The sequence below is a fragment of the Alcanivorax sp. genome (genome assembly GCF_019431375.1).
Lineage (GTDB): Bacteria > Pseudomonadota > Gammaproteobacteria > Pseudomonadales > Alcanivoracaceae > Alcanivorax > Alcanivorax jadensis_A.
The window spans coordinates 2464483-2522153 of the sequence record NZ_CP080267.1 but is presented as its reverse complement, the minus strand read 5'-3'; the positions used below and the strand labels follow the sequence as shown (position 1 = coordinate 2522153).

Sequence of the window (57671 nt, the reverse complement as noted above, 5' to 3'; positions counted from 1 at the left end):
TGGAGCTTTGTCTGGCCAGAGATGTTTTTGCTGAACGGGAAGGCAGGATGATAAACATTTCAAGCTCCATTCAGCGGGATATCATCGAGAATGAGGCACTTCCCTGGAGCCCGAAAAAGCCCTCGCCAGAGCTGGAGGGGGTAAAGACAATGGCAGAGATCGAACCTCTACTGGCCTGATTGAGCCTCGGTAAAAGAATGGTTGCCGGATGGGGGCTGGATGATGAGCGTGGTTACCGGAATTTTTTGGGTGTATCAGGGGACGGTCATTGGCAAGCAGTCGTCCTCTGAGCTGGAGCAGGCGGACAGTCTGGGCTGGATTGATAGCCATTGGGCTCATGTCGAGCACTGGCACTCCGCCCTGGAGGATGGCGGAATGCTCAACGCCGCCATGGGGCTGGGCTATGACCAGGTGCTGCGTGGCCGGCTTTTATACTCCGTTCCCGAGAGGCGGCATGTTGCCTATACCGACCTGAAAACCATCACAAAAGACCAGAAAGCAGCGGTGAAAGATTGGTTCGGCCTGGCGGGCAGCAAGGTGGTATTTCGCCACGACAACCACTACACCATGGGCCTGGATGATCGCTACCTGATTAGGTTTCAATCCATAACCACTTTTCCACCTCTTTGATATTCCCGAGCACCACCTGCTGCGCCTCTGGGCCGCGATGATCATGATTATCCAGCCGCAATAGCTGCACGATGTAATTTGCCATGGCAGCTCGGCAGGGGATGGACAGGGCGCCACGCGTCATCCCGTAATCACGGGCAATGACTTTCTGCTGTGCATCAGAAAGGCGCGGATCGGGCACCACCTTCAAGGTCAGTGATTTCTGCCAGGCTTTGTCCTGGTCTGCACCTTGCTCGCCGGGCAGGGTGATCTCCGGCTTGTCCATAATCCGGCTCAGCACAAAATCCCGGTAATCGCTGTTCTTTTCACACCAGGCTCGTACATGCCAGCGCATGCCGTTATGTACCACGGTATGAGGCTGAATCACCCGGTATTCCGGCTCGGGATTGTTCAGGGAGGTGTATTCAATCTCCACCCGCAATCCTTCCCGGCAGGCCTGCAGGATGGGCCGTAACACCGCCGGGCGAAGATCCCGTGAGGGGGGCAAAAGCACCTCGGTATTCAGCTCGCGGACATCCAGTGCTTCGAATGCACAGCTCAGGTCTTCCCGGGCATGCATCATCTGCAGGTACTCATCGGCCTGGCCGCGAGTGAACACCGGCTTGAAAGCAGCAGCAGGCTTGTAGCCCTTCAGGGAACGATCGTATTCCAGGTTGCCGGGGGCGAATTCCGCCAGGTACTGATTGATATCCTTGCTGGCCTGCTGGCGACCGATGCCGAATGCCCGTTGCAGATGGTTGGTGGTCAATCGCCCTTCCCATAGGGCAATGACTTCTATCAGCCGGTAACGGAGTAAAAGGTCCCAGCGTAGGGGCCAGTCGGCGGCGTTCTTTCCTGCAGTGCGAGCCATATATGATCCAAAAAACGATATGCGCCAAAAGGCGACGTGTTCATGTAATCAGTATCGACACGATTATATTAAATACATATCCTTGGTGTGTCACAAGGAAAAAGTGATTAGTAGCAAGGAGGCTACCTTCCGCATTGCCTGTTCTGGTAATGCCTGCAGATTTCAGGAGGAAATCATGCGACAGACCTACACCGTGGACAATCTGGTCTACGAATTCCAGATCTCCCGCACGAATGACGTGACGTTGGCCATCATCGGCGGGGCATCACCCACATTCCAGCCAGAAACCGACCCCTTCGATAGGGATTATGTGCCAGCAGTGACCGATGACATTGGTGTGGCAAGAATGCCGGTCACCGCATTACGCCAGTCCTGGCGTTACCTGTTGAGCTGGATCGGTAACGAACGTCCGCCATATTTCACCATTGCGGCACTCACTGAGCGTCGCAGGAAACTGTACTGCCGGGTAGCAAGATTGCTGACAAGCCGGTTTCCCTATCAGCTGACAGAGCTGGACGGGACCTTCTATTTCCACAGGATGAACTGAGCTGGATCATTATGAGCAAGATGAGTCATTGGAAAGCCTATTCCCAGGCGCTTTATGACACTGACCCCATGGGTACCTGCTGCAAAGAGAATGGTTGCACAGATGAATACGATGCCGTAGCCAGATCGCTCGATGCTCTATTGGGCGAAGGGGTGCCGCTGCTGGCCGCACTGATGACTGTTCTGGTGGATTATTTCAGTGAGGCGTTGGTTCAGGGGTGTGATTTAGCCCCCGCCAGGAAGGCGATCCAGGAGATGTCAGGGAATCAATAAGGAGTAAATAAGGCGCTGATAAGGAGCGAAGAAGGAGAAAGAGGCATGGTATCAAAACTGAAGGGTAGATTGTTGCACGCTGCGCCGAAACGCAAGCGTGTGGAGATCCTCAAGAAGATGGGCTATTCCGAACCCGATCAGGGCCATCTTGCCCGCCTGGACCGGGTGCTGAATGACCGGGACTGGGGGCTTCTTGATGGCGCTAATGACGCCCACTATAACGATGAAGAATTTTTTCGTTCACTCTGCGCTGTGATGGAGGTGGACGCGAAAATTGTCGACACAGCGATCAGGCTCACTATCAAAGCGCATCAAGAAATGATTGCAGCTTTCAGGCCCTATCTGTGGGTGGATACAGGATTTACAAGAAAGAACCAGCCCATATTCGCGCTGGCGGCCATGGAGCAATTTCGGCATCTTTATTTTGACGCTGAATTCTTGCGCTTGCCAATGCATCTGCAAATAGAGCAGGCCCGCAGGAGTATCCGCAAGCATATGACTGATACTGGGGGTGAGTTGCAGATGTGGGGCGCGATTCAGCAATACTGGTTCTTCCATAGCATCGACAAGGCAATTTTGCTGGACGTGAACGGAGACATCATCGGCGAGCGGGAGGGGCCCGTTCCCAGTCTAAGCAGTTGCTCGCTCCGTTAATGAAAGAAGACCGTGAGAGAAGGGGAACACATGTACGACATTATCGGTGACATTCATGGTTTTGCTGAGCCACTGAAGCAGTTGCTGGCCCGGCTGGGCTACAGCGAAATCGACGGTGTCTGGCAGCATCCAGAGCGCAAGGCGCTGTTTCTCGGCGATTACATTGATCGCGGGCCTCAACAGGTAGAAGTGGTCAGCATTGTGCGCGCCATGGAGCAGGCGGGGCATGCCCTCGCCATCATGGGGAACCACGAATTCAATGCGGTGGCCTGGGCTACGCCAGATCCGCATCAGCCCGGTGAGTTCCTGCGGCCACACAATGCCAAGAATCGTCACCAGCACCGTGAATTTCTGGAGCAGGTCGGCGAAGGCTCGGAGCTGCACGACGACATTGTCGCCTGGTTCAAGACGCTGCCCGTCTACCTGGATCTGCCAGAGCTGCGTGCGGTGCATGCCTGTTGGCATCCTAAATACATTGAAGAACTGAAGCCGTGGCTGGGCAGGGATAACAGTCTGAAGGAAGAGGCATGGTGTCCGGCCAGCAGGAAAGATCATCGGGTCTACAGCGCCGTTGAAACCTTGTTGAAAGGACTCGAGATTCCATTACCGGAAGGAAATGGTTTCCATGACAAGGATGGCCATCCTCGCAAAGACATCCGCACACGCTGGTGGCTGCAGCACACCCACACTTACCGGGACCTGGCCATGGTGCCAGCGGACGTCATAGAGCGAATTCCTCATGAACCGGTGCCAAGCGGCATCCTGCCGGGCTATGACAACGAGAAGCCGGTGTTTGTCGGCCATTATTGGCTAACAGGTGGGCCAGCACCTTTGGCTGACAATATTGCCTGTCTGGACTATAGCGTTGTCAGTGCAAACAAGGGCAAGCTGGCAGCGTATCGCTGGGAAGGCGAGCCGCTGAGCAAGAAAGGTTATATCTGGGTAGAGCGTTCACCGCAGATTTGACGGTAGGAGCGTCGCTGGCGGCGCGGTCTTCTCAAGGAAGGAATCATGCAATACGACCCATCAACACAACGCCTGGAAACCAATGCTGGTGATCTGATCAAGGTCATCAGTTGCCCACTGGAAAAGAAGTGGGGCGAACTCATGCCTCTTCCCGAAAAATGGGATGAGCCTCTGAGGGTGGATGGCAAGTTGGAGCAGAAAAGCGAGCAAGATATCCGCTTTTTTCTGGCCGCTCAAGCGGAGCAAGAGCCGGAGGAGAGCGAGCGCGAAGCCTGGCTTGAGTGGAAGGAAAGAATGCGTGGCAGGTCGGCGGATTATCTGAAGAAATACTGTGGTTCGTGCCGGAAGTGTGTGGTGAATGCTAACCGTTTCAGTGAAGAACAGATTATAGCGTTGGTGGAGGTGAATCCAGAGATGTGCCTGCACCTCAGCAGTGAGCATCCCGAGCTCACCATCCATCAGTCTGTAGCCTCAGAAGATGGCAGGGAGTGTGGTTATGAGGGAATAACCCGGCAAGGGCTCCCTATTATTCAGACGGCACGCTCCCTGGCAGCCATTGAAGAGGGTGTCAGGCGCGGTTATCGGCCCCTGTTTGTGGCGGCAGATTACAAGAGTGGACTTGGAAAGAAACTCTGGGTTAGCTTTCGGCCAGAAGATAACACCATTCTTTACTCAGGTGATTTTCGGTCAATGGTGGGGCCCCTGGAGGGAACCGAGAATGGCATTGCATCTATCATTGTTCGCCACGATGATGATCGTCATCCCTCGCCTTTGGCTGCTTACATGATCCCGCCTGATATACGGCCGGGCGACCGAGTTTATGTTGCTGACATCATCGAAGAGATAGTGCTGAAGCGTTGGAATCAGGGTGATGGCTGGCGAAGAGTCTCATCTGATGCGGTTTGGACAGGCGAAAAGCTGGAGATAGAGCATCGCGATCCAATCCGGATGATGGGCTAGTCTCGGCCCCATGTGTCGTCGTTAATCAAGTGTCACGACAGGATAAAACCAGATGGCGATCAGGTTGACCTCTACCCTCTGGAGGTTTTGGTCCTGAATATGACCGGCAAGATAGCATTGGTTGTAGGAAACCCGCTCCCACTCAAGTATGTCTGGAATAGGGCCGAGGGATCGTTCGTCTGAGCCTTGGCTTCGGCCAATCACGATGATCAAATCCGGGTTGACCATGGCGGAGGCTTTGATCTCACGCAAAGACGCAATAGCCGCCAGGGTTGCCATGGTGCTGGTTTCGCCGCTGCCAAATACCGAGACACCATGCCCGGCTTTTGAAATCTGTTCTTGAACGTCAAAAAAATTGAAACCGGAAGATGGTATCTCCTTCGTCATGGCCACCATGTTTCTGATGGACTGGTCAATCTGAGTAGATGCACTGGTGCGAAGAAGGATGTCCAGCTGGTTATGGTGACGATGAAAGGATTCTGCAACGGAGTTTCCTTTGCCGCTGGCGTACAGGAATCGCAGCGGCTGTTCGCCATGAAACGTCAGGCTTTGCATGCAGGGAGAGAGGCAGTGCTGCGACCTTGTTACTGGAAGGTGGTATTCGCCGGTAAGAATGTTGTAGATCATGCTCTGCGCCCCTGGCCTTGCAGAAAAAGGTAGGTTGCCCCTCTCCTTGCGAAGAGGGGCAGGTAGATCAATCCCGCGTATTACTCTCAATTCTCACCAACAACAGAATGACTGTCGCGAAGACAAACACCGCAAAGGCGCAGCCGGCAATGATCAGGGTGGCCAGTGATCCTGCCTTGGCCTGCGCCTGATCCATCTTTTCCTGTTGGATGCGAGACAACTCCTTCTGATATCGCGCCATATATTCATGGGTGAACCATCCCAGATAGCTGTCCCACTTGATGTGGGTGCTGTCGATATCCTCCAGGCCGGGCACATTGGTCACCAGTAGCTCGCTGTCTTCATTTTCGGCCGGCTTGACCAGGTCGTTCTCGACATTGCGGTTCAGGCTGTCCAGAAACGTCAGTAGATCTTCATGAGAAAGGTCGTCCGTCTGATTGATTAACCAGTCCCGGAGCCTGTCCTTGTCGGCGCTTCCCTGGCTGGTAAGGCGGGCGTACTTGTTGACCAGCACCGTAAGATTATTGATCCGTTCCTGAATGGCAGCCTTCCTGGCTTCCCAATCCACTGTTTCAGTCTCGTCGAGACTGAGGCTGTCCCCGTCATCAACCTCGGGGCTGACGGATTCCCGGTAGTCTTCCATGCCAATCTCTGGCTTGGTGATATCTTCATCGACCCCGGTCAGCCAGGCGCTGCCACTGGCAATGGTAGCGAAGATGGCAATAGCCAACGCCAGCGCAGCCAGAATGTAGCTGGCTACCCCCACAATCCGGAAAAACTTGTTCCCCATTATCTTTGCTCCTGATTATTGATCTGATACCCCGGGTTCCTGCCGGGTATATGCAGTATCTTGATGGGAGCGTCAGTTTCTGTCGTAATGGCTGTGATAATAAAAATCACAGTCAGGGAGGATGGGATGGCAGCAGGCGCCAGTATTGATAACAAGACCTATCGCATCATTGCGTTGTTGCAGGCATTGCCGCGGTCACCACAAAAAACCACCAGTCATGAGCTCCACCAGCGATTGACCAGTGAGGGGCATGACATCTCGCGTCGCTCTATAGAACGCTACCTCAAGGAATTGTCGGAATCCGATACCTTTGGCGCGCTAATCCACTGTGATGACCAGTCCACCCCCTATGGCTGGTCGGTGGCTCATAAGCAGAACCTTTCCATTCCCGGTATGGACGCCCAGATGGCCGCCACCTGGGATCTGGTACACCGCTACCTGATGCCTCTCATGGCCAGGGATGTGCTGGCAAAGCTGGATCCGATCTTCAACGAAGCCCGGCGCTGGTTTGAACGGCACCGCCCCATGGGCAAGCGCTACTGGTCTGACAAGGTCGCCTATGTCCCTCGTGGCTTTCATCTCCAGCCGGCCAGAGTGCCCACCGGTATTGCCGACCAGGTTTACGATGCCCTGTATCTCAACCGGCAGATGGACATCTGGTACAAGGGGAAATCAGAACCCAGCCGCGTGCACCCCTACGCGCTGGTAGATCGTGGCGCGGTGCGCTATCTAATCGTGCGTTTCTGGAACTACGAGGACTACCGCCATCTTGCCCTGCATCGCCTGAGCAAGGTGAGTGTGCTGGATGATGAAGTGGAGCGAGCCTCCGACTTTGATCTGGAGACCTACCTCAAAGACGGCAACATGAATCTTCCCTACGGAAACGCCATCAATCTGGTGATGCGACTGTATGGGCGTGCAGCAGATCATCTCTACGAAACCCCGGTCAACGATACCCAGACCTTGAAGGAGGTTGAGCCAGGTGTAACCGAGTTGCGTGTGGAGGTGCAGAACACGGAAGAGCTGAAATGGTGGATATTGGGGCTGGGTGCGAATGTGGAGGTCGTCAAACCGTTAAAACTAAGAGGGGAGATGATAAAGGAGCTCCAAAACGGGTTGGGACGATATGAAAGCTAATGGGAAGTGACTTGAGGATGTTATGGCTGCATCACTTTCCCCTTGCTTGAAAGTGGTTTTAGCGAAAGCGGTAGTATCAAGAACGGGTAATCAGGCAGGGTAACCAATTCGTCAATGTCTCGCTGCAGGGTTGGGAGAACCTCTTCAGGATCTTTATGTCGGCCGCTAGATGCTTCGTTCCACTGAAATATCAGCCTTCCGAGAAACTGCAGTGTACAAGGCTGCAGGTTCTCATCAATTTCGGGGCTGGCGTCATCCACAATCACCCAAGGGTTTCTGGACTCAATGGCAAGCAGGTAGAGAGGGCTGCTTTGCTCATGTTCGGAAAGGCCTGCTTCTTCATGCCTGATGGCCGCAATCTCATCCAGCGGGTTGAAGTCGTGAGCCTTAATCCAGCGGGAAAGCTCGATAAAGCGATCACTGTGGAGGAGCACTTTTTCCTTTAATTCGTCCATGTCCACACAGAAGTCAAAAGGACAATAGTCGTCATTCCATGGCGGTGCGTGTCCGTCGTAAGCCTGTTCAAAGGCTATGGCCGCCTTGATAGCGCTGTCGCATATCCCGGTGATGAGAATCTTGCCTCGTTGAAGTGCCCGTATTGCCTGTTCGTTTGCCACTTTCTCGCCCCTGATATTTCCAGATGTCTTCATTGTGGTCCTTTGTGCGACAAAATTTGTCGCTAAGGCATTCCATAATAGTCACATCAAGATTTGGTGATGTGGGGAGAAAGGGATGCACTTCAAACTGGATAACACTTCTGTACTGGCAACCGGCGCCATGAATAACAGCGCGCTGATTCGTCACTGGATTGCGCGGGTGCTTTCCTTCTCATCCGCATGGCGGGCCGGCTGGTGTCGCCATGAAAAGCGGTTCGAGAATGATGAAATTCTCGAGCTACTGGGGTTTCTGCCCTCCCGTGAGGCTCGGCTGCGCCGGCCGCCCCAGGCCCTGGCAAGGATCATCGGGGAGCATGGAATCGATGACCTGCTGGCCGCAGATGATCTGTATCGCAACGTGGTAACCCTTGGCGCCCGTTTGTCATTAACCGAGGCGGAGCTGCGGTTGCTGGTTTTCGCCTGCTATATGGATTCCAGCGAGCTGCTCAATCAGGCCGGTAGTCTGGTAAAGGGCTGCTCCATGCGGCAGTTGTCTGGTTTGCTGGCGAGGATCATCGATGTCCCTGAGCAGGAAGTGCAGGGTGCCTTGAAGCCTGCAGGTGTCCTGCGCACAACGCGCTTGCTCACCATCGACCTGACCTCCGGTTTTCGCGGCAAGGATCTCACCTGCATGATGGATGTGGAAGATGAGCTCAATGAAAGCCTGCAGGTGCCAGATGCCACTGACGCGAACCTGGTGAGCCTGTTCTACCGTGAGTCAGAAGCGTCCAGCCTCAACCTGGATGATTACGTGGAGCTGCAGGATGAAATCGCCATGCTGTCCCGCCTGCTGACACGTGCTATTCAGGATTCATTGAAGGGCATCAATGTGTTGTTCTATGGCCCTCCGGGCACCGGCAAGAGCGAGCTGGCCAAGGTGATTGGCCATTCGCTGGGCCTGAACCTTGCCTTTGTCCCGGAGGATGATCGCGACGGCGATGCGCTGAGTGTGCGGGGAAGAATGGGCCGCTACAGTGGCTGTCAGCGTGCCATCGCCCATGATCCCAAAACCCTGGTGGTATTCGATGAAGCAGAAGACTGCCTCTGTGATAGCCAGTCGTTCTTCTTTATGCCATCACGCCGGCAGACGGAAAAATCCAGCATGACCCGGGTGCTGGAAAACAATCCGCGTCCGACCATCTGGATCTCCAACCGGGTGGACATGGATCCGGCTTTCCTGCGTCGTTTTACCCATGTGGTTCACATGGACAGCCCGGGACCATCCCAGCGCGAGCGACTGGTGCGGGAAGCCATGGCAGGGGAGCCGGTGTCCGAGGCGTTTCTCAGTCAGGCTATCAAGCTGGAAAGCCTGTCACCGGCCATTCTGCATGGCAGCTTGCAGTTCGTCAGCCTGGCAACTGATGGCAAGAACGATACGGAAAAGCTGGTCACTCACAACCTCAATGCCCGCTTCGAGGCCATGGGCGTGTCAGAGCGTCTTAAGGTGCAAACTCACCAGGGCCTGCCATGGCGTGGTGAGTGCCTGCGTGCCTCGGAAGATGTGGCGACCCTGATCGATCAGGTCAACCCGGAGGTGCCGGTGCGCTTCTGCCTGCATGGCGCGCCCGGTACTGGCAAGACCGCCTGGGCCAAAGAGCTGGCGGATCGCATCCAGCGCCCGCTGATGATCCGCCAGGCCTCCGACCTGGTGGACAAGTATGTAGGAGAAACGGAAAAGCACATCGCCCGAGCCTTTGCGCAGGCCGAGCGGGAAGGGGCGGTATTGCTGATCGACGAAGCCGACAGCTTCATGGGTAGCCGACAGGGAGCTCAACACGGCTGGGAGGTATCCCACGTCAACCAGTTCCTCGCCTCGCTGGAAAATTTTCAGGGTCTGTTCGTGGCCACCACCAACCTGCTGGATCGGGTCGATGAGGCCGCCATGCGTCGCTTCGACTTTGTGGTGCGGTTCGACTGTCTGGATCAGCAAGGCGTGTTGTTGCTGTTCAAGGATCTGGCCGCTGCCTACCAGATCCCGCTGCCTGATGAAAAGGTGCTTGGAAGCATGCTCGAAGGGATGGCGATGCTCACCCCAGGTGACTTTGCCGCCATCTACCGCCGCATCCGTGTTCTGCGAAACCCGCCGGACGCAGCCGGCCTGGTGGCGATGTTGCGCGATTGCCTCAGCTACAAACAGCAACCATCCCAGCCCATCGGCTTTATGGCGTCTTTGCACTGAGGGCGCTGACACCGTCGGGCAAGTGGCCTCTCTCGCGTGTGCGAGAGAGGAAAGGCAGGGTAGAAGCAGGGGAAAGGGGGATGTTCGATATCGCCTACTCGCAGCACAGCGGCGGCGCTGGCCGTCAGCAACAAGACGCCATCTGGACGGGCAAATCCATTCTGCAGTCACGCAACGCCAATGTTTCCAGTCATGAGGAAAGTGCTCCCGTACTGCTGGCTGTGGCCGACGGCGTGGCGGCCAGCACCCGGCCTGCGCGGGCGAGCCGCTTTGTGGTCGAAGCCCTGTCACGCCACGACCATCAGTCGCGACTCACAGGCAGGCAGGTGCGTGACACCCAGGCACAGCTGGCAGCGCGCTATGCTGGTGGCGACACCCATGGCTCGGCAACTACCCTGGTTGCCGCCCGTGTGACAGAAAGCGGCTGCGAGATCGTCAACGTAGGAGATAGCCGCGCCTACCTTTTCAGCGCGGATGGTTCATGTCGGCAGCTCAGCTATGACCACACCATTCTGAATGCCCTGATCGCAACGGGTGAAGTCCGCGCTGATGACGATGTCGCCTACGCACAGATCTATCAGGGCCTGGCGCATTGCCTGACCGCGGACAGCGAAGAGTACGGCTTCGCGCTCCATTATGAGGAGACAGCCCTGGAGAAAGGCGCAGGCCTGCTGCTGTGCAGCGATGGGCTGCATGATGCCATCGGCGATGCCGCTATTCGGGATCTATATCACCGGGAGCGGACAGCTGCAGAGCAAGTCGGGAGCTGGCGTCAGGCCGTCATTGAAGCGGGGGTTCCGGACAACCTATCGATAGTGTTTGGCCGGAGGCGGAGTTGAATGGAAATTGAAGGGGCTGAATATGCAGAGTGGTCAACATTCTCCGCGTTGGATGATTCGGTTCTCTGATATTGAGAGATACCGCAAGATGAGTGATGTGGCGTTATGTTGGTGGATGTATGGCAACAATGTTCATCCCGTACCCGCACATTACAAATATGATTGGTGGATATTCTGGGAAGAATCACCAGTCGATAGTGATGAGCTGATCTTCAACGAACAGTACAGGGTGTGCACCGCAGAAGCATCCGCGCTTTACGCTCGTCTCATGAATGAAAGAACGACGTTCTTTGTCTATAGCGCCAAGCGGCCGCGGTTGGATCCCGCAAACCCCTTCGACCCCGATGCGGAAAAATGGAAGGGCGCCGAATGGGCGCATCCACTGGTTATAGATCCTGACCCCTTCGTTACGGAAGGGCCATGGGCGGGGCACAAATAGCCTGAACATGATTGAAAACACGACATATGCCGTAATGCGACATGTTTATGTAGCCAGTATTGGCATGACCACACTAAAAACATACTGTGATCACTGCAAGGATTGCGATGGGGATGGAAGGAATGTCACAACACTCTGAAAACACCATGATGAAAACAGAGGCCAGCTGCTCACGCTGCGGTGGCGCGGACGCAAGCGATCCTGGCAAAGGCCTGAGCCTGGTGACCATCCCCTATGATGGCGGACAGGGTGCAGGGCGTATTCTGGTCTACTGCCGCAGCTGCTGGACAGAAATGGCAGAGCACGTTGCCGAAGTCATCCCGCTGGAAATGGTCAGCCCCGGCGTACTGCTGGATCTCTATCGCACCGGCAAAACCACCTCCGACCCCTTTACCGCCTGCGAGCTGTTGTTCGGTCGCGCGGAACCGGAGCTGGTGCGCGAAGCGCAAGTCCTGATCAGCCAGAGCGGCCGTTAGTGGGAGTCAACATGAAAGACTTGCGCACCTATCTTCCCCTGGTTGTCCTGTGGGCCAAAAAACATCACGACCTGATTCAGGAGCAGGGCGCCGAACTCAACGAAGAAGGCATGGAAATGGCCAGAAGCGTGGGCGTGGCAGAGCCCGAGCGCATCCGCATCATGCTGGTGGACGAGATCCCCTTCCAGGAAGACCCAGTGGTCTATGGCTTGGCGAAAAGCGTCGGCATGTTAAGCGGCCAGGTCATGGGGCTCACGCTGGGCCATGCTATCTACATCGTCAAAGGCTGCCAGTCCGCCCGGCTTTACAGCCATGAATTCCGCCACGTCCACCAATACGAAGTGCTCGGCTCCATCGGCGCCTTCATGGATGTGTACCTCGAACAGGTCATGATCTTCGGCTACCACCAGGCCCCCCTGGAGCAGGACGCCCGCCAGTTCGAGACAGAGCCCTGACAGGTGGGAGCACCTCTCGAGGCGCGAACCACCCGCCGTAGGAGCCCTGCGTGCCCTTTAGGGTATGCCTGCAGGCGATCCTCCAACCTGACGGGCTCGCTCATGAAAAAGTACCAAAAAGGGGGGTAGATCTATATGCAAGATGTGATAGTGTCCTCAAAAACAATGAACAAGCTTCATATTCGCCAGGACGGCAAATGACATCACTTTGATGTCATTCAGGGGAAAGGAAGAATCATGGGGATCGACTACAACACACTAAAGAACCGTCAGCGCCAGGAACGGGATAACTACCCCGACAACCTGGGCCTGCGCGTCCACCGCGCCCTCAGCTGGCTGAATCGCGCCGAACAGGAAGCCGACCCGGACAGCCGCTTCATCTTCCTGTGGATCGCCTTCAACGCCGCCTATGCCACCGACATTGACGACCGCGAAGGCCTCAGCGAACAGCGCACCTTCAATGCGTTCCTGAAGAAGCTCCATGATTTGGATACCGGCGCACGCCTCAACGACCTGGTCTGGACCGCCTACCCCAACGCCATTCGGGTGCTGCTGGATAACCCCTACGTCTTTTCCTGCTTCTGGGATTACCAAAAAGGCCAGAAAACCGAAGATCAGTGGAAACACAGCTTCGATGCCGCCAAAAAAGCCGCCAACATCGCCCTGGCTAAACAGGACACCCCTCGCCTGCTGGCCATCGTCCTCAGCCGCATCTATACCCTGCGCAACCAGCTGGTCCACGGCGGTGCCACCTGGAACAGCAGTGTCAACCGCGACCAGATCCGCGATTGTGTAAACCTCATGGGCGAGCTTGTGCCGGCGGTGATAGAAATCATGATGGATAGCCCGAATACCCTTTGGGGAGAGGCGAGTTATCCGGTGGTGCGGGGTTGAGAATTCCGGAACCTGTCAGCTGATTGTGGTGAAAGAATAACTACGAGAAAGAACAATAACTCATAGGAGAAATGATGTTTCTTAACAGACTTACCCTTAAGGAAAAGGACGCCTTCCTGCATTTGGCGCACTACATTGCCCATGTGGATGACGAATTCTGCGATAAGGAAAGAGACATTATTGACAAATACTGCATGGAAATGCAGATCGATGATGTGGAGTGGAGTCCGGAGGGTTTTAGCTTGCCTGCAGTGTTGGACGTATTCCAGGAAGAAAGCCACAAAAAAATTGTATTACTGGAAATAATGGCTCTGGTTTTCTCAGATGGACATTTGCACAAATCAGAAGAAGAGACTCTGGATGTGATTGTCAGTCACTTCGGGCTGAATCCGAATCTTGGTGTTGTCTATAAAGAATGGGCGAAAAGCATTCTCTCCTTGTTCATTCAGGGTGAGGCGCTCATTCACCTATGAGCTTTCCATGCACCCGATGTGGGCTTTGTTGCCAGAATATCGGAAATGTCGAGATGCTTCGTGAATATCACAGTGGTGATGGAGTGTGCTTTCACTTCAGGGAAGAGCTTGGCTGCATGATATATGAGCATAGGCCAATTGCCTGTCGGGTGGATGAAGGATATCAGGTATTTTTTAGAAGTCGGCTGTCCCGTGAGGGTTACTACCACGGAAATGCTGAGATGTGTAACAGGTTGCAAGAAGCGGCAGGGATGCCGGAGGCTTGGAGAGTCAGATTATGACCTTGAAGAAAAACAAAGACTGGAGTGACGATCTGGCAATGCTTGAGGCGTTGCTGCCGAGTTCGAAGCAGAACCTGCGTCGTATATCGGCCATGATGGAAGGTGGCGAATGCCCTAAAATCGCTGCTTTCGGGAAGTATAACCACGGTAAAAGTACGCTATTAAATGCCTTGGTGGGGAAGGAGGTATTCAAGGTTGCAGACAAGCGGGAAACCACCGAAGTCAGCGAGTTCAATCATGACAGTGTTATCTGGATTGATACTCCAGGGCTGGATGCAGATGTTCAGGGGGTGGATGACAAACGGGCAATGACAGCTGCGCTGGAGAGTGCAGATATTCTTTGTCTTGTTCATAACGTCAAGGCTGGAGAGCTTGATCGCAGTGAAATGCAGCTTTACAGGAAGTTGATGAAGCAGGACAGGAATTATAGCGGAAAGATGATGCTCGTTCTGAGCCAGATCGATCAGGTGACACCTGAAAACCTGGAAGATGTGGAGAATGAAATTCGCAGGCAGTTGCCTGACTTGCAGATTTTCAGCGTTTCGTCCCTTCGCTATACCAGGGGAATCCAGGAAGGCAAGGATGGCTTCATTAAAGCAAGTGGCATGAAGGAGTTTCTGGAGTTCCTGGAGGAGCTAAAGAATAACATCGGTGATACAAGAAGAAGGGAAGGGCTTCGCCTGGTAAGAAAGGCGAGGGTGGAGTTGAAAGAGATGATCAATCACCGAAATGCGGATCTTGAAAGTGCCGTGGTAAATCTTGAAAAGCATGAGAAGGATTTCTGGTCTGATTTTGATGTTGCCAGAAAGAAGATAATGAAACGAACCGAAGATTTGGGCCTGGTATAGGGAGGGGACGGATATGGCAATACCATTATTGATTGGCGGTGCTGTCGTCGCCGCTGCCGCAGCGGCTGTTGCTTTTTCATCTGATGACAGCTCTTCGTCGTCCAGCTCGTCGAGCAGCAGCGTCCGTGATGAGGAAAGGCGCCTTGAGAAATCCAGAGCCAGAAAAGAAAGATCAGAGAAGAAGAAAGAGCTGGAAGCCTACTCCCGCCGCGTCGTGGCTAATCTTGCTAAGAAGTACGGTGGTGAAAATCCCGAGTCGCTCGCCAAAAGACTTGAAGATGGATTGGGGGCAGCCTGTCTGGATCTAGAGTTTGATAGAGCCTTTTCGGCGCTGGGGACGGCTCTTGGCATCATGATGGTTCCTGCAGATGTTGATGGTGCAGGAAAGTCGAGATCAAGGAAACAGGCTGAAATAGATCTTTCCCTGATTGAGGAAACAAGACAATTTCACGTTTTCAATGAAGAAATCAACACGCTGGAAGTGGAATTGAAAGAAATGGAAGTCGCCTTGTCAAGGCTGGAGGATTTGAATAATGAATTCAAATAACCAGCTCAGAAAATCTGTAGAAGGGTTCGCTCTATCCTTCAATGCCATTGCGGATAGTGAGAGTGAGCTGCTGGGCATTAGAGACCGGTTTGTAGGTGCGTTGAAGGAAAAGACGGCTTTCAAGCTCGGACTGGAGAAACGTAACCCTCTCATGGCGGCTGGCAAGGCAGTTGAAAAGGAGCTTGCAGAGGCTGTTGCAAAGTGGGCTGAAGACTGGGATGCCTGCAAAACGACGCGTGAGCTCTCTGAGCAATTCTCGGACAAGGCAATATTGCTCGTTTTCGGCAAGGTAAACGCCGGAAAGAGCTCTCTTTGTAACTATGTGGCCTCACAGTTTAAGAATAAGGATGTTCGTTTTTTTTACCTGGACGAGGGTGAGATCCGCTATACAGAGGAGTCGTTCAAGGAAGGTGTGACCGAGACCACAGCGCGGATTCAGGGTGTCGAGCTTGGAGGGAAACTGGTGCTCCTGGACTCTCCGGGCCTCCATTCAGTGACTGATGAGAATGGCGAGCTTACTCGTCGTTTCACCGATAGCGCAGATGCCGTGCTCTGGCTCACACCCTCCACGTCACCAGGACAGGTACAGGAACTGGACGATCTGAGAATCGAGTTGGAAAGCGGGAAACCCTTGCTACCCGTGATTACCCGAAGTGATATCCGGGAAGAGGACTGTGATGAAGAAGGTAATTTGATCAGCTTTCTCGTCAACAAGACGCCTGAAAATCGCAGGGAACAGGAAGATGATGTCAAAAGCAGAGCGGTACAGAAACTCGGTAGTCAAACCGAGGTCCGCAAGCCTCTATCAATATCGGTTCATGCATATAAATCCCTGGGTGAGTCGGATGAGAGCCTGGTAGAAAGCGGGCTTGCAGAGCTGGATGCCCAAATGGCTTGCCTTGTCAGTCAGTCAAGCGAGTACAAGCCGCGCAAGGCTCGCCAGCAGATCGTGAATTATCTCGACCGCTCGGTTGGTGAATCAGTAAAGAGCACCCTGCTGCCAAGGATTGATGAGCTGGATCGATTGATCGCAGATGAGAGCCAGGCTCTGACTCGGCGCCGCCTGGAGGCCCTGACTCGGTTGCAGCATGAGCTTGCTGAAAGTGTCACGGATTGGGCGGAAGAATTGAAAGAAAGAAAGGATAGGGCACTGTTGGCGGCCCGGATCAATTCCCTGGTAACGGAAATCCTGGCGGCGGAGCTGCGAAACTCCGTGGAACATTTTGTAGGTAAAGCTGATGCCATTCTTGTTCAGATTGACGAGAGTGACATTGGTGACTTTAAGGATGTTGAAATTTCATACGCCCGGGTTACGGGGAGAGCCATGCAGGCTGCGGCTTCCGGTGCCGGGGCTGTAGTGGGTGGTTTGGTCGGTAGCCTGCTGGGTCCAGTGGGAACAGTTGTTGGGGGGGCGGTAGGAGCTGCGCTTGGTGGGGCCGGTGGTGAATATCTGGTCGAAACAAGAATGGTAAGCGAAAAAGTAGGTGTGGATGCTTCCGCTGCGGTTGAAGACACACTTAAAAAAATTGACGGGAAATTGCCAGGTATTGTTGATCGCACATTTTCGCCATGGAATGAGGCGCTTGAATTGATGGCAAAGAGTGCCGCAGGAATCAGAACCGAGATCGCTGTATTCGAGAATTCGCTGGACAACATCAAGGAAGGAATTGGACATGAATAATAATGCCGTAGATAGCATTGAGGAAAACCTGGGTGGTCTGTTCGACATCGCCTCGCGCTACCTGGGAGAGGACCAGACCAGTGTCCTGAAAAAGGAATATCAGCAAAAAAAAGGGGAGTCTCTGCTTCAGGTGATGTTGTTTGGCAGTTACAACGCAGGAAAAAGCAGTCTGATCAATGCGTTGAAGATGGAAGAGGTTGCCGCAATCGGTGATATTCCCAAAACATCACAGGCCGACCGCTACTACTGGAATGGCTGCTATCTACTGGATACCCCGGGCGTTAATGCGCCTATAGAACATGAGGCCGTCACTGAAGAACAGATTAACCGCTCAGAACTTATCCTCTTTGTGATACGGCAAGGGGATCAGGATGTGAAGGATGTGTACGAGCGCATGTTCAATATGCTGCAGCGTGATAAGCAGGTCTTCATCGTATACAACCATGAGCTGGGTGAGGAGGAGCTTCCTGAGGCGCTGGATCGCCTGAATGGCATCATGATTGACTATGCCGGAAACTACGATATAAGCCTTCAGCGCATTGGCGAAATTCCTGTTATCCCAGTCAATGTGAAAACGGCACTGAAAGCACGCCTGAAGGGCTCTGATGCCTTGGCTGAGCATTCGGGAATCGTTCGTTTTGAATCCGGGTTCCTGTCATGGTTGCGCGAATTTGATAATGAGCATCACTATCTTGATCGGCTAAGAAAGTATCTGCAGCAATGTCTTGTTGATCCACTGCTAAATGCAATAAGCGCAGAAGCTGGTGAGGCAGAAAACAGCCATCTTAATGACCTGCAGCATCAAAGAAGTGAGCTGGTGCGGCAATACGCCTTGTTGGACTCTCAGCTGGCCAATCATATCCGGGCCGAGACCAATCGCGCCAAGTCCGAGATCGCCTCAGTGATAAGCGGTGCAGCCAGCAAGGCGGAGGCGGAAAGTGGAATCTTGGCGATATCCGATGGGATTGTGGCGTCAACATCAGATTTCATTCAGCAGCGCAGTGATAAATTGGCGAGTGAGCTAACTGCATTGGTGGATATTTCTATTGATATGGAGGAAGGCGGTGAAGAATCAAAACTCGGCGCGGCTATCGGGGATGCCCTTCTTACTGGCGCCAAGAATATTGACAATAATATCCTAAAGGAAGGCCTTCTTCTTCTCAGAAAGTTCAAGATTCCAGGGATCAAGGGGAGGTGGGAAAAAACTCTTGGCGGTTGGGCGCAAAAAGCCGGCTGGGTTATCACCGCTGCCGTATCAATCTATGAAGTCTGGATTGCCTCTTCAGAGCAGGAAAAACTTAATGAAACGCAGAAAAAACAAGTTGTTGGTTTGCACCAGATTGTTGAAGGAATCGCAGCAGATATTAGCTCAGCTATCCTGGCTGAAGCGCGATCACTCATGCAGCAGTCCAGAGACGCTGTTTTTTCTCAAATTGATGAGCAAATAGCTGCTATCACTGAAGGATGTGAGCTGTTTATCAAGGACAGGGAGGCTGTCGAGCGCCTGAGCGGCAATGTTGATGCTGTTCAGATTTAATCTGTGTTCTGATCGGCTGACCTGTAAGGTTGGCCGATCGCTACGATTGCAGCGTTATTGAAGGATGCGTGCAAAGATTTTTGCCAGCTCAGTTGCAGTAGAAGATCCATGAATGTGTTCTCCTGACCACAGGAAGATCCATGCCTGCTGTTCGCCTTAAGGAAACCCAATGCCCCGACTCCTCCACACCGCCGACTGGCAAATAGGCCGCCAGTACACCACCTTCGCACCAGACGATGCGGTGGCGTTGGCTGAGGCCCGTATTGCTGTCGTTGAGCGCATCGCTGACCTGGCAACGCAGCACGCAGTGGATGCGGTGCTGGTCGCGGGGGATGTGTTTGATGCGCAGACGGTATCGGATCGTACTGTTCGTCGTTTGTTTAATGCCATGGCCGGCTACACCGGACCGTGGATTATGATCCCCGGCAACCATGATGCGGCACTCGCCGAAAGTGTCTGGACCCGGGCGCAGCGCCTTGGGGCTGTCCCCGCGAACGCTCACCTGGCTCTGTCGCCAGAAGTGCTGGAATTTGCCGACGCCGGCTTTGCTATCCTGCCGGCGCCACTCACCCAGCGGCATGCCCAATCCGATCTCACCAGCTGGTTTGATCAGGCGGAAACCCCTGCGGGACTTGTACGCATTGGTCTGGCGCATGGTAGTGTCCAGGGCATCCTGGCGGAAGACGTGGACTCACCCAACCCTATTTCGCAAGACAGAACCGAGACGGCACGGCTGGAGTATCTGGCGCTGGGCGATTGGCATGGCACCAAAATGATCAACCCGCGTACCTGGTACAGCGGCACACCGGAGCAGGATCGCTTCCGTGGCAATGACCCGGGCAATGTGCTGCTGGTGGATATCCCTGAAGTGGGCGCAGAACCGAAGGTAGAAACCCTCCCTGTCGGTCGCCACCCCTGGATTCAGATGTCAGAGCACCTCGCTGTGTCATCAGACCTGGATCAGCTCATCGCAAAAATTGAAGAGCAGCCTGAGCAGGCTGTGGTCGCCCTGCGCCTGGAAGGGGAAATCAGCCTGCTGGGCAAGCAGCAGCTGGAACACGCCTTGTCTGTGGCGGAAGCCCGTTTCAGAAGCCTTGGCTACGACCTGTCAGGCCTGAGCCTGCAGCCGACGGATGAAGATATCGCTGCGCTCCACGCCGATGGCTATGTGGGTGACGTAATCGCCGAGCTTCGTGATCAGCAGGAGGGTGAAAACGGCGAAGTCGCCAGAGACGCCATCGCGATCCTCGCCTCTATTCTGCTGGAAAAGCAGGCCCAGGGAGGTGACGCATGAAACTGCTGCGCCTCAAGGCCGAACAACTCCGCCAGTTCCGAGCCCCTGTGGAAATCAAGGGTCTGGAGCCGGGGATCAACCTGTTCACCGGTCCCAATGAATCCGGTAAAAGCACCCTGGTGCGGGCCATTCGGGCGGCCTTCTTTGAACGCCATAAATCCTCCAGCGTAGATGACCTGCAGCCTTGGGGGGATTCGGCAGCGGTGCCCACCGTGGAGCTGGACTTTGAGTGGAAAGGCCAGTCCTGGAAACTGGTGAAAAGCTTCCTCAAAAAGAAACGCTGTGACCTGAACGTAGATGGCGCGGCCTACAGTGGGGATGAGGCTGATGACATGCTGGCGGATCTGCTGGGTTTCGAGTTGCCAAAGCGAGGGGCAAGCCGTCCAGATCAATGGGGTATCCCCGGCTTGTTATGGATCGACCAAGGCACAGGTCAGGAAATCCAGGCCCCGGTAGAGCATGCCGGCCAACACTTGAAGGCCGCCCTTGGCGACAATTTGGGCGAAGTGGCCAGCAGCACGGGTGATGAACTGATCAACCGAGTCACGGCAGAGCGAGCCAAGCTGTTGACCGCAACCGGCAAACCCACCGGCAATTACGGCAAAACCATTGAGGAAGTGGATACGCTTCAGGCTGAGTTTGACGCCCTGCAGGAGCGAATCCAGCAATACCGCCAGCAGGTGGACCGCCTGGGTCAGCTGAGAGAGGAGCAGTTACAGGCTGAAAAGGAGCGCCTTTGGGAGAGCTACCGAAAGCAAGCTAAAGAAGCAGAAGCCAGGTTGAATGAGGTCGCGTCTTGGCAGAAAGAGCAGGATCGGGACCAGCAAGCGTTTAAGGACTGCCAAACCAGTATCCAGGCCACCCTCGATTTGCTGGCAGGGTTCCAGAGCCAACAGCAGGACCTGGAGCGACGGCAGCAAGAGAAGGAAGCCGCGGAACAACAACAAGCGAACCTTGAGGAGCGCAGGCCTGCCAGTGAAGCGGCTCTCGAAGAGGCAAAGCGGGACCACGAGGCCGCTCGCAAGGCCTTAAAGCTTGCCCAGCAGCACCAGCAACGGGCGGATCTGGTCCGCGAGCTGGAAAGCATTGAGGGCGAGCTGGTTAATGACAAGAGCAAACTCGAACGGACAAAAGCGCTGCATGCTGCGCTTCTGGAAAACCGCCAACAGCGGCAATCCAGTCAGATCGACCCACAAACCATTCAGCGGCTAAAGGAAGTCGTCTCTGAGCTGGATCGCCTGGCCATTCAGCAGGATGCCGTGGCAACCCGGCTGGAATTCGACCTGACCGACGACCACAGCGTCACTCTGGACGGGAAGAGTCAGGCCGGGAAGAGCGAGCACTTGCTGATCGAGCCCGGCGAAGTAGCTATCAAAGGGGTCGGCACCCTACGCGTGCTGCCGGGCGGTGAGGATGTGGCCGAGATCGCCAGGGCCAAACAGAGCCTGACAGATGAGCAGGAGAGTCTGCTGTCTCGCTTACGCGTTGCTTCCCTCGCCGAGGCCGAAGAGCGACTCAAGCAACTGCATGCACTGGAACAAGTCATCCAGCAGGATGAATCCGTCCTCAAAGAGCTTGCCCCGGAGGGGTTGGAAGCCCTGTCTGATCAGCTGCAGCTGAAACAGGCGCGTAAAGATGCGCTCGCCCCTCAAATTCAGGCGTTACCAGAGCCGGAAGAAGACAGTCCATCTCCGTCCCGTGCCGAAGCGCAGTTGGAATCCGCCGCAGAAGCGCTTGCAGGCGCGCAAGAAGTAAACCAAACACTGAAAAGTGAACTGTTGTTGGCTGAGCAAGCTCATAACCGTGCCCGGCAAGAATGGGAGCGACTCAGCAATGAGCTAAAGGGCCCGGACCGCAAACAGCGCGAGAAGCAGGCAGGCGAACAGCTGGCCGAGCTACGAGCGAACGAGAGCCGCTTGACCAGCCAGCTTGAAAAACGGGAAGCGCAGATCAATGAGGCCAACCCGGAAGCGCTTGAGCAGGACGTGAGACGACTCACTCAAAGTGCAGATGCCGCAGAAAAGCAGGAAGACGAACGACAGCGGGAACTAATCCAGATTCAGGCTCGCCTTGAATCCGCCGGCGCGGAAGGCCTGGAAGAGCAAAGCGCAGAACTGGAAACCGCCCTGGACAGGGCTGCCCGCCGCAAACGTGAGCTGGAGCGCCGAGCCGGCGCCCTGGATCTGCTGCTTACTCGCCTGACTGCGCACCGCCTGGAGCTGACGCGCCAACTCCAGGCGCCCCTGCAAAAACACCTGAATCACTACCTGCGCCTTCTGTTCCCGGAAGCCGCCCTCAATGTGGATGAAAACCTCATCCCGGAAGTCTTGGTCCGCAAGGGCCTCGGTGGGGAAGAACGCGGGCAGTTTAATGAGCTCAGCTTCGGCGCACGAGAGCAGATGGCCCTGATCAGCCGGCTAGCCTATGCCGACCTCCTGCAAGAGGCTAATAAGCCAACCCTGATCATCCTGGATGATGCCCTGGTCCACAGCGACGCCGAGCGCCTCAAGGCCATGAAACGTGTGCTCTACGATGCCGCCCAGCGCCACCAGATCCTGCTGTTTACCTGCCACCCGGATAACTGGCGGGATCTGGGGGTGATGGCGAGGAATGTTGAAAGTTTGAGCAATTGATGTGCGTAAGGTACTCGGTTCCTCAATTTTCCCCTATTCTCTCGGTGGGCAGGCGGAGAAAAGTGTGGACGACGAAATTTTGACGCTTAAAGAAGTGGCGACGTACCTAAAGTTAGCGGAAAAGACCGCCTACAGGCTGGCCGCGGAGGGCAAGTTGCCAGGCTTCAAGGTGGGTGGAAGCTGGCGGTTCCGCCGTATAGATATTGAGCGGTGGATTGTCGATCAATCCACAAAGGTAGGGGAGCAAGAGGCTTGATTACAGCCCATCACGCCAAATATTACGCTCACGAGTTGACGCGGGGATATGCTGGTGACGGCGTCGACCGCTTGTCCCAGTCCCTGTTTGATGCGAGCGTCGACCTGAATCCTCACCAGATCGAGGCGGCTTTGTTCGCCCTGAGGAACCCATTGCAGCAGGGTGTCTTGTTGGCGGATGAGGTCGGCCTGGGTAAGACTATTGAGGCCGCACTGGTGCTCTGCCAGCTATGGGCGGAGCGGCGCAGAAAGCTTCTGATTATTGCTCCGGCCAGCTTGCGCAAGCAGTGGGCCCAAGAACTGTTGGAAAAGTTTGCGGTGCCGACAACGGTCCTCGATGCCGTTGCCCTGCGTAAACAGTCAACAGGTAGTGTGCTGGATACGCTTCAACATCTGGCGGGTAAGTCGGTCGTCATCATGTCTTACCAGTTTGCAGCCCGGTTAGAAGCAGAGCTTCGGGCGGTGGCTTGGGATGTGGTCGTGATCGATGAGGCGCACAAGTTGCGTAACGCGCACAGGGCCAGCAATCGCATTGGCCAGGCTATGCGCCGGGCATTGGAAGGGCGCAAGAAGCTGTTGCTCACGGCGACACCGTTACAAAACTCCCTGATGGAGCTGTATGGCTTGTCGACACTGATTGACGAGCACTTGTTTGGTGACGAAAAGGCCTTCCGGAAGCAGTACCTCAATAACCCTAATGGTTTGGATGAGCTGCGTGCCCGGTTGGCAGGCTTCACCCAACGTACACTGCGCAAGGATGTGCTGGAATATATTCAGTACACCCAGCGCAAGGCGCTGACCCAGCCCTTTAATCCTACCGACGAGGAACAGGAAGTTTATGACCGTGTGTCTGCATTCCTGCTTCGTGAAGAGTCCTGGGCATTGCCCAAGCGCCAGCGTCACCTGACGGGGCTGATCCTGCGCAAGCTGCTTGCTTCGAGTACGCCGGCTATTCTTGGTACGCTCGTCACCATCAAGGCGCGGCTTGAGCAGATGCTCGCTGATGAATCCGCCGCCGAGCAAGTCAACTTGCTGGAGCAGTGGGTCGAAGAGGATGACCTTGAGGCGGACTACCTTGAGGAAGGGCTTGATGATGTCAGCGAAGAGGGTATCGCGGATCTGCAGTTAGCAACCGGTATTGAAGATGGTAGCGGCGCCTTCCAGATTGAGCCTGTCAAGCCGGAACAAAAGGCACATCAGATTCGGCAGGAAATCGCTGAGCTGGATGACATCATCGGCTGGGCGCAGAAGCTGCGCAGCGATACCAAAGCGCAGGCCTTGCTCAAGGCTTTGCAGCTGGGCTTCAGCAATATGGTGGAGCTGGGGGCTCCCGGCAAAGCCATCATTTTTACCGAATCCAGACGGACTCAGGAATACTTGTACGAGTTTCTTGGTGCGCAGGGTTACGAAGGCAAGTTGGCACTGTTCAGTGGGACCAACAATCACCCGGATGCCACCACCATTTATCAGCAATGGCTGAAAGATCATCACGGCACAGACCGTATTACCGGTTCTCCCCAGGTGGATCGCCGTACTGCTCTGATTGACCACTTTCGCAAGGATGATGGAACCGGCGCGGACATCATGATTGCTACAGAGGCGGCCGCAGAGGGCGTAAACCTTCAGTTCTGCGCCCTGTTGATCAATTACGATTTGCCTTGGAACCCCCAGCGCGTTGAGCAGCGCATTGGCCGTTGTCATCGTTACGGCCAGAAATACGACGTAGTCGTGATCAATTTTCTTAACACTCGTAACCATGCCGACCAGCGCGTACTTGAGCTGCTGTCCGAGAAATTCAATCTTTTCTCAGGTGTATTCGGTGCCTCGGATGAGGTGCTAGGCAGAATCGAAAGCGGTATCGACTTTGAAAAGCGCATCCTGACGATCTATGAAACTTGTCGACATCCTGACGATATTGAGCAGGCCTTTAACACCCTGCAGTCAGAGCTCGAAGAAGCGATCAACGATCGTATCAAGGACACACAAAGCCAGCTTCTGGAGAACTTTGACGAAGATGTCCATGATCGCCTCAAACTGCAGCTGGACGAAGCAGAAGCGCGGCTGGACAAGCTGGGTCGTTGGTTCTGGGGGGTAACCCGTTACGCTCTGGAGAAGCTGGCACGTTTTGACCATGCCTCCTATGCATTCTCGCTTTCACAATCTCCGGCCGACATCAGCCCGCCTGTTCCCTCAGGTCGCTATCAGCTGATTCGTGGTGCTGCCCAGCCGGATATGCTTGCGCACGCTTATCGCCTGAATCACCCGCTTGGTGAATGGACCATGGAGACGAGCCTGGCGGCGTCGACACCTGTGGCTCAGATCGTATTTGATTACGCAAATCATGCCAGCAAGATTAGCCTTGTTGAGAGGCTGGTTGGCAAATCCGGTTGGCTGCGCCTCGACAAGCTGCAAGTGACAGCCTTTGAGACTACTGAAGCACTGTTATTCTCCGGTATGACTGATGACGGGCAGTCGCTGGATCAGGAAATCTGTGAAAAGCTCATGGCTATTGAGGCCAAAGACGCTGCCGTAAAGACAGAGGCGGTGCCGCCAGGACGGCTGTCAGAAAATAGTGACCGCCATATTGCCTCAGTTATCGCCACCATTCTTGAGGCCAATCAGCGTTTGTTTAATGAGGAGCGAGACAAGTTGGAGCGCTGGGCGGACGACAAGCTGATGGCCGCTGAAGAAGCACTGAAGAACACCAAAGCCCGTATCGCCCAGCTCAAGCGTGATGCGCGCAAGGCGGAGACGCTTCAACAACAGTCCGATATCCAGAAGGAAATCTCCAGCCTTGAGCGACAACAACGTCGCCAACGGCAAGAGATCTTCGCCGTAGAAGACGAGATCATCGAACAGCGCGACCAGCTGATCGAATCCCTGCAGCAGCGGCTGCAGGAAAAGACCGAAACACACAACCTGTTCACCCTGCGCTGGCAGGTGGTGTAGCAGCAACCGCATTCAAGACCAAGGCGACAAACATGACTGCAAAGAACAATGCCAAGTTTCAAGAGCTCGTTACCAAACTGCGTGAGATCTTCCAGATCGACCGTCCGGAACTGGATTTCGGTATCTATCGTATCCTTAACGCGCGTGCGGACGAGATCAATGACTATCTGGAGAACCGGCTGGCTGAGAAGGTCGCTGCAGCCCTGAGCAGTGGTAGTGAAGCCCAGCGCGAGCAGATCGCCAGGGAGCTCAAGGAGAAGGAAGATCAGTACGCAGCTGATGGTCTTGATCCGAACAATGTGCCCAAGGTGCTGGAGCTAAGACAAAAGCTGGCTGAATACACCGTTGGTGCATCCGAGCACGAAAATGCTGTTTTCTCGCACCTGCTGACCTTCTTCTCCCGCTACTACGACAATGGCGACTTTATCAGCCTGCGGCGTTACAAAGGCGACACCTACGCCATTCCCTATTCCGGGGAAGAAGTCATGTTGCACTGGGCCAACAAGGATCAGTATTACACCAAGAGCGGCGAGAACTTTGCTAACTACAGCTTCAAGCTGGAAGACGGACGCACGGTGCATTTCCGCCTGATATCCGCCGATACTGCCAAGGACAATCGCAAGGATAACGACAAGGAGCGTCGGTTTGCCCTTGTGGCAGCCAAGACCATTGCCCGGGTGGATGAAAACGGCGACGAGATCGAAGAAGAGCTGGTGCCAGTTGAGGAAGCCTCCAACAGTGACGGCAATCAGGAGCTGATCATCCGCTTCGAGTACGCAGTCCAGCCCAAAGGCACCAAGCAGGAGGCGCTGGTCACCAAGGCTGTAGAGGCCGTGCTCGCGGACGCAGCCGTCAAGGCCCGCTGGCTGGCCCTGGGAAACCGCGCGCCCACCGAAAAGAACCCGCAGCGCACCCTGCTGGAAAAACACCTGAGTGACTACACCACCAAGAACACGGCGGACTACTTCATCCACAAGGATCTCGGCGGTTTCCTCCGTCGCGAGTTGGACTTCTACATCAAGAACGAAGTCATGCATCTGGATGATGTGCAAAACGCGGGCGCGTTCGCCGACATCGAGAAGAACCTGCGCATGATCCAGTGCCTGCGCAGCATCGCGCTGGAGCTGATCACTTTCCTGGCCCAGTTGGAAGACTTCCAGAAGAAGCTGTGGCTGAAGAAAAAGTTCGTCGTCTCTAGCCACTACTGCATCACGCTGGATCGAGTGCCGGAGTCTCTTTACCCGATGATCGTCGCCAACCAAAAGCAGTGGAATCAGTGGGCAAGCCTAAGACTACTCAAGGACGCAAACAAAGATGTTGCGTCACATGTGCTGCCTGGAACCATTGCATTCCTCAAGGCGAATCCGCATTTGACGGTCGATACCTCTTTGTTTGACAAGGATTTCCTGGCCCAACTTCTTGCATCAGTTGATGATCTAGATGCGTCCATTGACGGGACATTAATTAAGGGCGACAATTTTCAGGCGGTCCAACTTATTTCGCAGAGATACAAGAATGCAGTGGACTACATCTATCTCGACCCACCCTACAATACCTCTGAAAACAGTTTTGTTTACAAGAATCAATATAAGGAATCATCGTGGCTTTCGATGATTCAAAGCCGCATCTCTCCCGCCCTTAGTATTTTGAGGGAATCGGGAGTCATGAGTTGTGCAATTGATGACTATGAGCTCCCATATCTTGAAGGTCTGCTTGACGCCGTTTTTCAGCCGGAAAATAGGTTGGGCAATCTCGTGGTGGAAATCAAACCTTCTGGTCGAACAAATGACAAATATCTGGCAACAAGCCATGAATATTTGCTGTTCTACGCGAAGAATGCTATCGAGGCAGATATTGACTTTTTCCCCTTATCTGACGAGCAGGCAGCCCAGTACAGCCTAGGAGATGGCGATGGTAATTTTAAATGGAGAGACTTTCTAAGGACTGGCGGTTACTCGACGCCCCAAGAGAGGCCAAACTCTTACTACCCAATCTTCTTTAACCCTGAGACCAAACAGGCTGCGCTCGAGGAATTTGAGGGTGCCATAAAAATTCTCCCAATCGACAGCGAGGGTAATCACCGGGTTTGGAGAAAAACCCCTCCCTCTTTTCTGGAGCACTTGAGGAAGGGGGAGATAAATTTCTCAACCAATCGAAAGGGTGAATGGAAAGTTCAACTTATTGACCGCATAAAAGATGGGACAAGACCTAAAAGCGTTTGGGTCAACCCAAGATACGACGCATCTTCGCATGGAACAAAACTGCTTAAGGCTCTTTTCGGCGAAAGCGCCGGATTTTCGTTCCCGAAGAGCATTAATGCAGTTGAGGATGCATTGCACATCAACTGTGCATCCAAAAAAGATTCCTTTGTTGTCGATTATTTTGCAGGCTCAGGAACAACCGGCCATGCACTGATCAATCTGAATAGAAAAGATTCTGGATCAAGAAAGTATCTGCTTGTTGAACAAGGCGACTATTTTGATAGCGTGATCAAGCCCCGTATTCAGAAGGTCGTCTACTGCCCAACATGGAAAGATGGTCGGCCGTCCACAAATAGCGAAGGTATGTCGCATACCTTCAAGGTGCTTTATCTAGAGAGCTACGAAGACACCCTGAACAACCTCCAACTGCGCCGCTCCGCCGATCAGGGCGATCTGCTGAACACACTGCCGCAGCAGGCCAAGGACGACTACCTGCTCAACTACGTGCTGGAGGTTGAAAGCCGTGGCTCGCTGCTGTCAGTCGAGGACTTCAGGAAACCCTTTGACTACACCCTCAATGTTGCCGTGGATTCTGCGGGTGCCTTCGAGCCGCGCAAGATCGATCTGGTCGAAACCTTTAACTACCTGATCGGCCTGCGGGTTAAGCATATAGATGCACAGCCAGAGCGGGGCTTTGTGACCGTTACTGGCGTGCTGCCCAGTGGCGAGAGCTGCCTGGTGTTGTGGCGTGACTGTGAGTTGCTGGATTACGAAGGCGTCAGCCGTCTGTGTGACAAGCTTGCTATCAACCCTGCGGATAACGAGTTCGACGTGGTCTACATCAACGGTGATCACAATATCCCCACCGTGCTCACCCAGACTGCTGAGGAAGGCGGCGCTACGCGCGTTCTCAAGTTACGCCAGATCGAACCTGAGTTTCTGGAGCGCATGTTTTCCGTGGAGGACGTGTAATGGCGGCAGCACGCAAAAAGGCTACTGCCCAAAAACGCAGCTTCCATCAGGAGCTTGTGCTGAATCGCTGGATGCTCAAGTTCTTCAATATCGACAAGCTAGCCGGCCTGAAAATGCGCCTCGGCGAGGATCGCTTTGAGGGTATTGATGAAGACGGGCAGACGCGTTTCTTTCACCAGTTGATGCATGGCCTGTTCAATCCCAATCTGGTGTCGGAGACAGATCTGCGCCGATACGACCTGAATATCGTCTGCTTCTGGCAGGACATAACCGCCGAGCGCAGCAAGCAGGAGGGTCATGAGCTGCAGATGAAGTACTTCCAGTATCTGTCGCTGTTATTCACCGAGATCTATCTGGATTGGTATTTCAACCGGCGTCAGGCGCTGCTCGATGGCCTGAATGAAGAGATGGCCGGGTACCGAGAAGAAGCAGGCGCTGAGCCGTTCCGGGACTTCATCGTTGACGATCTCAACAAGGTGGCCTTCTGGAATGCCACGGGCAGTGGGAAGACCTTGTTGCTGCACGTTAATATCAAACAGTACCTGCACTACTATCAGGGCGGCAGGGGTGACGGCTATCCCGACAAGATTATCCTGCTGACGCCCAATGAGGGTCTATCGCGCCAGCATTTGGAAGAGCTGAAGCTATCTGGCTTTACAGCACAGCACTTCAACAAGAATCAGACCATGCGCTTCCCGGGGATGGTTGAGATCATCGATATCAACAAGCTCGGTGAGGAGATGGGGGAAAAGACCGTTGCCGTCGATGCTTTCGAGGGCAATAACCTGGTGCTGGTCGACGAAGGGCACCGAGGCACGGGTACAGCTGCCGGGGCGTGGATGAGCCGCCGCGAGGCGCTGGTACGTGGTGGCTTTGCCTTTGAGTACTCTGCCACCTTTGGGCAGGCGGTCGCCAAGGGTAGCACCGTTGACGCTGCAGAGCTGGAAATCCAGAAGAAGCGCGCCAAAACGCTGTTCCAGACGGGCAACCTGAGGAAGCTGGAGCCGGATGAACTTGCACAGCTGGCCCTGACCCACGAAGAAAAGCGCCTGGCCCGGGTCACTGCCACCCGTGAGATTTATGCCAAGTGCATCCTGTTCGATTACTCCTACAAGTTTTTCTATGACGATGGGTATGGCAAGGAATCACTCATCCTCAACATGGATGGGGAGGCCTACGAGCAGGCAGACAACGCTGCCAAGTATTTCACTGCTTGTTTATTGTCTTTCTATCAACAGCTATGGCTGTGGAGTACCCATCGCGACAAGATTAGTGATTTCAATATCGAAAAGCCGCTCTGGGTATTTGTCGGTAATACCGTTTCCGGTGAGGAATCCGACATTTTGGAAGTGGTGCGCTTCCTGGCTAACTTCCTGAATGACGATGTCCAGGTCAAAACCTGGCTGGCCGATCTGATCGCTGACCGTGCCCAGATCCTGGACGCCAAGGGTAATAACATTTTCAAAGGCCGGTTCACGCCTTTGATGCCGTTCGCCGACCGTGTCGATGAGCTCTATGCGGACATTCTGCGCCGGGTATTCAATGCCCCAGCCAGGCAGCGGCTAAAGCTAGTCAATATCCGCAGCAGTAAAGGCGAGCTGGCGCTTCGGGTGGGCGACGCGGATCCTTTCGGCCTGATCAACATTGGTGATGACGGCAAGTTCTACGGTCTGGCCGAGGACGCCGACGACTTCGATAGTGAACGGGATGATTTCGGCGGTGCCCTGTTTGGCACGTTGAACAACAAGGATAGCGAGCTGAATGTTCTGATTGGTTCGCGCAAGTTTACTGAAGGCTGGAGCAGTTGGCGTGTATCGACCATGGGTCTTCTCAATATGGGGAGAGGCGAGGGTAGCCAGATTATCCAGTTGTTCGGTCGTGGCGTTCGTCTTAAGGGCAAAGGCTTTTCTCTCAAGCGGACAACAGCCGAAGAGCGCCCGAAGGGTGTTCATCTGGATAAACTCGAAACACTCAATATTTTCGGCGTGCGCGCCAATTACATGGCGGCTTTCAAGGATTACCTGCGTGAAGAGGGAATCACCCCCAGCGATGAAATACTGGAGCTGGATTTCCCTACCCGCGCCAATCTCCCTGCGGGCAAGCTCAAAACGCTGGCTCTGAAGGATGGTTACAAGGACAACCAGAAACTCGGCTTTAAACGCACTCACTTCCCCTGGTTGTACGAGATTCCTGAAGCATTCAAGGACAAGATTAAACCACCCCATGTGGTGCTGGATCTCTATCCACGCGTGGAAGCGATTAATACGCCCGGCGCGGGAACGCGAGGCAGAGTGGCAGAAAGCACTGCCGAGGCGAGACACAAAGGCAAGCTGAATTCCGACATGTTCAGCCTGTTTGACTGGGACCGTATCTATTTGGCCTTGCAGGAGTACAAAATCCAGCGCAGCTGGAGCAACCTGCGTTTGGATCGCCAGAAATTGATTGATTTCTGTGCTGGCAACGCTGACTGGTACACCTTGTTCATTCCAGCGACCGAGCTGGCCGTCCGGAGCATCCACAATATCCGCAAGCAGGAAGACATTCTTATCCGCCTGCTGATCGATTACACCGACAGATTCTATAACGCACTTAAGAAAGGCTATGAAGGCCAGTTTTACGACATTACGCACATAGACGAAGACCATGGCTCGATGCTCAAGCTCTATCAGTTTGAGATTGACAACAGCGACGATGGCCTGGAGTACAAGGAAAGGCTGGAAGTGCTGAAACAGTTGGTGGCGGAAGGCAAGATCGGCGAGGCCAGCCAGTGGAGTGCGCCAAACATGGTGGCGATCAGTTTTGATCGCCACCTTTACTACCCGCTGCTAGCGCTGGAAGACAAGGACGCCGTGCCTCTGAAGTTGCGCCCGTTGGCATTTGATGCACCCAGTGAATGGCAGTTCGTCCGGGATCTTGAAGCGTTCTACAACTCTGATAAAGGAAAGCAGGTGATCGGCCCTCGCAGCCTCTATTTGATGCGTAATGCAGATAGCGAGAAAAAGGGGCTGGGGTTTGCTTTGGCAGGCAACTTCTACCCTGATTTCCTGCTCTGGCTCGTTGATGAGAAGACCGGAAAGCAATGGCTGACATTTGTGGATCCCAAGGGCCTTCGAAATCTGGACCTGTCCCACCCCAAATTGGGCCTGTACAAGGAAGTGAAAACCCTTGAGTCGACACTGGCCACCCAGGAAAAACAGGGTGATTCGGCACTGGTTCTGAATGCATTTATTCTTTCGCCTACGAATTTCTCGGATCTTCTGAATGTGGGTGGGGCTTGTCAGAAGGATGAGCTCGAGAAGCGGCATGTGCTGTTTATGGAAGACGGGCCAGATGCATACCTTGGAAAGCTCTTCAGTGCTCTTTCAGATTCGGATTAATTGATAAGAAAGGTTATTGAGCATAAAACGTTGATGGTTTTTCTTGGGCATAGAATGGAATGCGTTTTTCCAGTCGAGACTACGAAATGGTGTCGGGTGACTTCGCTAAAGAATGTGGGGTGGCTAGGGTGGTGAGTCACCGCAGTGCCAGATAAGTAGAATAATGAGAATAACTGTGAGCAGGGAGCCACACAGTGCAGTTAAGCCAGTTTGTTACCGATTACGATGAGAGCCTGCTGGGTGATACCTATATTGATCCCCTGGGGGTGCTGGTTATCTGGTCTGCCTTTGGTGGCCATGTGTTCCGAAACCGGGTGAATTCCATATCCAATGATGTGCGAAATTACACCCTGAACCTTATGAATCACCGCATAATCCGTGACCTGATCGATGATGATTCGGTGGTGGTTTCCAGGGCGCTGGAGAGTGCCATTGGCGACAAGCACAGTCTGAGCTTCCGGCAGGCCTGCCTGATCTACCTGGAGAACATCTTTTCCTATTCACTGATCAGCGCCGAAGGCGGAGCGGGTGTGGAGACCGGTGGGATTCTGGGCGGTAGCAAAGGGCGTAAGGCTCTCGAGGAGAGTAAAGGCAACCCGGAGCTGGTGCTCAGTCACACCAAGGATGCGCATTTACTTGTTCGTCAGCTTAGCTTGGGGGTAAGCGGTCGGTACAAGACTCCATTTATGGAGATCGGCTTTTTTGACACGCATTACCACTACCATCTCCCAGAATCCGACGGATTATGGGCGCGAGCTGACCAGCTCTTCCAGAGAAGTGTCCGGTTGAGGGCGGTTTACGACGCCGCCCGGGCCCATTTGGCGTCTTTGATAAACGCCAGTACCACCAAGGCCTCTTCACCCCCTCGCTATTCATTTAATGCCGTTCCATCAAGCCTTAAGAAAGCCTACCAAGATGCTTATGCATCGCCTGGCAGGGTGGGGGCAGAAACCCGCGCATTCTGGCTGGAGCTAACAGGCCTGGACCATGGTGCTGCAGGGGCGCTGCTGAGTGAGCTTAATGAACATGCAGCCGATGATGGAGAAGTGCGGTTGGCAGATGAGCAACTGTTCAGGCTGGCTGAAAAGCGGTGCATCAAACTGGGTGACGATGATGCGGTCCGTATGATTCAGCATATTCTTACCTTGGAGCCCTTGCTGGCTGAGGTGGATCTTCTGTTTAAGCTGTCGCTGCATCGGCGCAATCAGCGTATGGCTGAGGTGGAAGCCTTGTGGCGGGGAATGGCACGGGATGAGACGACACTACCCATGCTGGCGGTACGGATTCGGGAGTTTTCCAGCTTGCTCGGAGCCATCAAGGGCACGGCGGCGGCCCGTCTTGAGAAACTACTGATGGCGGCGTCGCTGGAGACAGTGGAAGAACAGCTAAGGGGATTGCTGGAGTATCACGCAGGCGTCATGCGTAGCCGGGGCCAGTTCCCTTGGGTAGCTACCAAATCAGCGGATTTGATCCAGGTGGAGGCGCGTACGCAGCCACTTCCTGACAAGGATAAGCGAGCTCCTGGGAGTTGGGTGAATCGTTACTATCTTCCCCAGTTCAGAAACCTGGTGGATGGCTTTCGTGGGGTGACGGCATGATCCTGCTGAAAACCTTCGCCAGTCAGTTAGCTGCGTGCGGTGATCTCAAGCGTGTTTGGCTGACGAGCTTCAATATCGATATCGAGTTCATTGAGACCTATATCCTGCCAACCGTTCTGGGCGCGGAGATTCCACGTACCCGAATGGATTATGAAGCCTTGCAACTGGAGCTCAATGAGCGGGGTATAGATTTTCGGGTGTTCTGCGATAAGCGGTTTATCAGCCCTGACCAGAATAAGCGCACATTGATACCCGTTCATGGCATCTCTCCCAGCAAAAAGGATTCAGAGGGTTCTGGAATAGCGGAAATGGGTTTTAATGAGGAAAGCCTGTTTCATGCCAAAGTCATCTATATCGAGGGTAAGGATGGCCGCGTCCTCGGCTCGGGCAGCGCCAATCTGACCGTAAGTGGTTGGGGGCGCAATCGAGAGGTGTTTCAGTTTGTCCCACTGGACGAAGAGGAAATGTATCATTCGGCTTGGGATTTTTTTCATGTCCTCTTCCAGAATGTGGGTGAGAATTTCCCATTGGTGAAGAAGAGGAAGTTTGACCGAACTAAACCCAGGGCGAGGTTCTGCCATAGCTTCCAGGATGTGTCGTTTCTCAATCAGCTCCTAGGCGAGTGGCAGCACCCCACGTTGGCCGTATGGTCTCCCTACCTGTCGAAAGACCTTGCGGCACTGATTGATACCGTCAGGACGAGGTTTGAGCAGCCTGATATTCATGTGCATCTGGTGGCGGATCGCGTGGAAGGGCGTTACTTGCGGACCGCCTGGAGTGAAGCTCTGCAAGCGTTGGTGGATGACGAGGCTCTCACCTTCTATCAGTTTCCTGTTGCCGGGGATGAGCGCATAACGATGACCCATGCGAAGCTCTGGAAAACCGATTCTCACCTGGCCATTGGCTCCTGGAATTTCACCGGGCCTGGGGCAAATACGGCTTGGGGTATTGAAGATGAGTCGGCACAAATCAATATTGAGGCTGGGCTGATCTTTGCCGACAAGAGTGATCTCAGCGCTTACCTGGGTTTAGAAATTGAAGTCGTTGACGATCTGTTCGCAACAGAGTCAGAACTTAAGGCTGAGGCGCTGGATGTGCCTGAGGCGTTGCCCTTTGATCTGCGTGTGGAGTTTCACTGGGGACGTTTGACTTACAGCATCAGTGGCGTGTGGAACAGGCGCGGGAACCCCGAATCAGGCTACAGCGTCAAGCTTCCCTCAATGGAGCAGCCTGTCGAACTGCGCTGGATGCCGAAGGCGCGCAGGCTCGAAGCTATCGAGATATCCATATCGGATACCCGCAACCTGCTGACCGAGCATAGATATGCGGTTTTCAGGGAAGGCAAGTCTTGTGGCACTGGCCTGCTGATCGAAACCGCGGTAACTAACCGGCGGGCGCAACAGTATGGCGATTTGAAATCACTGCTTGATGCGATGGCTCATGAGGGCGCTGAGCCGTCCCTGGATGATGCTGATTTCCGTGTGTGGGAGGAGGAGAATGGCGAAATTCAAGTGGATCGCCCCTTCTACAGTAAGGATGATTCGCAAGCTGAAGATGCCTCCTCAGGGTTGGATGACATCAGTTATTTCCGGCTGTTTGCGGCAACGTTCCAGTACGCGGCCCAGCTGCGTGGCATTCAGTCGATGCGAGGGTTGGAACAGTGGGGCTTTACCCGCCCTGGCTGCCTGGAGGAATTGGTGGTGAAGACTCGTGAGCGTATCGAGAATGCTGAGTGCTCTGTCTTCAACTGGTTTCTGGCCATGGAAGTCAATGAGCTGTGCGAATTGGCGCGCCGATGCCGCAAGGCCCTGATCCCTGCAGACGAAAGCATTCATCTCTCCCGCTGGAATGACCTCAATGTTGCAATTCCCGGGTTGCCCGAGAAAACAGACAATCGGTATCGGGCGTTATTGCTGCAAGAGTACAAAGGCATGCGGCGCAGCTGGGGGATTGTATGACGTTACGGAACCAGGATTGGGGGCTGCTCAGTCCAGAGCTGGTGAGCGATTCCATCAACTTTGAGGGACGAAACCCTGATTGGCAGTACGCCTCCGATAATCGCGAGTCTATGGCGGCCAAACAAACGGAAGGTGTTGCCTACCTCTGGAATTTGCTGTCCAGCAACGGGGTGGCCCTGCTGGCTGACGAAGTCGGCATGGGTAAGACGTTCCAGGCCTTGGGGGTGGCGGCATTACTCTGGAAGATGAAGCCGGGTAGCAAAGTCCTGGTGATGGCACCGAACCGCGAAATCTGTCGTCACTGGCGGCGAGAGTTTGAGACCTTTGTTCATCGCCATTATCGCGAGACCGATCACTGTGTAAGGAATTTTGTGGATGGCGGGCCCATTCCTTCTGTGCGTATGTGTTTCAAGCTGGATGAACTGGTTGAAAACGTTGAGCAAGGGGCAGGCCACCTTTTTCTGACAACGATTACGTCGCTCAGCGGTCTTGTTAAGGGCGAAGATAAGAGAGAAGGGGATCTTCCGGCTAAGGCCAGGCGGGCAGCGAAAAAGATCCGTCGACGGCTCAAAACAGTGCTGGGAGATGACGGCTTTGACCTGGTGATCGTTGATGAGGCCCATTATCTGCGCAACCTCGACGGAGGATCGCAGCGTGTGGCCGCGGCAAAAGCGTTGTTTGGTGAAGAAGGTGATCGGCTGGGCAATCACAATCTACTGTTGACCGCGACGCCGAGTCATACCCGCTTGAGCAATGTGCAGGGCATCCTTTCGTATTTTGTCGATCTTCAGGACGTTGATCCACATGGAAAGATGAACGAGCCGGAGTTGGCCAGGGCCTTGTTACAACGTTATGCGCTGCGACGCTTGCGTCTGATGGAGGGGGCTGGAGGGCTCCATAGCAAGCTTCATTACCGTCATGAAAAGCCGTTGGCGTCCGACTTTGAAGGGCGACCCAATGGGGAAATGTTCTTTGCGCTGTACCAGAAACGCCTGGTTTCAGATCTCAAGAAGCAGAAAGAAGGCCGGTCCCTCATGTACGGGTACCTTGAAGGGTTCGAGTCCATGGGGCGCAGACCCGAGGGGGATGTGGGCAAAAGTGATGGGAGTGAGGGTGACATTGAGGACGCCTACAAGGAGGACTTCTCAAAGGCGAAGGACACCGAACTTCTGAAAAGGCTGACTCAGGATTACTTCGATACGCTTAACGACTTCCCGGATCACCCCAAATATGGGGAAATCGTTGGCCAATGTCTCCCTGTTACCTTCTACGAAGACAAGAAATGCCTGACAGATGACAAGCACCTGATCTTTGTGCGCCGTATTCCGTCAGTGAGGGAGCTGACGCAAAGGGTCAATGCTGGATACGACCGCCTTCTTGCCAGCCAGATCGTTCAGGCCTGGGGGCTTGAGTGGAACGACGAGCGAGTCCAGACATGGGGGCGACAGCAATGGTCCAGAGAAGGATTTAAATCCTTGTTGAGTGGCTTGGACCAGGACATCGAGTTAGAGGAAGCCTATCTGGAAGACGAAGGCGGTAGCGAAGTGACGGATGACAACGATTATCTGTCCTCCCGCATTGCCGAGTTGTTTGTCGTCAAGAAAGAGCTGGGTGGGCAGACGGATTGCGCGAATGTGCGCTTGAGATTCGTCAAGCCCGAGAGCCTTTTTTCGTTATTCCTGGAGCCCTCCAGTGACTATCTGGATGCGGGTTATCACGCCTTCTACCTACAGGATGGTAGCCGCAGGGCTGATTACGGTAACGCGGCGATGTTCACCCGTATTTCAGCCTGGGGATCGTCTGTCGCCCTGAAATCCGCGCTAGGTTCACGGGAGCCGCCTTCGGCCCAGTATGAGAATGAGCTAAAGACCGTATGGGCATTGGTTTATCCACTATTGAACGCCGAGAGCCGAAGCAAACTGGAGTCCTGGGCGAAAAATGACAGGGAAGTGGCCGAAAACTTCGCCAACTACATCAAGGCCGGGATGTTGTACGCCAGTCCTGTGATCGTTGAGCTCTATTGCTGGTTTGTTCAATTCAGGCTTCAGAAAATGGGACGAAAGGAGAGGGACGTCCAGCGTGCATACCGACATTTTGTGAAATGGGTGACCCCGAAACTGCCGGGGTCACTGTTGTTGAAGTATTTCGAGTCTGCGCTGAGCACCTTTGAAACGTTATGTGGGAAAATCGTTGACCATGGGCTGCGCGAGTGGCAGCGGGATTGGACAAGTCTGAAACGGCTTACCAGCCCGGCCTGGTACGCGAGCGGCGAAAACAGTGAGGGTCGACAAAGGTTGATCCTCGGGTTTAACACGCCGTTTTATCCAAATGTACTGGTGTCTACGTCGGTGTTGCAGGAGGGGGTTAATCTCCATATCCAGTGCTATCAGGTACATCACTACGGATTGGCAGGTTCACCTGGCGACAACGAGCAGCGAGTAGGGCGACTGGATCGTTTGTTTGGGTGCGTCAATCAGAGATTGAAGTCAGCGACAAATAGGGACCTGCAGATTTACTATCCGTATTTGCAGAGATCCATCGATGAAGACCAGGTCGGATCATTTATCGAGCGAAAACATCGGGTTGAAGAGCAAATGGATGATTGTCTACAGGTCGGATTTGACAAGAGAGTTCATTATTCTTCTGTGGAAAACTGGAAGCAGTTTTTACGCACCCCGAAAAATCGGGATGATGCGCCAGTCAATGATCCATATCCCGCTAAATTCAGTGATTCCTGTGCTGTCACCTATCGGCCTTATGCTGTTCATGATAATGACCAAATCTTCAACTGGCTTGAGCGCCTGGTTAAGAGGGTCGTTAATCCTGACACGGATTTCTTTCAGGTGATTGATGAAGCTGGGGATACCCGCCATACGCTCTACCTGGTTGACCCCAAGATTGCTCGGGACGGTGTCCATCGGCATCAACCCATTTTTGTCAATCTGGAGTTCTCATCGGAACTGTCCGCATTGATCCCAGATACGGCTTACCTGGTTAGCCTGGTTTCCCCCATTGCGAACAAGCCGGGGATGGCGAGATTTCTCAATCATTCAGACGGTCGTTTTGGAAAGCTGGAGGAAAAGATTGCAGCCCTGAACGAGCAGTATGCGTTACCGAAACTGACGCTGGATGAGAAATCTGACAATAGCTATCTGTATCTTGCCGCACGCATCGATCTGCCGCTTTTTGTAAAGGAAGGTACCCTTCAGCACCTGTCTCTACATGAGGTGCAGATGGCGTTCGACCAATTGAAGGCCTTTTCCGATGAACTCGAGCTGTTTATTCATGACGGGGCTCAGGATCTTGAGCCAGGCGAGGCTTCTTCCACTGGTCATTTTATGGCAAGCGGCTTCCGGGATGGGGGGCATAGCAAGGTTGGCAGCGGTAAGAGACTGGAATGGCATGAAAATGGCCAAACTGTGGGCCTTTCAGTGGGCTTGGAGGCAGACGCTCTAACCCTTGTGCGTAACAGGCTGGATTTAACAGATATCCCCGCAGACAGTTTGATGGCCGGGCTTGTTCTGAACCAGCATTTCCCTATGGTGCGATTCTCCCAGTATGAGGAGGGTATTGACGTCGGCCTGAATTACCCTGCCGGTGATCTGCAGGACGAAGAGACTAGGTTGATGGAGTTGTGGTTTGAATATGTGGTTTCAGGCTTGCAATAGTTGTGGCTCGCTTACCTGGCAGTACGCGATGTCGGGTGTTCTGTGTTACAGCAGGGGGGTGGCTGTGCCTGGGAGCAGAAGCTGAATGACTATTCAAAGATGTGTGTTGAGGTGATTGGGTGATATTGGGAAACAATAAGCGCTGGATGTTCTCAGCTGTGCTGCCCCCAGCTGATGCCATTTTTGAGCTCTTTGATTTCCCGTCATCGTTAACTGGCATCCTTCGATATGCTGAGAAAGAGTATGGCTGGGACAGATCGCGTCGTCCCTCCGACAATACCGTCTCGTCGATCCTCAAGGGCGAGGGGGTGCGGTCACAAGACAAATTGCAGCGCTACCTTCAGGCATATATGCCAGAGCTGTCTGTTTCTGAAGATGCCGTTGATGAATATGTGGAGCTGTATGGGAGCGTCTTTCAGCGCCACAAGTGGAAGAGCTTTCTTCAGGGTTTGCCTGATATCGATGTTCTGGGTCAGGAGGTTGCGCCTTGTCTCCAATTCATCAGGGATAGAATATTGAGTGAAGAGGAGTTTCAGCATGAGCTTTGCCCGGATGGAATCAGGGAGCTGTCAGTTGATAATCCGCTTTCGGTTTTGTGCCAGTATGTTGAATTCCCGCTCCGATGGCTGGAGGCGCTATCACGTCATTTCGGTGATTTTCAGTCGTTAGTTGCCCCCGGTGAGATGGAACGCGCTGATTTTCTTGATTTTCGGCTATGCCTGGAGCTTGATTTCATACTGAAAGCACTGGCTGCAATAGAGAAAGGGATATTTGAGCAATGGGAGAGAGTTGAGCCTGGTCTTTACGCGCGATTTCCCTTTCTTGAGTCTGATGGTCTGATTAAACCAATATTGCCAACGTCTATCTGCGATCCACTCCATGGCCCCTACAGTGCCTTTTTGGATCTTCTTTCAAGTCGATTTACTGGGGAATCCTGCCGAAATGAGTCTTTTTCTAGGTCGATACCTGTTTCCGATGAAGATCATGGCCGGGATCGTGAGTCACTTCGTGATACCCAGAAAGACCTGTTAAAAAAGTGGCGAAAAGGGATCTCCTACCCTTACTTTGATGTCATGTCAGATCTGCTGGATCGAAGAATCCCGCGTAGTAGGCTTAAATGGGGTGTCCAGATTATTGAACGCTGCGCAACGGGCCCTTGACCGCTTACTCCGGAGGCATGTTGAGTATGCGGTTATTCATTCTGTAGATGATTACGAGGAAGTCATTGTTAGAGCTTATGGGCGTTATAAACGAATGGATTAACGGGCAGAGCCATTCTGGCACTGCCCGGAGCTGCTATTTGCGTTTCGGAGGGTTGTTGTCTCTGCGGTCCCCTGACTTTTCACCGGTTTTGCTGGGCCAGCCCGCCCCAGTGCGTGATTTACTCATAATTACCTCTACTTGCTGTGATTGGCGACATTGCCAAGAACAGATTAGTAGCTTTCTGTCTGACTGCTCAGGGGGATAGCTGTCTCAAAATCGGGTGATGGCCTCTATGCTGTCGGCAACTTGCTGGTGGGCCCGCTTTCTTTCATCGAAATAATCATACCGATCATAAATCCCCTCAACTCCCTTCAGTTTGTGATTCAAACACCGTTCTGCCACATGACTGGGTACGCCTTCCGCAGCTGCGAGGCTGCGGAAGGTGCGTCGCAGGTCGTGGATGGTGAAGTGTTCCAGGTCGCCCATTTTGTTGGGTGGCTGCACCTTCCGGCCTGGTTCTCGGCCAAATAGCTTGGAAATGGCGCGGTTCAGGGTGTCAGGGCCCATGTGGGGGCGTTTGCTGGCCCGCCTGGCAGGGAACACATACGGCGAGCCGCAGGCGTGGCCATGTAGCACCGTTAGCCATTCAATGGCCTGGGTTGGCAGAGGGATGGTGATCGCTGCGCCAGTCTTGCTGCGCTCTTTGGAGAGATCCCAGACCCCGGCTTCCAGGTCGAATTCCTCCCATCGGGCTTCGCATAGCTCGCTTTTTCTCACACCCAGCACCAGAAACAGACAGCAGGCCAAGTAGTTGTCCCTGCCAAAGCTGCTGATGTGTTCACGGAAGACCCTAAAGGCATGTTCGATTTCTTCCAGCGTCAGGGTGCGCTCCCGGCTGGCTTCGACGCCGCCGGCGTCGCTGACGGTGAATGGGCTGGCCGGGTTGTTCTGGCACAGGTCCAGTTTGATGCCATGACGAAACAACTGCTTCATGTACATCAGGGTGTCATTGGCGATGGTGGGGCGGTTGCTGCGCTGGACGCGCTGCAGAACGGCCCGGATATCCCTTGGAGTGACGTCGGCAATCGGGTAGAGGCCGATCACCGGATGAATTTCTTTCTGGTAGATACGCTTGGGAATGTTGGGGTGTTTCAGGCGCCGGGACAGATCGGTCTCATGCCAGTCCTGGAAGAGGTCTTTGACGGTGCGGATGTCGGGCTGGACAACTTTGGCCCTTTCCTGGATTGGGTCGGTGCCCGTTCGGATGCCTTGCTTGGTGAGAACGGCGGCTTCCCGGGCGTCACCCAGGGACATCTGCGGGTATTGGCCCAGAGTGATTTCGTGGCGCTTGCCCTGAGCGCTGTAGCGCAGCATCCAGTAGGGCGAGCCGGACTTGCGTACACAGAAATAGAGGCCGCCACCATCGGTGTGTTTCTTGGGGGCCTGCTTTGCCAGGGACTTGATCTGAGTGGCGGTGAGTTTGCTCATTTTGACCTTGTGGCGTTTGAGCCTATAAAAACAGGCTGCCCACCACTTTTTGTTTGTTGATTAAAGAGAAAAGTTATCTGTCATCAATGGCTTGCAGGCAGCCTTTTGAGGGCTGCCCACCATTTCAGGTCAATATAGGTGCGGGGGAGGAAAAAGTCACGTTTTTGCCCACCATTTTGCCCACCACTTTTGTCTGGATAGGGGTGGATGGCTGTGGATTTTTATGGACTGAGATTCGCATTTAATTCTTTAAAAACAATGAGGTAAATACAATTATGGACTTCCCTGGATTTTACTCGATATTCTGGATCTGTTCCCGCATCTGCTCGATCAGCACTTTCAGTTCCACCGCCGCCGCGGTGGTTTCGCTGTCCACGGATTTGCTCGCCAGGGTGTTGGCTTCGCGGTTGAGCTCCTGCATCAGGAAATCCAGGCGGCGGCCGATGTGGCCGCCTTTCTTGAGAATGCGCCGTACTTCGCTGACGTGGGTCACCAGGCGGTCCAGCTCTTCGTCCACGTCCATTTTCTGGGCCAACATGACCAGCTCTTGCTCCAGCCGATCCGGGTCCGGTGACTCGATCACATCCTGAATACGGGTGCGCAGGCGTTCGCGCTGGGCGTCCTTGATGCGGGGGATGGCGGCTTTGACGATATCGATCTGGGTGCCGATGCCATCCAGCCGGTCGACAATCAGCTGGCCCAGTTGTTCACCTTCCCGGCGGCGGGTGTCGATAAGCGCTGCCAGGGCTTCGTCCAGCAGGGACAGGGATTCGCTCTGCAGCAATTCCACATCCAGCTGCCGGGTGCTGAGCACGCCGGGGTAGCGCAGGATTTCCATGGGATTCACCTGGCCCGGGTGCTGGACCAGGTCGCCCACCCGGCGGGACACGTCGGAAAGCTGCTTTACCAGCTCCTCGTTCAGCTCCAGGGAGGCCTCGCTGTCGTCCTGCTGGTAGCGCAGAGTCACTTCCACCTTGCCCCGGGCCAGCGCGTTGCGGCATTTCTCGCGTACGCCGTTTTCCAGGGCGCGCAGGGCGTCAGGCAGCCGTGGGCTCACTTCCAGGTAGCGGTGGTTCACGGCTTTGATCTCCCAGACCAGGCTATAGCCTTCCAGATGACGGTCGGCGCGGGCGAAAGCGGTCATACTGCAGATCATGTGAACCTCGAAACAGCTAGCGGGACGGGCCCATAGTCTAGACCACCGGGGCCGGTGAGGCCTAATAACGCACCAGGCAGGCAGACCGGCCCCTGCCTTTGCTACAATGGCGGCCCTTTTGCATTCAAGACACTTCAGGAGTTTCCATGCGTCCTTCCGGCCGAGCCCACGATCAGCTGCGTGAACTGAGCTTCACCCGCAATTACACCGTTCACGCCGAGGGCAGTGTGTTGGTCGCTTTCGGGGATACCAAGGTGCTGTGTACCGCGTCCGTAGAGGAAGGTGTGCCGCGCTTTCTGAAGGGCAAGGGCCAGGGCTGGATCACCGCCGAATACGGCATGCTGCCTCGCTCCACCCACACTCGTTCCGGCCGTGAGGCCTCCCGGGGCAAGCAGGGTGGTCGCACCCTGGAAATCCAGCGTCTGATCGGCCGCTCCCTGCGCGCAGCTGTGGATATGAAAAAACTGGGTGAGCGCACCATCTTCCTGGATTGCGACGTGCTGCAGGCCGATGGCGGTACCCGCACCGCGTCCATTTCCGGCGCCTGTGTGGCCCTGGTGGATGCCTTTACCCACCTGCTGGAAACCAAGAAGATCAAGGACGACCCGCTCACTGGCCTGGTCGGTGCGGTATCCGTGGGCGTCTATAACGACGAGCCGGTGCTGGATCTGGACTATGCCGAAGACTCCAATGCCGGTACCGACATGAACGTGGTTATGACCCAGCAGGGCGGCTTTATCGAGATCCAGGGCTCCGCCGAGGGCGCTCCCTTTACCCGCGAACAGTCCGATACCCTGCTGGGTCTGGCAGAAAAGGGCATTGGTGAAATCATTCAGGCCCAACAGCAGGTGCTGGGCTGGTAAGGATAGACAATGAAGAACTACAAGAAGCATTTTCTGCGTTTTGCCCAGGAGCGCGAGGCGCTCAAGTTCGGCGAATTCACCCTGAAATCCGGTCGCAAGAGCCCGTATTTCTTCAATGCGGGCACCTTCAACACTGGCGAGGCGCTGGCCCGGCTGGGGCGCTATTACGCGGACGCCATTGTCGCCTCCGGGCAGGAATTCGATATGCTGTTCGGGCCGGCCTATAAGGGGATTCCGCTGGTGGCGGCGGTGGCAGTGGCGCTGGCCGAGCACCATGGCCGCGATCTGCCCTGGGCCTTCAACCGCAAGGAAGCCAAGGACCACGGCGAAGGCGGCTGGCTGGTGGGGGCGCCACTGAAGGGCCGGGTGCTGGTGATTGATGATGTGATTACCGCAGGGACCGCCATTCGTGAAGTGGCGGCCCTGTTCGAGAAGACCGAGGCCACCATGGCGGGGGTCATGGTGGCGCTGGATCGCCAGGAATGCGGTAAAGAGCCCTCCGAGGCGGGCAAGGGCTTGTCAGCGATTCAGGAAGTGGAGCAATCCCTGGGGGTGCCGGTGGGGAGTATTGTTGCGATGAACGATATTATTCACTGGCTGGAACAGCAACCGGATAGCGAGCCCATGGTGTACCGTATGCAGCAGTACCGGGAGCGTTATGGAGTGGAATAATAATGAGAAGTATTGCCCTGATTCTGGTGCTGGTGCTGTCGGCACCTACACTGGCGGCGCGGTTTGGACAGCGCGCCAGTGAGCGCATGCCGCAAGGGGCCTATTTTCGGCATGTGACTGCCGATGGCGTGGTTCACATGAACCGTACCCTCACCACCGATGCCATGCGTAGCGGCTACCAGCTGCTGGACCAGCATGGCCGGGTCCTTGAGGATGTGGAAGGCGTCAACCTGAATGACGACGAGGCCCGACAGATTCGTCTGCAGCGGGCTCGGCAGGCTCGTGAAGACAAGGAGTTGCTACGTCTGTATGCGGGGCCGGAGGATGCGGTGCGTGCCCGGGATCGCAAGATCGATGCCCTGGAGCTGAGCATCAGCTATGAAGAGAACAGCCTGGCCCAGTTGCAGATGAAGCTGGATGACGAGATTGCAGTGGCGGCTCGCAATGAGCGAGCTGGCCGTGAGGTGCCTGAAGGCGTGCATGAAGTCATTGAGCGGCTGAAGCGTCAGATAGATGCGACAGAAGAAAAACTGGCGGGGTTTGAAGCCGATATCGACGCGGCCAGAAAAGAGTTCGCGCCGATTATTCAGCGACTGAAAGAAATCGAAGAGGAAGAAGGCTAAGCCTTTTATTCAGGCGCCTGACTGCAGGCGCCTGCAGAGCTATTCCCGAAACAGGGTAGGGGTCAGTAGTTCCCACTGTGCCTGCCAGTCCTGGCTGGGACGGGCCTTGAAACCTGAGCGAACGAACTGGGCAATTCGGCCTTCAACTACTGCCAACAGCAGGTTGGCAGTAATCGTTGGGGTTGTCCGGGTGCGCAGCCCTTCCTTGATTTCCGCGTCGCGCAGTACCTGCTTGAGCTGACTTTCCACCCGATCATAAAACTGCTGGATACGCTGGTGCAGGCGCTCGTTCTCGCCGGTCAGGGCGTCGCCGGTAAGCAGCCGGGTAATGCCCGGGTTGCGCTCGGTGAAAGCCAGCATCAGGGCCAGGATCTGTTCCACCTGGCTGGCGGCATTGCCTGCTTCGGTGATGCGGTTGATTCGAGAGAAGATAGCCTCTTCAATAAACTCAATCAGCCCTTCGAACATTTTCGCCTTGCTGGGAAAATGCCGGTACAGCGCGGCTTCGGATACGCCTACTTCGCGAGCCAGGCCCGCAGTGGTAATGCGCCCCCCGGGCGCCGCTTCCAGCATGTGGGCGAGCGACTGCAGAATTTGCTCTTTGCGCGACGGTTTTTTTTCGGTCATGTAGCGTCGTTCCCGATTTGTAAGCTGCAAGCAACAAGCTTCAAGCTGCAACGCGAGGGTGGCTGGAATATATATCATATGCCGTGCCCACGCCCCAAATGCCATGAGGGGTGACGTCACTTGCTTGTTGCCTGGCTCAAGCCTGGTTGTCGTTTTATTTATCTTGTTTTTTACGCCAGTAGATCATTTCTGCTGACCTGCCAGAGTATTATTTATTCAGGGCACAAAATGCCCTCTTCCGTGGCGTTGTGCGCGGCGAGAGGGCTTGAATCTGCACGGTACTTCAACCGCGTTGCAGCTTGAAGCTTGTAGCTTGCCCCTAGTCCTTACTGATCAGCGTCCCGATCCCCTGATCGGTAAGGATCTCCAGCAGCACCGCGTGGGAAACCCGGCCGTCGATGATGTGGGCGGTGTGTACCCCGTTTTTCACCGCTTCCAGGGCGCAGCCTATCTTGGGCAGCATGCCGCCGTGGATAGTGCCATCCTTGATCAGTTCATCGACACGCTCGGCGCTGAGGCCGGTGAGAACCTTGCCCTGTTTGTCTTTCAGGCCCGCCACGTTGGTGAGCAGGATCAATTTTTCGGCACGCAGCACCTCGGCCATTTTGCCGGCCACCAGGTCCGCGTTGATGTTGTAGCTGATGCCGTCTTCATCAACGCCGATGGGGGCGATTACCGGAATAAAATCACTGCCGGCAATCAGGTCGATGATGGTGGTATCAATGCCTTGCACTTCGCCCACGTGACCGATGTCGATAATTTCCGATGTCTGCAGGGCCGGGTCGTTTTCGTCCTGGGCCTTGAGGAGCATCTTGCGGGCCTTGATAAGGCGCCCGTCTTTGCCGGTGAGGCCGATAGCCTGACCACCGTTATGCTGAATCAGATTGACGATGTCCTTGTTGACCAGTCCACCCAGGACCATCTGTACCACGTCCATGGTTTCCTGGTCGGTGACACGCATGCCCTGAACAAATTTGGATTCCTTGCCCAGGCGCTCCAGCAGGCTGCCGATCTGTGGGCCGCCGCCATGAACGATCACCGGGTTGAGCCCCACCTGCTTTAGCATCACAACATCACGGGCGAAGCTGTTTTTCAGCTCGTCGTTTTCCATGGCGTTGCCGCCGTACTTGATCACCACGGTGGCGCCAGAAAAGCGCTGAATATAGGGCAGCGCCTCGATCAGAATGCGGGCGGTATCGTGGGCACTGTTGGTGTCCATTACTTCTCCTCGGGGTGGCAGGTGAGTTGCGAGTTACAAGTTGAAAGATGCAAGGCGCGAGCAGGTTTTCGAGACTTCCATGCCGTACCTGCGTGCCAGACCCAGTGAGCGCGGCTGCGGGGTTCATCATATGGCACGGTCACTGTCCGCGTTGGAACTTTCAACTTGTCACTTGCCACTCGTCTTTCGCAATTCTAACTCAAAACGGCAATTCCAGGCTGTCGTCCACGGCCTGCAGGTGCGTGCGGAATTGCTCCTGGACTCTTTTCAGGGCTTCCTCATCACGGCCTTCGAACCGGGCCACCAGCGACGGGGTGGTGTTGGAGGCGCGTACCAGCCCCCAGCCGTCCGGGAAATCCACCCGCAGGCCGTCGATAGTGGTGGGGCGGCCGCCAGTAAATTGTTCGGCGCGGGCGACAAGGGCATCTACCAGAGCAAACTTGTTCTCTTCGCTCACATCGATGTACAGCGCCGGGGTGGTGAGACCGGTCTTGAGGCCATCGAATACCTGCCCGGCGCTGTCATCCTGCAGGGACAGGATTTCCAGCAAGCGAGCGCCGGCATAGAGGCCGTCATCGCAGCCGAACCAGCGATCTGCGAAGAAGATGTGGCCACTAATTTCACCGGCAAGCGGCGCCCCGCATTCCTTCATTTTTGCCTTGATCAGCGAATGCCCGGTCTTGTACATCATCGGTCGGCCACCGCTCTTGCGGATAATGGCCGGCAGTGCCCGGCTGCATTTTACGTCGAACAGGATGTCCGCACCGGGGCTGCGGCCCAGAAGATCTTTGGCGAATAACATCAACAAACGATCCGGCCAGATGATTTCGCCGCTGTTGGTGACCACCGCGACCCGGTCGGCATCGCCGTCGAAGGCCAGCCCCAGATCCAGGTTTTCCTGCTGCACGATGCGGATCAGGTCGGCCAGATTTTCCGGGTTGCCCGGGTCGGGGGCGTGATTGGGGAAGTTGCCGTCGATCTCGGTATACAGGGGAGTGACGTCGCAGCCGAGTTGCCTGAACAGCTGTGGCGCCAGTTCGCCGCCAGCACCGTTGCCACAGTCGATGGCAATCTTCAGTGGGCGGGCCAGTACGATATCGCTGGTGATATCACTCAGGTAGCGGTCGGTAATATCGCGTTCTTCTTCGCGACCCTTGCCTTCGCTAAAGGCCTTGTGGCGGATCCGTTCCTGCAGCGCAGTGATGCGCTCACCGTAAAGAGTGTCGCCGTTGATAACGATCTTCAAGCCGTTGTGGCTGGCCGGGTTGTGGCTGCCGGTGAGCATGACGCCGCTACGGGTTTCCAGCACTTCGGTGGCGTAATAGAGCACCGGAGTGGGCACCAGTCCCAGATTGATTACGTCACGACCGGATTCCAGCAGCCCCTTGATCAGGGACCGACTCAGCTCGGGGCTGGACAGGCGGCCATCACGGGCCACCAGCACGCTTTGTTGCCCCGCTTCGCCGGCCTCGCTACCAATGGCACGACCCAGTAGGTACACGCCCTGGGCGGTGAGGGTGTCGCCGGCTACGCCGCGTATGTCATAGGCGCGAAAAATGCTGTCGGGCAGGGTTTCCCCCTGTTTTTCGTCCACCAGCAGAATGCCATCGTCACTGTCTTCCTCAAGCACCAGGGCTTCCGCCGGCTTTCTGGCGGTTGGGGGCACTGAGGCTCCGCGTTCACGCAGCTTGCTGGCAAGCCGTGCCTGGGCATCGTTGACGGTGGAAAACAATGGGAAATGGAAGTGATTGCGGGCGCTGACACCGGGCTGGCGGGCCAGCTCGTCGCAGTAGCGGACCAGTTCGGCACAGTCCTGCTTGAGAAAGCGAACCAGTAGACGGTTGACCACCAGTGTGCCGATTAACAACAGCGCAATGCCCAGTGCCACGACGATGATGCTGATCATAAACAGATTGCTGTCGGTGGGCGATAGCGTCAGCTGAACCATCACCGGGCCGGCGGTAGCCTCGGCCTGGGGGGCGTTGCTGTTTCCGGGCAGGCTGAAGAGGTTGTTGCCCGCGAATTTTACCTGCAGCTGGCTGCCGGGCGGGGCAAGCCCCTGAAGGGTCTGGGTCAGTGTGGTGAGAGGGACTTTCAGTAACAGGGTGCCGTTCTGGTTGCGAGTGGCTTTTACCAGAACCAGAGTTGGGGGCTGGCCGGCGATGATTACCGGTCCCGGGGACCGGCCCAGGCGGACTTCCTTGAGCAGTTCCTGGGAGGTATAGCTGAAATCGTCGGTGTCCGCTCCCCGCCGCGGTACCAGTCGCAGACTGGCATCGGGAAGCCATTGGTGATGGCGGCTATTGAAATCCGCGATGGTGTTGTTGGAAAGCGCCTGGTCTACATCGTTACGAGTGGCCAGGAGTGCCAGTTGCTGCTGATGCGCCTGGATATGGGCATGGCCCAGGTTGGCGATGGACTGGGCAAGCTGGTTGGCGTGGTGCTGTTGTTGTTCAGCGTCGGCCACGCTGGTCTGATAAAACCAGGTGGCACCGCCAGCTACCAGTATGGCTGCCAGGGCGGCAATCAGTAGTGGTACCAGAGGCTTGAATGCGTTGACGTCTGCGCGTTTGTTCTTCTTGTTGCCCATGTCCCCTCCCGGTCATGCTCAGTGACGGCCGCTGTGGCCGAAACCGCCGCTGCCCCGCTCACTGTTGGTGAAGTTGTCCACCTGTTCCAGTTGTACCTGCATCACCGGAACGATGACCAGCTGGGCAATACGTTCGCCGGGTTCCACGGTGAACGGCTGGTTGCCCCGGTTCCAGCAGGACACCATCAGTTCGCCCTGGTAGTCGGAATCGATCAGGCCCACCAGGTTGCCCAGTACGATGCCGTGCTTGTGGCCCAGCCCGGAGCGCGGCAGGATCATCCCCGCATAGCCCGGGTCACTGATATGGATGGCCATGCCGGTGGGCAGCAGCTCGGTTTGCCCCGGTTCCAGCCGCAGCGGTTCCTTGACCATGGCGCGCAGATCCAGCCCGGCAGAGCCGTCGGTGGCGTAATGGGGCAATGGAATACTGTCGCCCAGTCGGGGGTCGAGAACACGATATTGCAGTTTCATGGTTTTCCCTTTGGTCAGGCGTCACGCTTCACACGCCAGCGTTAGTCTTTATACCGTATCGCAATCAATTCGATCAGTTGCTTGGCAATCTGTGCCTTGGAGGCCAGTGGCAGCACCTTGTGGCCACCGGGCCAGATGACGGTGAGGGCATTGTTGTCACTGTTGAAGCCCACATTGCTGCCGGACACGTCATTGGTGGCGATCATGTCCAGTTTCTTGTTCACCAGCTTGGCCTGGGCATAGGCCACCACGTCCCGGGTTTCTGCCGCAAAGCCCACGGTGAAGGGGCGTTTGTCGTGCTCTGCTACTGAGGCCACGATGTCCGGGTTTTTTACCAGGGTGAGGTGAATTTCCTCAGTGGATTTCTTGATCTTGTGGTCGGCGGTGACTGTGGGGCGGTAGTCCGCCACGGCGGCGGTGGCGATAAAGACGTCACAGCCTTCCTCCACTGTTTTCATGCAGGCATCAAACATATCCACTGCCCGGCTCACATCCACCCGGTCCACCCGTGACGGGGTAGGCAGATTCACCGGGCCGGCGATCAGGGTGACCCGAGCACCGGCTTCGGCGGCGGCCTCGGCCAGGGCGAAGCCCATTTTCCCGGAGCTCTTGTTGGTGATGTAGCGCACCGGGTCGATGGCTTCGCGGGTGGGGCCGGCAGTAATCACCACATGCTTGCCGGTGAGCAGCTGGTAATCGAATACCTCGGCGGCATGCTGGATGATCTCCAGGGGCTCGAGCATGCGACCGGAGCCTACCTCGCCGCAGGCCTGGCTGCCGCTGCCGGGGCCGAATACCTTGATGCCCTTTTCCTGCAGGATCAGCAGGTTTTTCTGGGTGCTGGTGTCTGCCCACATCTGCTGGTTCATGGCCGGGGCAATGGCAATGGGGGCGCCGGTGGCCAGGCACAGGGTGGCAAGCAGGTCGTTGCCGTGACCATGGGCAAGGCGGGCCATGAAATTGGCCGAAGCTGGCGCAATCAGCACCAGATCTGCCCAGCGGGCCAGCTCGATATGGCCCATGGCGGCTTCCGCCGTGGGATCCAGCAGGGTGGTATGTACCGGGTGTCCGGACAGGGCCTGCATGGTCAGCGGGGTAATGAATTCGCAGGCACCCTGGGTCATCACCACCCGTACCTGGGCGCCCACATCCTGCAGGCGGCGAACCAGATCGGCGGCTTTATAGGCGGCAATTCCGCCCGTGACTCCCAGAAGGATGCGTTTGTTCACCAGACGATGCATGACGAAATCCTGCGCAGCGATAGCGACGTTTACGGCGGGGGCTTACAGCAGCAAGGGCAAATCACCGGTGCCGTGGAAGCCGGAACCCTGCTATTACATAGGCTGCATAGGGTAGCACTAAGGTATGAGCGCTGCCCACTTCACAATGATATGGAATATCAAGGCGTTACGGGGAAAGGAAACGGCATGGCAATCACTGACTGGCCCACGGATGAAAGACCAAGGGAAAAGCTGCTGGCGCGTGGGGCGGAATCGCTGAGTGATGCGGAGCTGCTGGCAATTTTTCTGCGTACCGGGCAGCAGGGCATGACAGCGGTGGATCTGGCCAGAACCCAGTTGGCGGCGGGTGGCGGGTTGCGGGCCCTGCTCGACAGTAGCCCGGAGATCATGGCCCGCCTGCCGGGTATGGGCACTGCCCGGCGGGCCCTGTTGCTGGCGGCGCTGGAGCTGGGGCGACGTTATCTGGCCGAACCGCTGGAGCGGGGTTTGCCGCTGGATAATCCGGACAAGGCTGGCCAGTTGCTCACCGCTCGCCTGCGCGGGCTGCCCTATGAGGTGTTTGCCTGTCTGTTTCTGGACAACAAACACCGGCTGATTGCCTTCGAGCAGCTATTTCAGGGCACTATTGATGCGGCGGCGGTTTACCCCCGGGAGGTAGTGCGTCGGGCCATGGAGCATAATGCGGCTGCGGTCATTCTGGCCCACAACCATCCATCCGGTGTGGCCGAGCCCAGCCAGTCGGACCATGCCATTACCCGGCGGCTGGTGGAGGCGCTGGGGCTGATGGAGATCCGTGTGCTGGATCATCTGGTAATCGGCGATGGCGGTTGGGTGTCACTGGCGGCCCGTGGAGCGCTGTAAATGAGGCGGCAGTGGAGATGGGCTTGCGGTAAGTCCCTGAATCCTGGTGTATCCGATCGATTATCCGAGATTTCGCTTGAAACTTGACCGGCAGATTGGTATAAAACGCGCCTTTTCCGGGGCTCTACCGTCCCCCCGCAAGAAGATTTACGGAGCAAGACAATGTCCAAGGTTTGCCAGGTGACCGGTAAGCGCCCTGTAACGGGCAACAGAGTTTCTCACTCGAACATCAAGACCAAGCGTCGTTTCGAGCCGAATCTGCACCACCATCGTTTCTGGGTTGAGTCCGAGAAGCGCTTTGTGCGCCTGCGTGTGACCTCCAAGGGCATGCGTATTATCGACAAGAAAGGGATTGATGCCGTGCTGGCTGATATCCGTTCTCGCGGCGAGCGTGTTTAAGGCTAATTAAGGAGCTAACCCATGGCCGGTCCTATTCGTGAAAAAATCCGCCTGGTGTCCTCTGCTGGCACGGGGCACTTCTACACCACCACCAAGAACAAGCGTCTCCATCCTGAAAAGATGGAAACCAAGAAGTATGATCCGGTCGTGCGCAAGCATGTGGCCTACAAGGAAGCGAAAATCAAGTAACGGTTTTCTTGCTGCCTGCCTGGCAACGGACATAAAAAAAACCCGGGATTCTGTCCCGGGTTTTTTTATGTCAGGAATCTGGCCGGAGGTGGGTGCTGCTTGATTGCCTGTGGGCGGACCTTGTTAACGTTAGTGATGTCTTGTCGTCAGCAGTTCAAGTAACACAAAACGATCAGGCTTGTCTGTCACGCAAGTGCAATTCTGTGCTTTTAAAACACCGTTCGTCACCTTTCAGGCCCGAACGGGGTTTTTGCAATGCGGTTGCCGGTACTCCGGTGCTACTTTTACAGAAAGAAGTGCATCGCAACAAAACACTACGCAGTGGAAGTTGTGATGCATCTTACGGATGCATAGCATTAAATGCGAAGTTCACTTTTTCGCATATGCTTTCACATGATTTTCACATCAAGGGACGTGCAACGGAGCGCACTATGAGTACCTTAAAAGATATGTTTCGTTTGTTGATGATCCGGCTGTACACCCAGATGCCCGGGCGTGCGCGCAACCAGCGTGGTGCCAGTGCATTGGAATATATTGTGCTTGCTGCTGCACTGATCATCATTATTGGTGTTCTGGCTACTAATGAGACGGTTCAGACGACCATCAACACTGCATTTACAGACCTCTTCACTGACGCTTCCAATGCTGGTGGCTCGTAAGGGCTAGCCGCCTTCGGGTACGAGATATGCGGATACGCCGGAGAGTAACTGGGGCGGTGGCATTGGAGTTTCTGATGCTTTTTCCCTTTGTTGTTGCCATGCTCTATGGTGCGGCGGTTTACGGTCTCACTTTCTTTGCCCAGTATCGTATGCAGGCCGCCGTGGATACCGCTGTATCCACGGCGCTGTATGTGGACCGGTCCGATAACCAGGCCAGTGGTCTTGGCACTGCTGTAACGCAGAGGGCCAATACGGCGCTGGCAGGCCTGGTGGCGCAGTTACCGGAAAACCTGAGGGATAACCTGGATACAACGTCAGCCTGCGGGCTGGAAACCATTGCCGGGGGGGTGGAAGTGCTTCACTGCAGTCTGGTATACCCCAACTATCAAGCCAATCCGATTGTGCCGGTGCTGAGCTTCGGCATGCTGGGGGATTTTCCGCCCTTGCCGGCAACACTGGATGTGGATGCCCGGGCCGCGTTCTGATTTAAAGCGTCGGGTCGGCACAAGAACCAACATTTGACAGGGATGTTCCGGAGAGAACATGGGATCAAGACTGCTCTATATGCTGCCGGCGTTAGTGGTGGCATTGGTTGCGCTGATACTGGCGCTGGTGGGATTAAGTCGCGACCCGGCGCCGTCGCTGGTAGTCCGTGATGACGCCTCCGGTGAGGAAGTGCGCGACAAGGAAGCCCCCAGTTATCGTTACTGGGTCGTCACCGAGAGTTTGAATGTCGGTGACACACTGGATGAAGAGGTGTTGGCGGTCGTATCCTCGCCGGCACCTATCCCCAACGTGCTGACTGCCGACGAAAAGGTGGCCGGCAAAGAACTGCGTCAATACGCCCGTCCGGGCGAACTGCTTTCCCGTAATCATCTTGAGCCTGGTGGCACTCTGCCCAGCACCCTGCCCGCCGGTTTCCGAGCCTTGGCTGTGGGGGTGGATGATGTGGTCATGGCTGGCGGTTTGTTGCAGCCCGGTGATCTGGTGGATGTGGCGGTGTCATTTCAAAAAGCAGACCGGGATGACCCGGCGGCCATGGTGCTGTTGCGCAGCCTGCAGGTGCTGGCGGTGAAGGGTGCCATGGCGGCGGCCAGCAGTGATCAGGATCGCGAGGCCCAGCGTCGCAACAATACCGTGGTGCTGGCGGTGCCCAAGGACAAAGTGCCGACGCTGTTGCTTGCCTCGGAAGAAGGTACGCTGCGTTTGGCGGTTGTGGCCAGCCAGGACAAGGCTGCTGACGACAGCGACGCAGGAAAGAAAGCCAAACCGGTTTACTACAAGGATCTGTTCCCGGCGGCCCGCGCACCAGCACCACGGGCGACACCGGGCCAGAAAGTGGAAGTGTATGAGGGATCAGAGTCAAGGAGCACCTATGTGCGTTAAGGGGTTGTGGAAGAGAGCCGGGGCATTGCTGGTTCTGTGGTTCTCCCTGTCGCTTGTGGTCGTGGCGCAGGCAGATGCTCTAGAAGGCACCATGCGGGTGGCGCCCGGGGATCAGAAAGTGCTGAACTTCCCGGAATCGGTGGCCAAGGTGGCGACCTCGGATCCGAAGGTGGCGGCACTTACCGTGACGGGCAGTGAGGAGTTGTTGCTGACCGCCAAGGCTGAGGGCTCGGCGGTGATATCGGTGTGGTTACGCGGCAAGGCCAAGCCGCTGCGCAGTACGGTGGTAGTGGCGACGACGCTGGGTTCCTCGCTGCCTTTTGGCACCCAGGTGCAGACAGATATCCGGGTATTGGAAGTCAGTCGCTCGGAGCTCAACCAACTGGGTATGAGCTACAGCAATGTGTTCAACGATGGCCAGTCAGCAGTAGGGATTGCGCCTCCCGGTACCGGCTTTCAGGTGCCGGGCGTGGTGCCGGCGCCCTTGAGCTCCAATGGATTTAACCTGTTTGGCTTTGGCCCCAATTCGGTACTGGCCATCAATGCGCTGGAGGCGGGTGGCTTTGCCTATACCCTGGCCGAGCCCTCCCTGACCAGTCTGTCAGGGCAGAGCGCCAGTTTCCTGTCCGGGGGGGAGTTCCCTGTCCCCATTCGCAGTGATAACAGCGGGGTGCAAATTGAATTCAAGGAATTCGGTATCGGTCTTAGCCTTACCCCAACGGTGATTGATGCCGGTCAAATTATTCTCAAGGTAGCACCGGAGGTTTCCGAACTGGATTTTTCTGCCGGGGTTGAAACCGGGGGGGTTGCTGTGCCGGGCCTGAGGGTGCGGCGTGCGGAAACCACGGTGTCTCTGGCGCCGGGTGAGACCTTTATCATCAGTGGTCTGGTTAGCCGTAACACCATCAACAACAGTGACCGCCTGCCGGGCATCGGTAATATTCCGTTGTTGGGCGCCTTCTTCCGCTCCTCGCGCATTGAGAAAAATGACAAGGAACTGGTGATGGTGGTGACGCCACATCTGGTGACACCACAACAGAGCACCGAGCCCCCGGTGACGCTGCCAGGTGCGGGCTATCACAGTAGCAGTACGGGCTGGCTGGATATGGCCACGGAAAGTCGTCGTGGTTCGCAGCCAATTCGCCACGGCTTGAGCTGGTGATGCTATGAGTGATCATGACATTGTTCTTTCTGTTGTCGACGATGAAGGTATTGAAGCCTGGCTGGAGCGGGTGGTGGATGAGCCATTCCGTCTTGAACAGGTCAGCAGAAGCGATTTGACCCGTGTACTGCGATTGCTGGAAGCGACTACCGCCCATGTGGTGATGGTGGAAATTTCTGAAGCGGATATGGATCAGTCGCTGGCCATCATTACGGCTCTGACCAGTGCCCGTCCCTGGGTAACCGTGATCACCGTTTGTGCCCGTGCCAATCAGGAATTGTTGCTGCAGTCCATGCGCGCCGGTGCCCGGGATTGCTTTGTGGCAGGCAGTGAGGCGGGGGATGTGCGTGACCGCCTGCGGCGCCACCAGTTGCTGAGAGTCGGACACTATGATGACCAGGTTCGCTCGGCGACCAATAATCTCACTCTGGTGGCGTCCGCCAGCCCCACGGTGGATACCCGCTTTCTGGCCCAGAATGTGGCACTCGGGCTGAATCGCCTGTTCCCCAATGAACGTTGCCTGGCCATTGATACCCAGCCCGCCGAACGGGGTATTTTCTATCTGGATGTGCATAACGAGTACACCCTGGAGAACCTGTTGGCGAGCCCGGAAACCCTGGATGAAACTCTGATCGGCACTGCTCTGGAAGAGTATCGACCGGGTTTGCGGTTGCTGGCTGGCGGTATTGATAGCCGCGAGTTGGAAGGAGATCGCAGTGCGGATCTGTTCATTGCGCTCAATCACCTGATGCAGATGTTCGATCGTATCGTGATCAATGTGGGCACCCTGGAGGGTCGCCACTGGGTAAGAGCCCTGGGCATTCATGCTCGCCACCTGCTGATCACCATGCAGCCGCTGGTGGATCAGGCCCATGCAGTGCGGACCCTGGGTAATGAGTGGCGCTCCCATCTGGGGCGGGACAGCCAGGTTCATCTGGTGGTGGACGGCATGGAGAGCAAGGTGCCTCCCGATCTTGATGAGCTATCGGAGACAGCAGGAGTTGGCCTGCTAGGAGGGCTGCCGATGGACTGGCGTCACCGTCTGATGTCCATGAACAGTGGCCTGCCGATTCAGGAGCAGTCTCCCCGCTGTCGTTACAGCCGCGGCCTGCAGGCCATGATTAACAAGCTGGAATCACAGCAGGAAGTGAGTGCCGGTGAGAGCTGGTGGCAACGACTGCGCAGTAACGGATAGCAGGAGCGCTTGTGGCGGGACGGA

The 57671-nt window shown here is 55.4% G+C and carries 52 protein-coding genes (2 of these 52 only partly in view); 41 read left to right on the top strand and 11 right to left on the bottom strand.

The window, feature by feature from the left end:
- Together KZ772_RS11770 and KZ772_RS11765 are read left to right on the top strand one after the other, a co-directional pair.
- On the top strand, positions 1-179 hold the end of the coding sequence (locus KZ772_RS11770; protein WP_290536762.1) for a hypothetical protein. Its footprint begins 310 nt before the window's first position; 179 of the gene's 489 nt are visible here — the last part of the coding sequence; the start codon falls outside the window, past its left edge; its stop codon occupies positions 177-179.
- A 49-nt stretch (positions 180-228) separates the two neighbouring features.
- Complete coding sequence (locus KZ772_RS11765) at positions 229-630, top strand: hypothetical protein (RefSeq protein WP_290536761.1); 402 nt, start codon at positions 229-231, stop codon at positions 628-630.
- On the opposite strand, the gene KZ772_RS11760 is transcribed toward KZ772_RS11765, so the two are convergent.
- Complete coding sequence (locus tag KZ772_RS11760; protein ID WP_290536760.1) at positions 593-1480, bottom strand: WYL domain-containing protein; 888 nt, start codon at positions 1478-1480, stop codon at positions 593-595. The genes KZ772_RS11765 and KZ772_RS11760 overlap by 38 nt on opposite strands.
- A gap of 175 nt (positions 1481-1655) precedes the next feature.
- Between KZ772_RS11760 and KZ772_RS11755 the strand changes: the two genes are divergently transcribed.
- The 5 genes from KZ772_RS11755 to KZ772_RS11735 are packed head-to-tail and all read left to right on the top strand — an operon-like array spanning position 1656 to position 4879.
- Complete coding sequence (locus tag KZ772_RS11755; RefSeq protein WP_290536759.1) at positions 1656-2027, top strand: hypothetical protein; 372 nt, start codon at positions 1656-1658, stop codon at positions 2025-2027.
- Between the two features lie 11 nt (positions 2028-2038).
- Positions 2039-2299 (top strand): hypothetical protein, encoded by a 261-nt coding sequence (locus KZ772_RS11750; protein ID WP_290536758.1) that lies wholly within the window; start codon positions 2039-2041, stop codon positions 2297-2299.
- Positions 2300-2344: 45 nt separating this feature from the next.
- Positions 2345-2953 carry a hypothetical protein gene (locus KZ772_RS11745; RefSeq protein ID WP_290536757.1) on the top strand — a complete coding sequence of 203 codons (609 nt, stop codon included), beginning with the start codon at positions 2345-2347 and terminating at the stop codon, positions 2951-2953.
- A 30-nt stretch (positions 2954-2983) separates the two neighbouring features.
- Positions 2984-3919, top strand: a complete 936-nt coding sequence (locus KZ772_RS11740) for a metallophosphoesterase (protein ID WP_290536756.1) — start codon at positions 2984-2986, stop codon at positions 3917-3919.
- A 45-nt stretch (positions 3920-3964) separates the two neighbouring features.
- A complete protein-coding gene (locus tag KZ772_RS11735; RefSeq protein WP_290536755.1) occupies positions 3965-4879 on the top strand; it encodes a hypothetical protein in 915 nt (304 codons plus the stop codon).
- A 21-nt stretch (positions 4880-4900) separates the two neighbouring features.
- Here the strand turns inward: KZ772_RS11735 and KZ772_RS11730 are convergent, their stop codons facing one another.
- Positions 4901-5506 carry a hypothetical protein gene (locus KZ772_RS11730; RefSeq protein WP_290536754.1) on the bottom strand — a complete coding sequence of 202 codons (606 nt, stop codon included), beginning with the start codon at positions 5504-5506 and terminating at the stop codon, positions 4901-4903.
- Positions 5507-5573: 67 nt separating this feature from the next.
- The gene (locus KZ772_RS11725; protein ID WP_290536753.1) at positions 5574-6296 is read right to left on the bottom strand and encodes a hypothetical protein; all 723 of its coding nucleotides are present in this window, start codon (positions 6294-6296) and stop codon (positions 5574-5576) included.
- Positions 6297-6422: 126 nt separating this feature from the next.
- Here KZ772_RS11725 and KZ772_RS11720 point away from each other — a divergent pair, with 126 nt between their 5' ends.
- Positions 6423-7433, top strand: coding sequence for a WYL domain-containing protein (locus tag KZ772_RS11720; protein WP_290536752.1), 1011 nt, complete (start codon positions 6423-6425; stop codon positions 7431-7433).
- Positions 7434-7453: 20 nt separating this feature from the next.
- Here the strand turns inward: KZ772_RS11720 and KZ772_RS11715 are convergent, their stop codons facing one another.
- Positions 7454-8083, bottom strand: a complete 630-nt coding sequence (locus KZ772_RS11715; protein WP_290536751.1) for a hypothetical protein — start codon at positions 8081-8083, stop codon at positions 7454-7456.
- An 82-nt stretch (positions 8084-8165) separates the two neighbouring features.
- On the opposite strand from KZ772_RS11715, the gene KZ772_RS11710 reads away from it, so the two are divergent.
- The 21 genes from KZ772_RS11710 (at position 8166) to KZ772_RS11610 (ending at position 40803) form a co-directional block, all read left to right on the top strand.
- Positions 8166-10268, top strand: a complete 2103-nt coding sequence (locus tag KZ772_RS11710) for an AAA family ATPase (protein ID WP_290536750.1) — start codon at positions 8166-8168, stop codon at positions 10266-10268.
- Between the two features lie 80 nt (positions 10269-10348).
- Positions 10349-11107: a protein phosphatase 2C domain-containing protein gene (locus KZ772_RS11705; protein WP_290536749.1), complete on the top strand. Its 759-nt coding sequence runs from the start codon at positions 10349-10351 to the stop codon at positions 11105-11107.
- 88 nt (positions 11108-11195) lie between these two features.
- Positions 11196-11546 (top strand): hypothetical protein, encoded by a 351-nt coding sequence (locus tag KZ772_RS11700; RefSeq protein WP_290536748.1) that lies wholly within the window; start codon positions 11196-11198, stop codon positions 11544-11546.
- Positions 11547-11668: 122 nt separating this feature from the next.
- Positions 11669-12022, top strand: coding sequence for a hypothetical protein (locus KZ772_RS11695; RefSeq protein WP_290536747.1), 354 nt, complete (start codon positions 11669-11671; stop codon positions 12020-12022).
- Positions 12023-12033: 11 nt separating this feature from the next.
- Positions 12034-12477 (top strand): hypothetical protein, encoded by a 444-nt coding sequence (locus KZ772_RS11690; protein WP_290536746.1) that lies wholly within the window; start codon positions 12034-12036, stop codon positions 12475-12477.
- A gap of 237 nt (positions 12478-12714) precedes the next feature.
- Positions 12715-13371: a HEPN domain-containing protein gene (locus KZ772_RS11685; RefSeq protein ID WP_290536745.1), complete on the top strand. Its 657-nt coding sequence runs from the start codon at positions 12715-12717 to the stop codon at positions 13369-13371.
- Positions 13372-13442: 71 nt separating this feature from the next.
- Complete coding sequence (locus KZ772_RS11680) at positions 13443-13844, top strand: hypothetical protein (protein ID WP_290536744.1); 402 nt, start codon at positions 13443-13445, stop codon at positions 13842-13844.
- A gap of 277 nt (positions 13845-14121) precedes the next feature.
- A complete protein-coding gene (locus KZ772_RS11675; protein WP_290536743.1) occupies positions 14122-14973 on the top strand; it encodes a GTPase in 852 nt (283 codons plus the stop codon).
- Between the two features lie 13 nt (positions 14974-14986).
- Entirely contained in the window at positions 14987-15520 is a 534-nt protein-coding gene (locus KZ772_RS11670; RefSeq protein ID WP_290536742.1) for a hypothetical protein, read from the top strand.
- Complete coding sequence (locus KZ772_RS11665; protein WP_290536741.1) at positions 15507-17201, top strand: GTPase; 1695 nt, start codon at positions 15507-15509, stop codon at positions 17199-17201. Before KZ772_RS11670 ends, KZ772_RS11665 begins: the two co-directional genes overlap by 14 nt.
- The gene (locus KZ772_RS11660; RefSeq protein ID WP_290536740.1) at positions 17194-18738 is read left to right on the top strand and encodes a GTPase; all 1545 of its coding nucleotides are present in this window, start codon (positions 17194-17196) and stop codon (positions 18736-18738) included. Before KZ772_RS11665 ends, KZ772_RS11660 begins: the two co-directional genes overlap by 8 nt.
- A gap of 169 nt (positions 18739-18907) precedes the next feature.
- The gene (locus KZ772_RS11655) at positions 18908-20032 is read left to right on the top strand and encodes a DNA repair exonuclease (RefSeq protein WP_290536739.1); all 1125 of its coding nucleotides are present in this window, start codon (positions 18908-18910) and stop codon (positions 20030-20032) included.
- Positions 20029-22665, top strand: coding sequence for an AAA family ATPase (locus KZ772_RS11650; RefSeq protein ID WP_290536738.1), 2637 nt, complete (start codon positions 20029-20031; stop codon positions 22663-22665). Before KZ772_RS11655 ends, KZ772_RS11650 begins: the two co-directional genes overlap by 4 nt.
- A gap of 64 nt (positions 22666-22729) precedes the next feature.
- Entirely contained in the window at positions 22730-22921 is a 192-nt protein-coding gene (locus tag KZ772_RS11645) for a helix-turn-helix domain-containing protein (RefSeq protein ID WP_290536737.1), read from the top strand.
- Positions 22918-25869 carry an SNF2-related protein gene (locus tag KZ772_RS11640; RefSeq protein WP_290536736.1) on the top strand — a complete coding sequence of 984 codons (2952 nt, stop codon included), beginning with the start codon at positions 22918-22920 and terminating at the stop codon, positions 25867-25869. The genes KZ772_RS11645 and KZ772_RS11640 overlap by 4 nt, the downstream gene beginning before the upstream one ends.
- A 32-nt stretch (positions 25870-25901) precedes the next feature.
- Positions 25902-29042, top strand: a complete 3141-nt coding sequence (locus KZ772_RS11635) for a site-specific DNA-methyltransferase (RefSeq protein WP_290536735.1) — start codon at positions 25902-25904, stop codon at positions 29040-29042.
- Positions 29042-32419, top strand: coding sequence for a DEAD/DEAH box helicase family protein (locus KZ772_RS11630; RefSeq protein WP_290536734.1), 3378 nt, complete (start codon positions 29042-29044; stop codon positions 32417-32419). Before KZ772_RS11635 ends, KZ772_RS11630 begins: the two co-directional genes overlap by 1 nt.
- Before the next feature lie 194 nt (positions 32420-32613).
- Positions 32614-34017 (top strand): hypothetical protein, encoded by a 1404-nt coding sequence (locus KZ772_RS11625; protein ID WP_290536733.1) that lies wholly within the window; start codon positions 32614-32616, stop codon positions 34015-34017.
- Entirely contained in the window at positions 34014-35975 is a 1962-nt protein-coding gene (locus tag KZ772_RS11620) for a hypothetical protein (RefSeq protein WP_290536732.1), read from the top strand. Before KZ772_RS11625 ends, KZ772_RS11620 begins: the two co-directional genes overlap by 4 nt.
- The gene (locus KZ772_RS11615; protein WP_290536731.1) at positions 35972-39643 is read left to right on the top strand and encodes a DEAD/DEAH box helicase; all 3672 of its coding nucleotides are present in this window, start codon (positions 35972-35974) and stop codon (positions 39641-39643) included. The genes KZ772_RS11620 and KZ772_RS11615 overlap by 4 nt, the downstream gene beginning before the upstream one ends.
- A 125-nt stretch (positions 39644-39768) precedes the next feature.
- Entirely contained in the window at positions 39769-40803 is a 1035-nt protein-coding gene (locus KZ772_RS11610; protein ID WP_290536730.1) for a hypothetical protein, read from the top strand.
- A 313-nt stretch (positions 40804-41116) separates the two neighbouring features.
- Here KZ772_RS11610 and KZ772_RS11605 read toward each other — a convergent pair whose 3' ends face one another.
- Positions 41117-42334, bottom strand: a complete 1218-nt coding sequence (locus KZ772_RS11605) for a site-specific integrase (RefSeq protein WP_290536729.1) — start codon at positions 42332-42334, stop codon at positions 41117-41119.
- A gap of 292 nt (positions 42335-42626) precedes the next feature.
- Entirely contained in the window at positions 42627-43478 is an 852-nt protein-coding gene (locus tag KZ772_RS11600; protein WP_290536728.1) for a YicC/YloC family endoribonuclease, read from the bottom strand.
- A gap of 158 nt (positions 43479-43636) precedes the next feature.
- On the opposite strand from KZ772_RS11600, the gene rph reads away from it, so the two are divergent.
- Genes rph through KZ772_RS11585 form a run of 3 tightly spaced genes read left to right on the top strand, consistent with a single transcriptional unit; the run spans position 43637 to position 45648 of the window.
- Complete coding sequence (gene rph, locus KZ772_RS11595; protein ID WP_062814910.1) at positions 43637-44353, top strand: ribonuclease PH; 717 nt, start codon at positions 43637-43639, stop codon at positions 44351-44353.
- Positions 44354-44362: 9 nt separating this feature from the next.
- Positions 44363-45025, top strand: a complete 663-nt coding sequence (gene pyrE, locus KZ772_RS11590; RefSeq protein ID WP_290536727.1) for an orotate phosphoribosyltransferase — start codon at positions 44363-44365, stop codon at positions 45023-45025.
- 2 nt (positions 45026-45027) lie between these two features.
- Positions 45028-45648, top strand: coding sequence for a hypothetical protein (locus KZ772_RS11585; protein WP_290536726.1), 621 nt, complete (start codon positions 45028-45030; stop codon positions 45646-45648).
- A gap of 39 nt (positions 45649-45687) precedes the next feature.
- Here KZ772_RS11585 and slmA read toward each other — a convergent pair whose 3' ends face one another.
- The 5 genes from slmA to coaBC all read right to left on the bottom strand — a co-directional run bounded on the left by slmA (position 45688) and on the right by coaBC (position 51796).
- Positions 45688-46275 (bottom strand): nucleoid occlusion factor SlmA, encoded by a 588-nt coding sequence (gene slmA / locus KZ772_RS11580; protein ID WP_290536725.1) that lies wholly within the window; start codon positions 46273-46275, stop codon positions 45688-45690.
- 319 nt (positions 46276-46594) lie between these two features.
- Positions 46595-47494, bottom strand: a complete 900-nt coding sequence (argB, locus tag KZ772_RS11575; RefSeq protein WP_290536724.1) for an acetylglutamate kinase — start codon at positions 47492-47494, stop codon at positions 46595-46597.
- Between the two features lie 199 nt (positions 47495-47693).
- Complete coding sequence (locus KZ772_RS11570) at positions 47694-50084, bottom strand: phosphomannomutase/phosphoglucomutase (protein WP_290536723.1); 2391 nt, start codon at positions 50082-50084, stop codon at positions 47694-47696.
- A gap of 18 nt (positions 50085-50102) precedes the next feature.
- Positions 50103-50555 carry a dUTP diphosphatase gene (gene dut / locus KZ772_RS11565; RefSeq protein ID WP_290536722.1) on the bottom strand — a complete coding sequence of 151 codons (453 nt, stop codon included), beginning with the start codon at positions 50553-50555 and terminating at the stop codon, positions 50103-50105.
- A 41-nt stretch (positions 50556-50596) separates the two neighbouring features.
- Complete coding sequence (coaBC, locus tag KZ772_RS11560) at positions 50597-51796, bottom strand: bifunctional phosphopantothenoylcysteine decarboxylase/phosphopantothenate--cysteine ligase CoaBC (RefSeq protein WP_290536721.1); 1200 nt, start codon at positions 51794-51796, stop codon at positions 50597-50599.
- A 186-nt stretch (positions 51797-51982) separates the two neighbouring features.
- On the opposite strand from coaBC, the gene radC reads away from it, so the two are divergent.
- From radC to KZ772_RS11515, 9 genes are all read left to right on the top strand, one after another.
- Positions 51983-52657 (top strand): DNA repair protein RadC, encoded by a 675-nt coding sequence (gene radC / locus KZ772_RS11555; RefSeq protein WP_290536720.1) that lies wholly within the window; start codon positions 51983-51985, stop codon positions 52655-52657.
- 162 nt (positions 52658-52819) lie between these two features.
- Positions 52820-53056, top strand: a complete 237-nt coding sequence (rpmB, locus tag KZ772_RS11550; RefSeq protein ID WP_035248690.1) for a 50S ribosomal protein L28 — start codon at positions 52820-52822, stop codon at positions 53054-53056.
- Positions 53057-53077: 21 nt separating this feature from the next.
- On the top strand, positions 53078-53245 hold the full coding sequence (rpmG, locus tag KZ772_RS11545) for a 50S ribosomal protein L33 (protein WP_007151127.1): 168 nt from the start codon (positions 53078-53080) through the stop codon (positions 53243-53245).
- Between the two features lie 431 nt (positions 53246-53676).
- The gene (locus tag KZ772_RS11540; protein ID WP_290509922.1) at positions 53677-53904 is read left to right on the top strand and encodes a Flp family type IVb pilin; all 228 of its coding nucleotides are present in this window, start codon (positions 53677-53679) and stop codon (positions 53902-53904) included.
- Positions 53905-53930: 26 nt separating this feature from the next.
- The gene (locus KZ772_RS11535; RefSeq protein ID WP_290536719.1) at positions 53931-54389 is read left to right on the top strand and encodes a TadE/TadG family type IV pilus assembly protein; all 459 of its coding nucleotides are present in this window, start codon (positions 53931-53933) and stop codon (positions 54387-54389) included.
- A gap of 58 nt (positions 54390-54447) precedes the next feature.
- Positions 54448-55290 (top strand): Flp pilus assembly protein CpaB, encoded by an 843-nt coding sequence (gene cpaB / locus KZ772_RS11530; protein ID WP_290536718.1) that lies wholly within the window; start codon positions 54448-54450, stop codon positions 55288-55290.
- Positions 55291-55315: 25 nt separating this feature from the next.
- Positions 55316-56452, top strand: coding sequence for a pilus assembly protein N-terminal domain-containing protein (locus KZ772_RS11525; RefSeq protein WP_290536717.1), 1137 nt, complete (start codon positions 55316-55318; stop codon positions 56450-56452).
- 4 nt (positions 56453-56456) lie between these two features.
- Positions 56457-57647 carry a hypothetical protein gene (locus KZ772_RS11520; RefSeq protein WP_290536716.1) on the top strand — a complete coding sequence of 397 codons (1191 nt, stop codon included), beginning with the start codon at positions 56457-56459 and terminating at the stop codon, positions 57645-57647.
- A gap of 11 nt (positions 57648-57658) precedes the next feature.
- On the top strand, positions 57659-57671 hold the 5' portion of the coding sequence (locus KZ772_RS11515) for a CpaF family protein (protein ID WP_290509927.1). Its footprint extends 1148 nt past the window's final position; the window shows 13 of its 1161 coding nt (coding positions 1-13); its start codon is at positions 57659-57661; the stop codon falls past the right edge of the window.

Bases quoted from the DNA above. Each gene is read 5' to 3' on its own strand.
- KZ772_RS11760 (WP_290536760.1), bottom strand. From the start codon at position 1,480: ATGGCTCGCACTGCAGGAAAGAACGCCGCCGACTGGCCCCTACGCTGG.
- KZ772_RS11755 (WP_290536759.1), top strand. From the start codon at position 1,656: ATGCGACAGACCTACACCGTGGACAATCTGGTCTACGAATTCCAGATC.
- KZ772_RS11750 (WP_290536758.1), top strand. From the start codon at position 2,039: ATGAGCAAGATGAGTCATTGGAAAGCCTATTCCCAGGCGCTTTATGAC.
- KZ772_RS11745 (WP_290536757.1), top strand. From the start codon at position 2,345: ATGGTATCAAAACTGAAGGGTAGATTGTTGCACGCTGCGCCGAAACGC.
- KZ772_RS11740 (WP_290536756.1), top strand. From the start codon at position 2,984: ATGTACGACATTATCGGTGACATTCATGGTTTTGCTGAGCCACTGAAG.
- KZ772_RS11735 (WP_290536755.1), top strand. From the start codon at position 3,965: ATGCAATACGACCCATCAACACAACGCCTGGAAACCAATGCTGGTGAT.
- KZ772_RS11730 (WP_290536754.1), bottom strand. From the start codon at position 5,506: ATGATCTACAACATTCTTACCGGCGAATACCACCTTCCAGTAACAAGG.
- KZ772_RS11725 (WP_290536753.1), bottom strand. From the start codon at position 6,296: ATGGGGAACAAGTTTTTCCGGATTGTGGGGGTAGCCAGCTACATTCTG.
- KZ772_RS11720 (WP_290536752.1), top strand. From the start codon at position 6,423: ATGGCAGCAGGCGCCAGTATTGATAACAAGACCTATCGCATCATTGCG.
- KZ772_RS11715 (WP_290536751.1), bottom strand. From the start codon at position 8,083: ATGAAGACATCTGGAAATATCAGGGGCGAGAAAGTGGCAAACGAACAG.
- KZ772_RS11710 (WP_290536750.1), top strand. From the start codon at position 8,166: ATGCACTTCAAACTGGATAACACTTCTGTACTGGCAACCGGCGCCATG.
- KZ772_RS11705 (WP_290536749.1), top strand. From the start codon at position 10,349: ATGTTCGATATCGCCTACTCGCAGCACAGCGGCGGCGCTGGCCGTCAG.
- KZ772_RS11700 (WP_290536748.1), top strand. From the start codon at position 11,196: ATGAGTGATGTGGCGTTATGTTGGTGGATGTATGGCAACAATGTTCAT.
- KZ772_RS11695 (WP_290536747.1), top strand. From the start codon at position 11,669: ATGTCACAACACTCTGAAAACACCATGATGAAAACAGAGGCCAGCTGC.
- KZ772_RS11690 (WP_290536746.1), top strand. From the start codon at position 12,034: ATGAAAGACTTGCGCACCTATCTTCCCCTGGTTGTCCTGTGGGCCAAA.
- KZ772_RS11685 (WP_290536745.1), top strand. From the start codon at position 12,715: ATGGGGATCGACTACAACACACTAAAGAACCGTCAGCGCCAGGAACGG.
- KZ772_RS11680 (WP_290536744.1), top strand. From the start codon at position 13,443: ATGATGTTTCTTAACAGACTTACCCTTAAGGAAAAGGACGCCTTCCTG.
- KZ772_RS11675 (WP_290536743.1), top strand. From the start codon at position 14,122: ATGACCTTGAAGAAAAACAAAGACTGGAGTGACGATCTGGCAATGCTT.
- KZ772_RS11670 (WP_290536742.1), top strand. From the start codon at position 14,987: ATGGCAATACCATTATTGATTGGCGGTGCTGTCGTCGCCGCTGCCGCA.
- KZ772_RS11665 (WP_290536741.1), top strand. From the start codon at position 15,507: ATGAATTCAAATAACCAGCTCAGAAAATCTGTAGAAGGGTTCGCTCTA.
- KZ772_RS11660 (WP_290536740.1), top strand. From the start codon at position 17,194: ATGAATAATAATGCCGTAGATAGCATTGAGGAAAACCTGGGTGGTCTG.
- KZ772_RS11655 (WP_290536739.1), top strand. From the start codon at position 18,908: ATGCCCCGACTCCTCCACACCGCCGACTGGCAAATAGGCCGCCAGTAC.
- KZ772_RS11650 (WP_290536738.1), top strand. From the start codon at position 20,029: ATGAAACTGCTGCGCCTCAAGGCCGAACAACTCCGCCAGTTCCGAGCC.
- KZ772_RS11635 (WP_290536735.1), top strand. From the start codon at position 25,902: ATGACTGCAAAGAACAATGCCAAGTTTCAAGAGCTCGTTACCAAACTG.
- KZ772_RS11630 (WP_290536734.1), top strand. From the start codon at position 29,042: ATGGCGGCAGCACGCAAAAAGGCTACTGCCCAAAAACGCAGCTTCCAT.
- KZ772_RS11620 (WP_290536732.1), top strand. From the start codon at position 34,014: ATGATCCTGCTGAAAACCTTCGCCAGTCAGTTAGCTGCGTGCGGTGAT.
- KZ772_RS11615 (WP_290536731.1), top strand. From the start codon at position 35,972: ATGACGTTACGGAACCAGGATTGGGGGCTGCTCAGTCCAGAGCTGGTG.
- KZ772_RS11605 (WP_290536729.1), bottom strand. From the start codon at position 42,334: ATGAGCAAACTCACCGCCACTCAGATCAAGTCCCTGGCAAAGCAGGCC.
- KZ772_RS11600 (WP_290536728.1), bottom strand. From the start codon at position 43,478: ATGACCGCTTTCGCCCGCGCCGACCGTCATCTGGAAGGCTATAGCCTG.
- rph (WP_062814910.1), top strand. From the start codon at position 43,637: ATGCGTCCTTCCGGCCGAGCCCACGATCAGCTGCGTGAACTGAGCTTC.
- pyrE (WP_290536727.1), top strand. From the start codon at position 44,363: ATGAAGAACTACAAGAAGCATTTTCTGCGTTTTGCCCAGGAGCGCGAG.
- KZ772_RS11585 (WP_290536726.1), top strand. From the start codon at position 45,028: ATGAGAAGTATTGCCCTGATTCTGGTGCTGGTGCTGTCGGCACCTACA.
- slmA (WP_290536725.1), bottom strand. From the start codon at position 46,275: ATGACCGAAAAAAAACCGTCGCGCAAAGAGCAAATTCTGCAGTCGCTC.
- argB (WP_290536724.1), bottom strand. From the start codon at position 47,494: ATGGACACCAACAGTGCCCACGATACCGCCCGCATTCTGATCGAGGCG.
- KZ772_RS11570 (WP_290536723.1), bottom strand. From the start codon at position 50,084: ATGGGCAACAAGAAGAACAAACGCGCAGACGTCAACGCATTCAAGCCT.
- dut (WP_290536722.1), bottom strand. From the start codon at position 50,555: ATGAAACTGCAATATCGTGTTCTCGACCCCCGACTGGGCGACAGTATT.
- coaBC (WP_290536721.1), bottom strand. From the start codon at position 51,796: ATGCATCGTCTGGTGAACAAACGCATCCTTCTGGGAGTCACGGGCGGA.
- radC (WP_290536720.1), top strand. From the start codon at position 51,983: ATGGCAATCACTGACTGGCCCACGGATGAAAGACCAAGGGAAAAGCTG.
- rpmB (WP_035248690.1), top strand. From the start codon at position 52,820: ATGTCCAAGGTTTGCCAGGTGACCGGTAAGCGCCCTGTAACGGGCAAC.
- rpmG (WP_007151127.1), top strand. From the start codon at position 53,078: ATGGCCGGTCCTATTCGTGAAAAAATCCGCCTGGTGTCCTCTGCTGGC.
- KZ772_RS11540 (WP_290509922.1), top strand. From the start codon at position 53,677: ATGAGTACCTTAAAAGATATGTTTCGTTTGTTGATGATCCGGCTGTAC.
- KZ772_RS11535 (WP_290536719.1), top strand. From the start codon at position 53,931: ATGCGGATACGCCGGAGAGTAACTGGGGCGGTGGCATTGGAGTTTCTG.
- cpaB (WP_290536718.1), top strand. From the start codon at position 54,448: ATGGGATCAAGACTGCTCTATATGCTGCCGGCGTTAGTGGTGGCATTG.
- KZ772_RS11520 (WP_290536716.1), top strand. From the start codon at position 56,457: ATGAGTGATCATGACATTGTTCTTTCTGTTGTCGACGATGAAGGTATT.